The following is a 57,671-nucleotide window of genomic DNA, read 5'->3' on the forward strand; positions in this document are numbered from 1 at the left end:
CTACAAGTCCTTGATCGCTATACTGTTCGTATAGTTTCTGAAGGTCTCCATACTGTGGTGTAAGTCCGCACTTACTAGCCGTATTAGCAATCAGCAGCACCTTACCTTCATACTCCGCAAACGGCACTTCTTTACCCGAAGGTGTAACGCCGGCAAAATTGTAGATCGACATCTTTATTCCCCTTCCTTCCTTGTACTTGGACTACACTACGTATCTTACCCGAACTGTAAGGGAATGCAACTTCTGAACTCTTTGTATTGCCATAGAAAAAGCAGCCCTACCCATTTCATAGGACTGCTCTCTGCGTCTGTGTTATTTCGATACCGGAATTGCGTCATAATATTCTTCCAACGTAATATCCTTCTCATTGATATAAGTTGCAATGTCCTTGCCTACATAACGGATATGCCAAGGCTCGTACTTATATCCGGTAATGTCTTGCTTACCTTCAGGATATCTGATGATAAAACCATATTCCCCTACATGCTTGGCCAACCACTCGGCTTCCTTCGTCCCACCAAAACAGCTCTCGGCGGCACACTTGCCATCACTTCCCGAGACATCTATAGCCAGCCCGGTCTGATGCTCGCTATAGCCGGGGACTGCACTGTAAGTACGGGCTTTTTCTTCCCCATCTCTCTCCACATAACGGTTATACAAAGTCGTCTGGGTTGCCTGTGAGCGGTATGCAGAAACGCCTGCTAAATAAATTCCGTCTTCCTCTGCACCTGCGAACATCTTCTCCAAGGCTTTGGCAGCTTCGCTGCGCATCATACGCTTTTCGATTTTCTCTTTGAATGTAAAACGGACATCAGGATAGACAAGATCCGTTGGTTTATAATTATCAGGCAAGCCGTACTGCTTATTTACCATCACTGTAATACTATCAGGCTCCGCAGAAATAGGATCTGGAACACTACCCGCATTATCACCGCCTGATTCAGGCGGATTAGAGGGTTCAGATGGATTAGATGAATCTGGAGTATCAGATGGATCAGCTACTGCCGGGTCTGTAATCCCCCCTCCATCACTTTCCCCCATATTCCCAGGCTCACCTTGAAGATTATCCCCCACATTTATATTAGAACCGTTACTCTCCGAAGCAGAAGGAGACGTGTACTTTCCTATTCCCCAACCGACAGCAATAACGACAATTAACAAGATTATAATTTTAAATTTTTTTGACATCTGTAAGTTCTTCCTCCTCGAAGCCGAACATTCTATTTATCTATTAGACAGGCTTTCCTTCATAAATGTTTCACTAAGAACCTAATTTAAAAATAAAAATCAATATGTTCACGCTATAAAATAAAGGTTACCATAGGTCATTAGCTTCAGCGCTAACTACCCTATGGTAACAAGTTTCATCTATAAAACTCTACTAACTTTATCTGGAAGTGCCGCGACCGCCGCTTTTAAAGCCACCGGATCCATTGCTACGGCCACCGCGTGAAGATCCACCACCGCTGTTGCGGCCGCCTTTGCCAGCAGCGCCACCCTTGGCACCGCCGTATCCACCTTTGCTGCCTTTACCACCTTTGCCGCCTCTAGACGGGCCAGAACCATAGCCGCTGCCTAAGCCGCCACGTGGAGTACCTCCAGTGTAGGCACCGCCGTCCGCTCCTCTAGCTACGTTCTCACTGTAGCCAGTGCTTGGGCCGCCCTTCCGGTTCGCACCGCGCGAACCGGTGCTAGGCGTTGCCGCGTTGCCGCTGGCAGACGCTTCGCCTCTGGAGGCGAAGGCGCCATAGCCGCCGCCTACTCGCACTACACCGGCAGCCTTGCCGCCGCCCTTAGGAGCAGCAGCGTCATAACCGCTGCCGCCACGCTTGCCAGCCGCCGCATCGGAACGACCGCGGCGTCCTTCTGCAGGCGCGCCCCAGCCGCCTGCTTCTTTACCGCGGCCACGGCCACCTTGCCGCGCTCCGCCTTCGCCGCGCGGAGCTCCGCCGCGGCCAGAGCCGCCGGTCTTCGGCCCGCGGCCCGTGCGCGCTGCCTCAGCGCCGCCGCTTTGGCGACCGCCGTGGCGTCCGCCGCCTTGCACAGGGATGAATTCGCCAACGCCGAATTCATCCTTCTCGTAACGGCGGCGATCCAGCCGCTGCGAGATGCCATGCTCGATCAAATCCAGACCCTCTTGATCACGTGGAGATACGAAAGTAATTGCAAGCCCTTTGCCTCCAGCACGGCCAGTCCGTCCGATCCGGTGAATATAGCTATCCACATCAAGTGGCATATCATAGTTAAAGATGTGAGTAATACCTTCAACATCCAGACCCCGAGCTGCTACGTCTGTCGCTACTAGCAGCTGCAGCTTCGCATCACGGAATCTTTTCATCACACCTTCACGTTTACCTTGGGACAAATCACCGTGCAGCTCGTCACACTCATAACCGGCTGCTTGCAGCGCTTCGTTCAGATTGGACACCCGCCGTTTCGTCCGGCAGAAAATAATAGCCAAGTAAGGACGATCCCGTTCAATGAGGGATTTGAGCGCTTCTTCTTTATTACGGTCCGAGCATTCCACTACTTGCTGTTTGATATTATCCAGCGGAATTGGAGAACCACTCTTAATGATGATATCCAGTGGCTCTTTCATGTAATTAGCAGCGAGACGTTTAATCGGATCAGGCATTGTCGCGGAGAACAACATAGTCTGACGACGATAAGGCACAGCCGTAATGATTGTCTCAACATCCTCCAAGAAGCCCATGTGCAGCATTTGATCGGCTTCGTCCAGAACGAGCATTTTTACGCCGCTAAGATCCAGCGTCTCCCGGCGCATATGATCCAAAAGTCTGCCCGGTGTACCGATGATAAGATGTCTGCCGCCTTCCAGCTTGCGCAGTTGCTTCTCTACATCCTGACCACCGTAAACCGCCAATATTTTGATATCCGTATGACGCGCCAGCTTGCGTGCCTCTTCTGTAATCTGCAAAGCCAGCTCACGTGTAGGAGCCATAATCAGCGCCTGAGGATAAGCCCGCTCCGTATGGATCTTGTCCATAATTGGCAGCAAAAAGGCCAAAGTCTTCCCTGTACCTGTCTTCGCTCTAGCTATTACATCCAAACCCTGCACCAATGGCGGAATGGCTTCCTGCTGCACTGGCGTAGGCTTAACAATGCCTTGACCTTGAAGCAATGTACACAGTAATTCTGAAACTCCTAAATCTTTAAATCCCGGCAAATTCTCCACCTCACTATTTTCTCGGTTTAATTTGATTACATCTCTTTCTTAACTTCCGTCTTCAAAAGCCCTGTATGAGGCAGCCTGCATAGGCTGTCCTGTTCTGGGGCATATGCTTCAGATTCAGCTATATTCAAACAAAAGCGGAAGAACACCGTCACCGGCATCCTTCCGTCCCATGTATCCCTTGACCCGTTAAAAGAGTGCGGTCAAAGTTCGGTTTCTGGGCAGCAGCGATCCACCGGACGTTAAGACGGCACTCCATTTGCGTTCCATTCCACTTTATACAATAGAAGTAAAGTTAAGCTTAGAAAGTTATCTTTTATATTGTACTTGATAGAAAGGCATTTGTGTGAAACTGCTGAAGAATAATTATTCAAATCCCTTAAGCTAGAACCTTCCCGATTTAAAAATCGCATAGATCAGCCATAAGAACATCAGAAGTGCCACCACGCTGCCAATCTCCACTGTAGGGAAATTCCATAACACTGAAGGCTGTCCACGCATCGCAGTACCAATAATGAGTCCTGTCATGATGATGCTAAACGCAAGCATCACAATACTGAATGCTAAACGGTTACCTACCCGGTCCAGCTTACGCTCCAGATTCTGCATCTCGGGTGCCACAATCTCCACCTTAATCTTTCCCTTACTGATCAGCGCGGATAACTGCTTAGCCTGCCCAGGAAGCTCCAGCAGACTCTCTGTTAAATCCGCTACGCCTCCCAGAAACTTGCGCTGCAAACGACTGCCGCTAAAGCGCTGCTTTACTAGTTCCCGCCCAAAGGGTTCCGCCATTTCCAAAATACTGATGGTTGGATCTAAGTTGCTGATAACTCCCTCCAGCGTGAGCATTGTCTTCCCTAACATCGTCAAATCTGGCGGCAGCACTAGACGATGTTTTCGCGCTATGCCAAACAGATCATTCAGGGCTTTGCCTATACTCATTTTGCTAAATGGAACATCATAATATTCATCCCGCAGCCGATCCATATCATCATGCAGCGCGCTTCGATCAGCATCCTCAGGAATGACTCCAAGACGCAAAATTGCCCGGACCATTGCATCCGTATTTTTGCGCATTAGAGCGATAATAAGTGCAGATAGCTGCTCCTTCATCTCCTCATTCAGCCGACCCATCATGCCAAAATCAATCAAAGCCAGCTTTCCATCACCCATCCGTATAACATTGCCCGGATGAGGATCAGCATGGAAAAAACCATGAATGAAGATTTGTCTAAGCATCATCTCCACAAGTTGCTGTGCGATGGCTTTAAGCTTAACGCCGTTACTCAGCAGCTCATCGCGACGACTCAGCGTTGTCCCTACCACATATTCCATCGTCAGCACTCGTGCTGACGTATAGTCCCAATAGATATCCGGGATGTACACTCCCTCATAATCCATCTGCTGATCGATTTTCTCTGCATTACGTCCCTCTTGGCTATAATCCAGCTCGCCAAGCAGCGATTTAGAGAACTCCTCTACCATACGGCACAGCTGATATTGCCTCGCCCAGCTGAGCCGCTTTTCAGCAAGTGTGCTTAAATCTTTGAGAATTTCCAAATCCCTGCTCATCGTTCGCAGAATACCAGGACGTTGAACTTTAACAGCTACGACTTGTCCACTGTGAAGTACAGCCCTATGCACCTGACCAATGGATGCCGCAGCAAGTGGCGTATCCTCAAAAGAGTTAAAAATTTCATCCATATGCTGATCCAGTTCCTGCTCAATGATCGCGCGCACGCGGTCGACAGGAAAAGGAGGCACATTATCCTGTAGTTTTACCAATTCCTGAATAATAGAATCAGGCAGCAGATCTGAACGGGTACTGGCGAGTTGTCCCAGCTTAATAAAGGTTGGACCCAAATCCTCCAGCACCAGCCGAATCCGCTCCCCGAGCGTAAGGCTTGTGTGTGCTTCCTGCGTTACAAGACGACGTGGAAGGGATAGTAAGTGATAGAGCCCCAGCTCTTCCACCATATAGCCAAAACCATGGCGCATAAGCGCCATGGCGATTGCCCGGTAACGTCCGGCATGTCTAATGCGTACTGCCATTTAGTCCGAACGCGTTTCCGCCGATGTTCCCTCTAGATGGGAAATTCCCTCTAGCTCGGCCAACCGGCGCTCCAATACTGCAATTCGCCCTTCCAGCTCGGCAATATCGTTTTGTACAGGCACATTCATTTCCTTCAGCACGCGTTGTACTTGCTCTTGTACAGCAGACTTGAACATGCCTCGTTCTTCCTCACCACGTTCAATCAACCGATCGACGAGAGCCCTAGATTCCGAAGGAGCAAGCTCCCCGCGTTTCACTAGTTCTTCAACAACCTTCTCTACTTTTTCCTTACTGACAATGGTGAGGCCCACTCCTAAAGAGATCGCTTTTTTAAACAAATCACTCATGGCACTTTCCTCCCAAAGATTCCGTTTCATTACATAACGGAGTTTATGATTAAAGTATACCCCACTGTGTACGTATTTCAAAAAAAACACAACATTCCTTAGTTAGTGACCGGAATACGGGCAGCCCAAGTAGCCGCCTGTAGAATTAGTTTACGTAGTGCCGGATGACGGAAGGAGGGTTCATGATGACCAGGCATTAGGAATACTACTCGTCCTAAACCGTAGCTATGGCACCATGCAGCTGGAATCCATTGACCCTCCGATTCATATTGAAGCAGAATAGTCCGCTCTGTGAACGGGTCAAATTCAAAATGATATGGCTCCTCATCCAATTGGAAATCTTCCACACCTTCGGTGATGTCATGCTCCAGCACCTTGAAGTTCATCGGTTCGTAAGCCGTGTGTCCGTTAAAACGACCCCCTATTAGCTGAGCAAGCTCGTTACGTTTCGTCAACGAAGCTCCCGTATGAAGAACAATGAGTCCTCCTCCTCCACTTACATAGCTGAGCAAACCAGCCGTTTGTTGAGGGGAGACTGTTTCGTTCCACAATTCATTGTAAGCGATACATAGGTCATAACTTGCTAAATGCTCAATGCGCATTAATTTTTTATTTTCTGAACATTGCACGGTTAATAAATCATTTAAGATCTCGCTAATTTGTTGGTCCACTCCTTGAAGTGGATGAAACCGGGGATGGGTGTAATCACCAAGTAATAGACATTTTCTCTTGTCCATGGGATCCTCCTCCTTATTCGTTGTTATTATTCGTCACATGTTGCCTATATTCTAAGGAAAACTGCCGCGAATGTCCATGCAGATGGCAGGTATATTGCTCTTTGGGCTTATTTTTCCGGGTAAAAAAGCATCCCCGGCCATGATAACAGGCGGGAATGCTTCTGTGCGATAACGTCATTCGTGTAAAGCTGACGCAACTTGTGACTTAGCGATTCGCCGCCACATATTTGCCTAGCTCTACAATCATGCTTCCCATCCGTTCATGCTCAGGCATAATGATACGCTGTACGCCCTCTTCTTTAAGCGCCTCAGAGGTAATCCGTCCTACAGAAACAGCAAGCACTTTATCCTCGAAAGACTTCAGCATTTCTTCCAGCTTTCCCTGTTCCCGGGCAAATTGACAGAGAAAACGAAACTGTGGTGCACTCGTAAAAGCCACGGCATCAATTTTGCCTGATATGATTTCTAGAAGCAATCTTTCCAGTTCGCCCGGCTCAGGTGGGGTATGGCGATACGGCAGCACTTGGCGGGTAGTAGCCCCAGCCTCCTGCAGCCATGCAAGCATATGAGGAGCTGGATCGCCGTGCAGCTGAAGAACGACTTCTTTCCCCTGCAAATTCAGGGATTGAAGCCCACGAATCAATCCGATTGTACTTCCGTCGTCGTCACGAACCTCCGGCGTAAGTCCTCTTTTTTTCAAAGCATTCACTGTCTTATAACCCCGTGCGGCAATAATAGAACCAGAAAGTACTTCTAAGAAACGTTCTTCGATCCCCATTCGCTCAGCCATATCGAAGAGAGCATCAAGTCCCATCCCTGTAGTCAGGATCGCCAAGTAGGGAGGCTGATTGATCCATGCATTCAAACCTACCTGCAAGGCCTCGTCATCAAGAAATACAGTCCCTTGAGCAGGCCGGCTTACTGCCGTCCCCCCCATATTCTGAACCAGCTTGGCCATTTCTTCCGATTTGCGTGGACCCGCCAAGGCGACAGTGATCCCTTTTAATTGCTCTGCCATTTCCTATTATCTCTCCTCTCTCCATTGCCTAACCCAACATTATTGTTTATCAGTATACTTGCAAAGGAGTTCAAAAGGGAAGATAAAAAGCACGGTTCTCCTATCAGAAATCATTCTTATTACCAGAAGCGTTTATCTTAAAGCGGCTCGCCAGCTTCTGCAGTTCTTCTGCAAGACGGCTAAGGTCGGTAGACGAGGATGCCATCTCCTCTACAGAAGCAAGCTGCTCTTGTGCGGCAGTTGCGATAGTTTCCGTATTCACAGCCGCCTCTTCCGATATGCCGCGAATTTCCCCAATAGCCTTCTCCATATCATTAGATTCCACCAATAAAGTCTGCACAACCCCACCCATGGCTTCAATCTTCTCCGCGGCACTCTTTACTGCTCTTCGTATACGGGAGAAAGAACGTCCGGAAGTATCCACAGCCTCAATGCCTTCGGATACGCGCTGTTTGGTGTCTTCCATCGTATGAGTTACCAGCAGCATTTCACTATTAATAGCGGTAATCTGTTCGGCAATCAAATGTGCGGATCTCTCTGATTCCTCTGCCAGTTTACGCACCTCGGCAGCAACCACCGCAAATCCACGCCCTTGTTCCCCGGCTCTGGCTGCCTCAATGGAAGCATTGAGAGCCAGCAGGTTGGTCTGGCGGGCAATCCCGGTGATGACACCAACAATGCCCTCAATTTGACTGGTTCTTTCATTCAGCTTGTCAATTACACTGCCCAGCTCTCCGACCGTTTCATGGATACCATTGATTTTGTCCACCACGCTGATAACCGAATCATTGCCTTCTGATGCTGAGAGTGAAGTCTTGTCCATCATTGTGGATACTTGCTCCATATATGTGGAAATCTGCTCGACCTCGCTAGCTGTAGCGGCAGTGCTCTCCATTCCTTTTCGTACACTAACCACCTGCCGCTCCGTCCCTGCCGCTACGTCCTGAATCGCTATGGTCACCTGCTCAATCGTTTGGGCAGTCTGATCCGCACTAGCCGTCAGTTCTTCCGCTGAGGAGAATACATTGCTTGTCATCTCCTGCACGCCAATGATCATCTCGCGCAAGCTGATCACCATTAATTGAAAATTCTCTGCCAGCAGCCCTATTTCATCTTTACGGAAAACACCCATGTCTTCCGACAGATCACCTTTGGCTATCACCGCAGTTGCTTTCCGCAGCCGGAAAAGCGGTCTCAAAATCGATTGAATATTAAAATAAATCACAACCAGCGCAAGCAGAACGGAAACTACAATAACAAGCAGAGCTGTATCGCGAATTCCACTAGTTGCTGAGTTAACCTCATCAATGCTGATCGTACCTCCGATTCTCCAACCCGTCAGTTCATTGACCATAAAGGTCATCTTTTTGGACGTATCCTTGAAGACATAATCGAAGACCCCTTGTTCTTTCTCGAACATTTTCTTAACAAAATCATCAGACGATTCCTGCCCGATAGCTTCTGTAGGATGAACTAGAAACTTCTTGCTGTTATCAACGATGAGGATATAACCTTCCTTGCCTACCTTAATTGAGGTCAGCTCCCCTAAAGTAGACAGGTTAAGATTCATTGTGATCACCCCATCACCGCCCTTAAGAACCGTTGATATCGCAACCGCGGTTTCCTTATTTACGGTTTGAAAAGCAGGAGAAATCACAGCCCCTTTCCCTTGCTTCAGAGAATTAATATAGGCGCTTTCCTGCCTTGGATCATAACCCTCCGGCAGCTTAGCATCTAAAGCATGAATAGCCTTGCCATTGCTTGTACCCACATAAATGTCCAGTACATCCGGATGCAGCGCCACATATTCCTTCAGTCTGGCTTTTACAGCAGAGGAAGTCCCCCCAGATCCCTCACTGTTGATCCCCTCAGATGAAAATTCCGCGGCAAAATAAGAAATCGCATCTATTTTGGATTGAATATTAGAGTTAATGATTTCATTTACGGCCAGCACACTTTCGGTAGCATTGTTCACCAGTTGATCTTCCACTTCCTGGATGGCAGCTTGATAGGTTCGCCAGCCTATTATAATACTGGGCAGCAGCAGTATTATTAGATATGTAAGAATTAACTTGGTACGGATAGTCATACCCGCATTTTTTTTCATAGATGTCATCATCTCTCTCTCATCTGAGTCTTAGGCAAGGATACATTTACCAGACTTAATATATAATTTTATATCTGTTTTAGGAACCGATTTTCCTCCTATCTTTCTTCGTTTTTCTCATTTTTTTTGAGAATTGTCATATAAATGCAACAAAAAAGGCCGCCTCAATGAAAGCGGTCTCTTCCGATATACTTATTATTGCCGCGGCACAGGGCTCCGGCAACTCTATCCTAATTATTCTTTTTGTTCTTACAGTTCGGGCAGACGCCCCCAAATACTACATGGGCATGACCAATGGTATAACCGGTATCCTTGGCCACTGTATCCATCCATTCACGCGGAACTTGATTCATAACCTCATCTACTGCTCCACAAACCTCACAAATGATATGCTGGTGATCATCCATACGTGCGTCATATCTGCTGGCAGCTTCACCAAGCTTAAGCTCACGAATCATTTGTTTATCTGAAAGATAACGCAGAGAGTTATATACAGTACCGTATGCTAAGCTATGTCCCTGCTCTACTAGCCGATTCATCACTTCCGCAGCAGTAGGATGGTCATGTGAATTAAGGACGATATCGTAAACGGCTTGACGTTGGGAGGTCAAATTTAGACTTTTCATTCCTATCATCCTCTAACTTATTTTTAGATCAAGTATAAATCTTGTGAATGGGGACGTCAATCCCATTTTTATCCACACATTCTTTCCCAGCTACTTGATCATCCCTGAATATTTAATATTCACGTCAGCTTTGATCTCAAATTTAAGATCTGAATAGAGCCCCTTCCACACTTTCATTTCCGTATCGTTATTAAAGTGTCTTGCTCCATAATGCAGCCCCCAACCAAAGGGATCTAGGCCACTTGCTTGAATTTTGGTCAGCAATGCTAAGATATCCTCTTCCAGTTCTTTTTCCCCGGCTTCCTGGATCTTCTTCAACATGTGATGTGTCACCAAATCCGGGCTACTGCTCTCTTCGAGAATACCTTTTATCTTAATACGATAACGAATAGTGGCTTTCCCATGCTCTGGTGTCAGGATTTTGTAGTCTGAAGATGATCTCTCTGTGTAGTATTGATACATAATACCTTCGGAATGAGCGGGTAAGTTGGTTCGCAGATTCGGGCGTGATAACAGATTATATAGCCGGGTTTCGTTGGGCGTAAGAACCATTTTGATTTTCTCGTTATTCAGCAGAGCAATTTTATCAATTAAAAACTCCTTATCCCCTTTGGCCTCGATAATCGGCAGGATCGGATCAATCCCCTCCTCAAAGATATTTCTCATCAGCTGAAAGGAATACACACTAGAAATAAATGGAGACTCCGTGCCTTGTCCACTCATAGCCAGAATAAGAGAATTCGATGGAATCCGCTCCGATTCAGGTCTTACCTTCAGCACTTGAAGTGCTTCCGGACGCCCTATTGCAAAGTTGACAATAAGTTGGATATCTCTACGTCGCACAGCCCAATCCATAACATGGAGAATATCTTTACGGGCAACCCCCTCCCCCAAAATAATTGATTTACAATGGGAATAATCAAGCTCCTTTTCCACTCTGGATTTCATTCTACGGAGGGCTTCCGAAATGCTTGGAGACTCCTCCGTCAAGATCTGCATCTTCTCATCAATCTTGGTAACATCCCCCTGAGGGATGGCAAGCTTTAAGCTAATCTTAAAATTCCCTTCTTCTGCACCTTGGTCAACGCCGATCGCTAACACGAAAATCCGCAAATCAATCTCCTTGAAGTCACAACCAGGAAGAAGAAGGAGTAATATAATCCCAATTCCAGCAAGTACTCTTCTCACAGCTTCCCCCTCCTAACTTTGCGATAACAATAAAACAGCAGAGCGATGATGAACATCTCACCAAACCAGCGAATTTGCAGAAACCAGGCACCAAACATATTAAGTTGATATTGATCCAGCCCCATTAAGGACAGAACCATCGCACTAAACAAGCCTAGAATGCCCCACTCTTTCCAGTGCTCTGCTTTTGGGGACTGTTTTTTTACAGATGAAAGGGCACCTTTAAAAAGCTCTAAACCTCCATGCCAATGAACAATTACACTCACCAGAGATAAACTTAAATAGGTAAAATAAAAAATAAACAGCATCCGTTCAATAATAAAGGATTCCATCCGAATACTGTCGGCCGTCGAGAACCATGTATACACATGCCTATCAATAGCAACGGTTCCGAAATATCCGATGGGAACTAAGAAAGTCAAGAGCAGTACGAAAAGACCCTCCACCCCTAAAATCCAGGCATGCTTCAGCTTCAGCCCATGAAATACCCGATTAAATATGGCCAGGTTTAAGTAACCGCTAAACGAAAAGGTAGCCGCCGCAAGGCTCATTAGGTCCGGCCTATGCCAGAAGTATGTAGTGACCTGCAAAACAGAATCCCAATTGAAGTCCGGATTGGTCAACGCTTTTACGAGGCCATAAATAATTAACGGTAAGGATACGCTGAGAATGATTTCAAGCCCATACAAGAGTGATAAAGAATCGAAGCGACAGCAGATGCAGACCAAGACTAAAAAACTGATCACAACCGTATAAGGACTCGAATCGGGACTGATAAACCGCAGCGTGATATCTACAAAAGAAAGCAATGTAACTCCCCCGGCCACACACCATAAGCCAGCAAAAAGGACCAATAAGATTCTGGCTAACTTCTTAGGAAGCAAGGAGTCAAATATTTCCGGAAACCCCTTGCCGGGGAATTTAGCAATCAGTACAGTAAATATATAGACAAACAAAGTGCCCAAGATCGTTCCGATTAGGATGGACATCAAAGCACCACCAAAACGTCTGTCTATTAGTTCCCTTGGAACAAAATTAATGATGTTGATCAAGCTGTTCATCAGAAAAAGACAGTAGAAATAACGGCTTTTGGCCATCAATGCTCTCCACCCTTCTTCTTGCCGAGATTATCGAGAAAAAACAATCTGAAATAAGGTCGTCCGAAGCTGCGCTGTTTGCATAAATACATGGCGAATCCCACGACACAGACCACTACCCCAACCAATCCTAAAAAAGCTGCGGCAATAAGAAAAATATACTTCAGCACTCGTATGGACAAGCTCATCATATTCAGCGGAATTAGAAAATTGGATATCGCAACAGCAGAAACCAATATGATCATGATATTCCCTACAAGTCCTGCTGCCGTCGCTGCCTGCCCCAAGATAAGCCCTCCTACCGTCGTTGCCGTTGGACCAATTGCCTTGGGGAGCCGTAAGCTCGCTTCAGTCAGAAACTCCATCATCATGAGCATTAAAAGCACTTCCACAAAAGATGGATAAGGCACAGTCGCACGACTGCCCGCAATAAGCAAGGCAATCTGCACACGAATAATCTCTGGGTTATACGAGGTGAGTGTTACGTAGAGCGCAGGCAGCCACAACGTCATGCACACACCGATAATCCGAAGCAGCTTTAGAAAACGCCCCACGATAGGAAACTGTATTTTATCATCCATGGATGTAAAGAAGTCATTAAAAATAGAAGGCAGCACTATCGCATAGCCGGTTGTATCCAGCACTATCGCTACTTTACCTTCAGACAAATTAAACACCACTCTATCCGGTCTTTCGGTGATGATGGACTTAGGGAGTATTCTTAATTTGTCACTGCTTATAAACTTCTCAAGTTCTCCTGCAGCCTGCAAAATATCAACCTTTAGCGTCCCCATCTTCTCCCTTAATTCTTTTAAAACGTTATAGTCAACACGACTGTCATCGTATAAAATAGCTATCTTTGTTTTAGAGACATCGCCGATGACCATGGTCTCCATTTTGAGATTAGTGGATTGATAACGCCGCCGAATCATGTTCAAATTAATCGCTATATCCTCTGTCAGTGCATCTGACGGCCCCTGTGAAATACTTTCGGCAGACGTTTCACTAACACCGCTGCTCTCCGTACTCATAGCATCGAAGAAATAAATCACATCTTTTATACCCAGAAGCACATAACCACTGAGCAAAAGGTCGATCGCCTTCTCTCTCGTAGTCGCCTCTTCAGTGCCCGGATAAGTCATAATGTAATCCTGATAAGCGCTAATACTCTCCATTTCATAAAACGGCGCAATCACGTGGCGGCTGAGTGTCTGCGCATCTGTAACGCTTTTGATATAGAGCAGGTTGATTTGCCCAAAAGGGGCAACGCTCGTTTTATCGATTAAATCCGCGAACCCGTTCAGCTGGTCTTTGATCCATTCCAGAGAAATATTGTCCTTATCCTGTTGAACTGACATGGAACATCATCCCTCCTATTTGTCCTTTACGTCCCGGTTCCCCCCTTATTTTGGCACTGTTTCTTTGAATTCATGCACTGCACAATTGAACGGGGAGTTTCTTTTCACAGGACTGTGGTAATAAATGAGATGAGGATTGTACAGATGGAGGGATAATAGATGGACCGAAACCGTAAGATAACGCAAAGTCTTCCACAATTTCCGGAATCATTATGGAGAGATACCACGGATTTACCGACTTTTCCAAAGCTGGCTGAAGATATTTCTACAGGTGTGGCAGTGGTAGGCGGTGGAATTACAGGCATTACAACAGCCTATCTCCTCAGCAAAGCAGGCTACAAAGTCACGCTCTTGGAAGCAGGGGAAATTCTAAGTGGCACTACGGGTTTTACCAGTGCAAAAATCTCAGCACAGCACGGGCTAATCTATCATCATTTGATAAAACATTTTGGGCAGGAACAAGCCCGGCTCTATTATCGTTCGAACAGCGAGGCTATGAATTGGATCCAGAATACGGCTGAGGAACTTGAAGTATCCTGCGGCATGAAACATGAGGCAGCTTTTCTGTACTCGGATGCTGAAGATCATAAGACGCTTAAACAACTGGAGGAAGAGTATAAAGCCTATGAACAATTGGGTCTGCCCGGAGAGTGGCTAGATAACGTCTCTATCCCTCTGATGGCCAGTGGTGCCATTAAATTACCAGGACAAGCCCGCTTTCACCCGCTGCAATATCTGAAGGGCCTGCTGAAGGTCATTCAGGATAAAGGTGGCGTAATCTATGAGCATACGATGATGGCAGATAAGGTGGAGAAGAACGATAAGCTTACGCTTTTTACTGAAAAGGACGAGTATCGGATCACCTGCCGCTACGCCGTTTCAGCTTCTCATTTCCCCTTCTACGATGGAGGAGCATTATATTTCTCGCGGCTGCATGCTGAACGTTCCTACTGTCTGGCGATCCAGCCTGAAACGGATTTTGAGGGTGGAATGTATCTAAGCGCAAGCGAACCCACCCGTTCTCTGCGTGCAGTAGAGTGGGAAGGCAGGAATCTGGTCATTGTCGGGGGAGACAATCATAAGACAGGCCAAGGCATCTGTACGATAGGACATTATGAGAATTTGGAGCTATTCGCAGGAAATCTGCTCGGCATCAAAACAATCCCTTACCGCTGGGCAGCACAGGATTTAATCACCCTAGACAGAGTGCCCTACATCGGCAAGATTTCGGACAACGAAGAGATTTATATCGCTACAGGTTTTGGAAAATGGGGCATGACAAGCGGTACGCTGGCTGCACAGATCATCTCGGATCAGATTCAGCGCAAAGATAATCCGTATACCGAATTGTACGATCCGTCCCGCTTCAAAGCTGGCACCAGCCTAAAAAACTTCATCGTGCAAAATGCCAATGTGGCAAAAGAGCTCGTGGCGGGCAAAGTGGAAATCGTCCATAAAAAGACAACTGATTTAGAAGCTGACGAAGGAGCCGTTGTGTTCCATGATGGCAAACGTGTAGGAGCTTATAAGGATCCAGAAGGTAAACTTCATCTGGTGGATAGAACCTGCACCCATATGGGCTGTGAATGCGAATGGAACAACGGGGATCGCTCTTGGGATTGCCCTTGCCACGGTTCCCGCTTCTCCTACGATGGCGAAGTTTTAGAGGGCCCTGCTTCGGTACCGCTGACGAAACTCCATGAATAATACTTTTCATGAAAAAGGCGTTCGGTTTCATGAAATTCGCAACCCGTTTTCTTAGGGGCGATTGTAATTGCCCTATAGCATTCAGGTATAATAAGACTTGAATGAAGCAGCTGCTTCAAAAAAGTTTGAAGGAGAGTGACGATAGAGATGGATTTGAGAGGAAAGAGTGTTGTAATTACTGGTGCAGGCAAAGGGATCGGAAAAGCCTTGGCTATGGCACTGGCTAAGGAAGGTGCTAATTTAGGCCTGATCTCCAGAACTTCAGGTGATCTCGAAGCGTTAAAATCAGCCTTAACGGAAGTATATGATGTTAAAGTCAGCATTGCCGTGGCCGATATCGCCGTACGTGAAGAAGCTGAACGTGCTGTTGCTTCCCTGCAAAATGAGCTTGGAGCATTTGATGCATTAATCAACAATGCCGGGATTGCAAAATTCGGCACTTTAGTAGAAATGGACCCTGCAGACTGGGAACGCCACATCCAAGTTAATCTCTACGGTACTTATTACGTAACTCGTGCTGCGCTGCCTGCGATGATTGAGAAAAATGGCGGAAATATCATCAATATTTCATCCACAGCCGGAGAACGCGGCTTCGCGACAGGTTCTGCTTATTGCGCATCCAAGTTCGCTCTCATGGGCATGACCGAAGCCCTCGCACAAGAAGTGCGCAAACACAATATCCGCGTCGTAGCTTTGACTCCTAGCACCGTCAACACTGGTCTAGCTTCCAATGCTGGACTTAAAATCGGTGACGAAGACCGCATGATGCAACCTGAAGATGTTGCTGAATTGGCACTGACAGCTTTGAAGCTGCCGGATCGCGTCTTCCTAAAAACAGCAGGACTGTGGACCACCAATCCGCAATAAAATCGCGCTGGACGCGTAGGGAGCCGGATGATCTGGGGTGATTGCACTTTGTGCAATAGAATCGCTCTAGACGAGGGCGAAGCCTTGGGTGATTGCACTAGTGCAATAGAATCCCACTAGTCGAGGGTGAAACCTTGGGTGATTGCACTTTGTGCGGGATAACGCCTCAGGCTTGCTCTGCTCCGTTATCTAATTGCACTTTGTACAATAGAATCGCTCTAGACGAGGATGAGGCCTTGGGTGATTGCACTTTGTGCAATCAGTTTAGTGGCTCCCCTCCTTTTTAGGCGATTTGGGCTTGATTCTATTGTACAGAATGCAACAGACTGCCTTATTCAGATAACATTCAGGCTATTCTGTTGCACATTCTGCAATGCAACTTCATTTGGGGGCTTTATTAGGGAACTGGGACTGGAATTAGGTGCTAGCTGTAATGGTGGTTTTGAGTAAAAACTTTGGAGTTGGGTTGGCACTTTGGCTTAGAGTAACATTACGGTTAAGGTGGCACTTTACTTGCGGTAGTTGCTTTAACGTGCAGTAGTTACTTTAACTTGCTATAGCCACTTTACTTGCAGTAGACACTTTGATTTTTCGCAGGTACCTGAGTTTGCACAATACTTAACGTTTAAATAGATAATAGTTGCACTTTGTACATCTATTCAGCGCAATTAGAGGAGAAATCATACTTTAGTTGCACTCTATACAGTTAAAAGAAGGCTATTCTCGTCGATTCACCAGATTCGCACAAATTAGTTGCAGAGAATACACTTATTCGATCGTTTCTGGTGTGACGGATAATTTAAGTGTACAAAGTGCAATTAAGCGCCCGCGTTCTTGTGTCTTTTGGGGTAGTCTTTTATTTTGTTAGTTGGTTTGTGGTTTGTGTATTGTGTTCTGTGCCTTGTGCCTTGTACCTTGTACCTTGCGCCTTGTCCTTGTGTCTTGTGCCTTGCGCCTTGTGTCTTGTACCTTGCGCCTTGTCCTTGTGTCTTGTGCCTTGTGTCATATACCATTGCTCCGTACTTTCGGGTGTAATGTGCTTTTGAGAATCACGATGTTACCTTGAGATCTTGATACTAATTTCCGAGGTTCTCATGTTATATTATTTCGATTCACAATGTCCTGAGAATATACTAACTTTCTGATCGGAGGTTTATCTATCATGCTGGTAGTAACTAATACTATTAAAGTAAAAGAAGGTCATGGCGAAGCTATTGCTCAACGTTTCGGAGGAAATAATGGTGTACAGGATATGCCTGGGTTTGTACGTATGGAGGTATGGCGCGGAAATGCCAAAGAAGGTATCGAGGAATTAAAAATCTGCACCGTATGGGAGAATGAGGATGCGTTCAAAGGCTGGACCTCCAGCGAGTCCTTCCGTCAGTCGCACCGTGGTGCTGGTGGTAATGACGCAATCCTGGGTGCTTCCATCGATAAATATGAGCTAATGATCAGCCGCACGCCCAGTAACTAAGGATTTGGACCACCCAAACAGAGCAGTAGCTAGATTGAACCAGCAGTGTGTACGGAATGGTAGCCCGATAAGTACAGTTAACTAATTGACTATTACTGCTAGGTAACCGGTGATACGAGCTAATTGGCTTTACCTCCTGGCTAACCAATGCAGCGCGCTAGTTAACTCTTACCGCCGGGCTAGCCAATACAGCGGGCTAATTATCTTTACCTCTTGGCTAACCAATGCAGCGGGCTAATTAACACAGTTATCGCTTCTAAATGCTAATTGCTACAGTAAAAACTTAGAGTAATTATCGTCCAGCAGACTTATTGATTAGCCTATTAGATACAGTTCAATTAGTTGGTACAAGCAGCACTATTATCCAGCGATGTCCTGGACCTAAGCCTAAAACAAACAGGGATGTCCGGAGCCAATATGGCTCTGGGACATCCCTGTTTGTTGTTTATAAACTCATTATTTACTTACATCTGGCTGAGGAGTCTCCACCTCTTGATGTTTACCCGGCCAGAACGACCAACGACCAAAGAGCGTCGTAATAGCTGGTACAAGGAACGGACGCACCACGAAGGTATCCAACAGAACACCAAGAGCGGTGATGATACCGAACTGCACAAGCACCTGAATCGGCAAGCTTGCCAATACAGCAAATGTACCTGCCAGAATGAGGCCCGCAGAGGTAATTACCGAGCTGGTCTCATTCACACCTTCCGCGATAGCCTGCTTAAGCGGCATGGTTTTACGCTTTTTCCAGATATTCGAGATCATGAAGATGTTGTAGTCTTCTCCAAGTGCCACCAAGAAAACAAAGGAATACAGTGGGATCGCTCCCTGAATGGCATCTGCTCCCATCACATAGTGAATGATAATCCAGCCTAAGCCAAGCGCTGAGAAGAAGGAGAGAATAACGGTGCCGACCAGATAGATGGTGGCCACTATTGAACGCAGATATATCAACAACAGTAAGGTGATCATTCCGATGACCACGGGGATAATCAGATCGGTATCCCGATCTCCAATCTCTTTAGTGTCGTGCTGTGTTGCCGTCTGTCCGCTTACCCACACATGATCCGCAGGGTTCGCAACGTCTACATCGATTAATGCCTGCTCTGCGGTAGCAAGAAGGGTAGGAATATGCCCCATCGCTTCTAGTGAATAAGGATTGCTTTTAAATTCAATATCAAAACCCACAATATCTTTGTTTACTGCCCCCTGCTGCGGATCGGAAACCGTGTCCACATAGGTAAGTCCGCCAAGAATGACCTTTAGATCCTCTCCACTCGCTTTTCCTTGGGTATCAATAATCAGCTTCGCTGGAGCCAATTCTCCGGGAGAGAACTGTTTGCCAATAAGGTCGAACCCTTCGCGGGACTCCATATTTTTAGGAAAAGAGGATAGGATATCATACGTAAATTTGATGCCACTGGAGAATGAAGCCAGAATCCCCAGGCCGATAACGGTCACACCTACGATAGCCCAAGGCCGGGTTACTACCAAGCCGCCAATGCCCTTTTTACGGGAAACCTTGGGTTCAGGAACAGGTTTGCCTTTAGCCTTAGCCCGTTCTACCTCCATTTGCGGTGTGCGCGGAATGAATGGGAAGAACGAGGTCCGTCCGAAGATCGCCAGCAGTGCTGGTACGAGGGTTAGACTGGCAATTCCCATGATGAAGATCGACACGCTAAATGGAATGGCAAAACGATGATAAGCTCCATACTTAGCCAGCAATAATGCGAACAGCGCGAGCACGACGGTGAAGCCGCTCATAGCAATTGCACCTGAAGATTCGGTAATGGAGCGAAGAAGGGCACGACTCTTGCTCTCCTCTACCTTCAACAACTGCCGGAACCGTGAAATCAGGAACAGACAATAGTCCGTACCAGCTCCGAATAACAAAACGGTCATAATCGAGATCGCCTGTGAATCCACTGTGATCCAGCCTTCTTGCGCCATTTTTCCAAGAATCGGGCTAGTTACGCCATAAGCGAACCCAACCGCAATAAGCGGAATAAACGCCAATATCGGCGAACGATAGATCACCAATAAGAACACCAGAACAAGCATAACCGTAGCAATTAACAAGGAAACGTCTGCGTTTTTGAACAGCCCTGTAGCATCTATGGAGATGCCCACTGGACCTGTAACACGTAAACTCAGGTCTTTTCCATCTACCTTAGCAGCAGAGGGGTCTCCGCCCGTCTCCGTGTTTATGATCTTCTTCATTTCTGTCACAGCTTCGCCGAGCTGATCACTATCTGCCGTTTTATCAAAAAGCACTGGGGTTACCAGCGTACTAAGATCCTCAGATAACGAGGCTTGTAATGCTTGTGGCGGCAGTTGTCCTAATGGTGGAACAAAATTCTGATGGGGCAATGGTTGCTGCTCCAACTTCTTGTACACAGCAGTGATATGTACTAAATCATCTTGTGAAAGCCCACCTTCTCTATGCCATACGAGCAGCGCCGGCACTCCACTTCCACTAGGGAATTCTTGTTCTGCAATAGCTGCTGCCTGTACCGATTGTGAATCATCTGGGAGGTTAGGCGCATTATTAGCAACCTGAGAATTCACTGCAGGCCATAACAGGGTAAGTGCACCTACAAGCACTATCCATACGAGAAGAGTAATCCACTTCGTCTTTTTTCCTGCCACCCATTTTCCGTAGCCTGACATTCCCTTCATCCTCTCCTTTACCTTGCAGCCTTAAAAATGAGCCGCGGGTCATTTTTTATTCTATCATATATATGCTTTAATTTTTAATCAAACTTTTTTTATTTTTCAGAAAAATTAAAGCACCTCATCACATATAAAATACCCCTCTCTTCACATAAAAAATCAGCATCATGTGAAAAGAGGGGTTTATGATTAACTATACTTTTTTCTTCACTTCAATTTAGCCTACGTCCAAATCCCCTTCAGAGAACTGACTGTTATAGAGATCCGCATAGAATCCGCCTTGTGCCAGCAGTTCTTCGTGGTTGCCTTTCTCGATTACACTACCTTGGTTCATGACAAGAATGAGATCCGCATCACGAATCGTCGAGAGACGGTGGGCAATAACGAAGCTTGTTCTGTTTTGCATCAGCGCATTCATCGCTTTTTGAATCAGCAATTCAGTCCGTGTGTCGACACTGCTCGTTGCTTCATCAAGAATGAGGATCGATGGATCAGCAAGAATAGCGCGAGCAATAGTAATCAACTGCTTCTGTCCTTGTGAAATATTAGAAGCTTCTTCATTTAACACCGTATTGTAGCCAAGCGGAAGTGTGCGGATAAAGTGATCAGCATGCGCAGCCTTGGCCGCCCGCACCACATCAGCTTCTGATGCACCTTCACGACCGTAAGCAATGTTATCACGAATCGTACCGTTGAAGAGCCAGGTATCCTGAAGCACCATACCAAATTTACTGCGTAGGTCACTCCGTTTCATATCGGTAATGTTGACGCCATCAATGATAATTTCCCCATCGTTAAGCTCGTAGAAGCGCATCAACAGGTTAATCAAAGTGGTTTTACCAGCACCAGTAGGACCGACAATAGCTATAGTCTGACCTGGACTAACCTCAATATTCATGTCCTCAATCAGAATAGCATCCTCTTTATAGCCGAATTTCACATGACGGAACTCAACGGAACCTTCCGGAGCACCTTCATCAAGCTTCACAAGTGTAGTATTAACTTCTTTGACTTCCTCTTCTTCATCCAGAAGTTCAAATACACGTTCTGCGGAAGCAATGGTGGATTGAATAATGTTAGCAATATTAGCCGTTTGTGCAATCGGCTGGGTGAACTGACGTGAATATTGAATGAAGGCTTGGATATCCCCGACATCAATCATTTTTTTAGTAACAAAAATACCACCCACAACACAGATAAGCACATAACCCAAGTTACCGATAAACATCATAAGCGGCATAATCATACCCGACATAAATTGGGAGCGCCAGCCAGAATCATATAGCTTATCGTTTATTTCATCAAAATCTTTAAGCGACTGCGGTTCGCGGCCGAAAGCTTTAATAATCCGGTGCCCTGTATACATTTCCTCTACATGACCATTCAACTGACCAAGCGATTTCTGCTGTCTCACAAAATAAGTCTGCGAACGTTTGGAGATCGCCATAATCACAATAAAGCTGAGTGGCAACGTAGTAATCGTGATTAAAGTCAGCCATGGGCTGATGGTAAGCATCATCACAATAACACCAATAATAGTGACGATTGAGGTAATCAGCTGCGTTAAACTTTGCTGCAACGTGGTACTGATGTTATCCACGTCATTCGTAGCACGGCTGAGAATTTCCCCGTGTGTACGGGAGTCAAAATATTTTAAAGGTAAACGCTCTAGCTTGCTGTTGATCTGCTCACGCATGTCATAAACTACCTTCTGCGCTACTCCAGCCATTACATATTGCTGAATGTAACTAAACAAAGCACTAAGCAGATACAATCCCGCGAGCAGGATCAGAATATCATTAATATATCCAAAATCAATGGAGGCACCCTCTACACCCATCAATTTGCCGTAAGCACCTTCGAACAGTTTGGTTGTAGCTTTACCCATAACCTTCGGACTGAAGATACTGAACACCGTACTGGCAATCGCCATAATTAGTACAATAATCAATTGAACCATACGTGGGCGTAAATATTTGATCAAGCGACGAAGTGTACCTTTAAAATCTTTAGCCTTTTCTGCCGGCATCCTCATTCCAGGACCGCCACCCGGTCCACCCGGACCTTTATGGCCGCGGGGAGCTGCAGGCTTATGTTCTCTGTTTTGTTCGCTCATGCTATTTCCTCCTCTGACAGCTGCGAGGATACGATCTCGCGGTACACATCACTGCTCTCGAGCAGTTCACGGTGAGTGCCCATTCCAGCAATTTCACCCTCATCAATTACAATAATCCGGTCCGCATCCATAACGGTGCTAACCCGCTGAGCTACGATCAATACGGTGGATTCCGTAGTTTCAGCTTTGAGAGCCGCGCGAAGTTTGGCATCTGTCTTGAAATCAAGAGCTGAGAAGCTATCGTCGAACAGATACACCTCAGGTTTTCTCACAAGCGCCCGAGCAATGGACAACCGCTGTTTCTGACCACCAGAGACGTTATTCCCGCCTTGGGCAATTTCCGAGTCAAACCCATCCTTCATCGCGGATACGAAATCGTAGGCTTGAGCCACCTTGGATGCATGAATGATTTCTTCATCCGTAGCATCCTCTTTACCGTAGCGGATGTTCTCATTAATCGTACCCGAGAACAATACTGCTTTTTGAGGGATGTAACCGATTTTGCTCCGCAGCTCTTCCTGTGTCATCTCACGCACATCCACTCCGTCTACGCGTACAGCACCTTCATTAACATCATAGAACCTTGGAATCAGGCTAAGCAGCGTAGATTTACCCGATCCGGTACCCCCGATAATTGCGGTAACTTCACCCGGACGAGCACTAAAGCTAATTTTCGAAAGTGCAGGCTGTTCTGCCCCTGGATAGGAAAAAGATACATTCTCAAACTCAACAAAACCACGTAAAGAATCGCGTCCGTCTTTTTTAGTAGCTTGAGCTGTTGTATGCAGTTCACTCTCAGTAGGATCTGTAAATTCAGGCTGCATATCCAGTACCTCATTGATACGCACGGCTGAAGCTGAAGCACGCGGAATTAACACGAACATCATCGATACCATAATCAGAGAGAACATAATTTGCATCGCATATTGGATAAATGCCATCAGGGACCCAACTTGCAGATCGCCGTCACCAATTCGAATTCCACCAAAATAAAGAATAGCAATCATAGAAAAGTTCATTACAATCATCATCAGCGGCATCAGGCCGGCCATGATTTTGTTGACCTTGATAGCTGTATCCGTAAGATCACGGTTAGCTTCGGTGAAACGTCTATTCTCATGATCAATCCGGTTAAAAGAACGAATAACACGAATACCTGTCAGATGCTCACGCAGCACCAGGTTTAATTTATCAAGCTTAATCTGAATGGCTTTAAACAGTGGCAGACCCTTCATCCCAATAAAGAAGATCGCCCCAACAAGTACAGGAATAACGACTACAAAAATCAATGATAATTTAGCATCTTCAGATACTGCCATGATGATACCACCAATCATCATCATCGGTGCCCCGATCATCATGCGCAACATCATAGTAAGTACGGTTTGAACTTGTGTAATATCATTTGTTGTACGTGTAATCAAAGATGCTGTACCTAACTTATCGAATTCATGCAGAGTGAAATTCTCTACATGATTAAAGACTCGAGCACGCGTGATTTTACCAAACCCAGCCGCCACTTTTGCCGATAAGTAACTGGCAATTACCGAACATAAAGCACCGCCACCTGCAACCATGAGCATGAAACTACCTATTTTCCAAATATAAGCGCGATCTCCTTGAACGATCCCTTTGTCGACGATGTCAGACATCAGAGTAGGAAGGTATAAATCACCCATGGACTGCAAAAATACAAGGATTAATACAGCACCAATAGCTACCCTAAAAGGCTTCAGTTGTTTAAATAATTTAATCAAGCTTCTCATCTCCGTTCATTTGTAGCCTATCCCAATCAGGTGGTGGATTATCCTCAACGTATTCATGTACCTTAAGCAATAGCTCAGTGAGCTGTTTAGTGTCTTTTTCGCCTAAGTGTTGTACAAGCTTATCAAGCATCACATCACGATAATGTTCCGCTTTTCGTGTGAGTTCTTTTCCACGTTCCGTCAATTTTACGCGTACAACTCTTCGGTCCGAAGGATCCGCGTGTCTTTCCACCATCTGTTTCGCTTCAAGACTGTTAATCAGCTGCGTGATGGTAGGAGGAGTGAATCCAAGTAGTCGGCTGATTTCAGACACCTTAAGACCCTCTTCATCAGAATGATTCCATTTTTCAATGCATATCATTAAAGTCATCTCACTTGGCTTGTGGCCCTCAACGCCCTTTTGCCATTGAGCTTTATGCAGGCGTTTCATCGCCGCAAAAAGCCCGTGTGCGACTGAATTTTCAGTATTTTCTGTATTTCCTCCGTTTATCCCAATTTCCTTCACCTCTATTTTAGTTAGGTCAACTAATTATTAAACACTATATTATTTAGGCTACCTAATTATATTTTCGCCGGATTGCTTTGTCAAATTATGAATACGCTATCAATTATTACGAAAAAGAAAACTCCCCAGCACGAGTGCAAGGGAGTAGTTATCGGTTTATGTATTGCTCTGTATTTTAAGGATTGAATAGATGTTTTCATCCCTTAGAACCAAGCTCCGTGCTCATAGGTTGTAATGCCTCCATTACTTCCAGAGCCCACAGGTCCAATGATAATGAAGCTAAACAATGCTAACACGCTTACCATCATCAACAGTGATTTTTTCATTTTTTCTCACCCCCTTTACTAGTTCTCTATATTTATCCTGTTGAGAAGCAGTAGCGTAATCCCTGCTCGTCTCAAATAAAGTTATACAATTAATGAAATCTTTTCCGTTGTTTTGCTTTATAGATAACTCCAAAGATTTCAGAAGATAATCTACACCAGTGCTATAACATTGCTTATTTATTTCATAGATTGCTACTTGATAGTACAAACGAAATACACGATCTACATTATTAGGCTCCTGGAACCCTTCAAACCTCAACATTTCTCGTGAGAATCGTGTAAGTACACTGTCAGCAGAGAACCCGTAACGATTAGCAGCATCCATAATAGTTATAAGTCCAGCTAAGATTTCACCTGGGTGATCTGCTAAAAAGGCCGCGTAGGAAGATAGAACATCCACATTACCCATCAACAACTCAATTGTGAAACCATTGCCCATTGCGAATAACCGAAATTGTTCTACCGCCTGACGACCTTCTTCATTCATCATTTCAAACCAGCCAAGATCTGCGTAGCCTGCAGTATACTTTTTAGCTTCTTCATATTTACCTTGCTTGGTCAGCGAAATTGCTTTAAGCAAATACCCATGACCGTAATAAACCACTAGTGGACGTTCCGTATGAAGAACTTCCTTACGTTTATCCACATTACTTCGCAGTTGCTCGCGGTAAACAGCATTAGCCAGCGTTCTTAGCTCATCAGCGAACGACTCCATTTTATTCCAACGACGAAGATCGAAACATAACTGTGTCAAAGTTAAGAGACCATCCAATTGCATATTTTCTGGTAGACGATTCCTGAAAGGTTCAAAAGTAATAACTGCATGTAACTTCTCGTCTGAATCGACGATGGATAAAATTGCTCTAAAAATACGATAATGACTTATTGCGAGCCGCTCCGAGTAACTGTCGGACTCATTCTCAGCTACAATTTTATAAAAAAATATCGATTCATCTATTTTACCTTTTTTAAACAATTTATCAGCTACCGAATAAACGATATCCAGAGACTTCGGATATTCCAGTAATCTGCTTAAAGTGTCCTCAATACAAGGCTGTTTGCCCAATTCAGCACAACGAATCAAAAAAGGCTCCACTCTACGGCGTGAGACCTTCTCATCATTGAAGCATTCATCAACATATAGAGGATATAACCAACCTTCTGGAAAACCAAAGGCTTTTATAATTGCATCTACTTGTCCCAAGGACATAGGCTTCGGCGGATTTCCATGCAGAATTGCACTGAGGCTGCCTCGATTCAGGCCACAAATTTTTGAAAATGAGGCGAGATTATGGCCGGAGCGGGACAAATTTTTCTCAATTTCTGAGCGTATAGTTGTTAACTTTCCCTCCACTCGGCACCCCCAAAGTTTGACTTGAAAAGATTCTATTAATTGACATTATAGGTGAAAGTTATGGATTGTACAACAAATAGATTGTACGACAAATAGAGGAGCCTAATACGCTCCTCTAGATCAGTAACATCTTCATAGTATTATAATTCTATGTTGTTGGTAGTTTAGCTAACAGTGATGGCGCTTTTGGAACTTCTACTATAGGATGTAATGCCGGCTTTCCGGTTGCGCAAATTTTCCATCATCTTATTTTGTGCCAGCAAAATATAGCTGTCTAATCGCTCACTAAGCTCTAAAACAGCACGGTCACTAAGACTCCGTTGCTCTGCAACCTCCAGCAATTCACATCTAAGACTCTCTATAGTTACAAGTAGCTCATCTTCTTTATAATCTTTTCTATGATTATTCTTGGAGGAATTTGGATTTTGTGTCACATCTCTCTCCTTCTCTCTATCAACATCTTCTCCTATCATAAGTCATGATACCAAAAAACATATTTTCAAAAAAGAGAAAAATTGTAGAGCTTCTAACAAAAACGGAATTACTATTTATTCAGAGTCCTCCGCATGCTGGTCAGGGAGCTCATTGGGATACTGTTCTCGCAAAAGTCCCTTTGCAAAAGAAATCCATTCGCGTGCCGCAAAAGATAAATAACGGTCTCTACGCCACGCCATAGCAAGCTGCCACGGAATTACCGGATCCGTCAAAGGCACAACAACTAACCGTGATCGATCCATATCCCGGCATATGGTCTCTGGCAGCAATGCGATTCCCATACCGGCAGCCACCATGCGGCTAATTAAGTCCCATTGGGAGCTCTCATAGATTACCTTAGGCTGAAATCCCGCCTTCACACATTCCGTAATAATCCGATCATGCAGCGTAAAATCCTCCCGGAACAGCACAAACTCCTCTTCGGCCAGTTCACTTAACGGAACAAAGTCTGCACCGGCCAGCCGATGTCCTACAGGTAAAATAAGATTCAGCTTCTCTTCAACAAAAGTGAAACAATGAAGTTTGGCTGTATTTACAGGCAGCACAACCATTCCGATGTCCAGCAAGCCCGTTTCTACATCTTCTTCCACTTTTTTCGCGCCATCCTCATGCAGACGAATAGTAACCTGCGGATAACGTTTATGAAATTGACCAATCACCGAAGGAAAAAAGCTCGCCCCTACCATTGGAGGCAGACCGATGCGGATGTGGCCCTGCTCCAAATTTCGTAAGCTATCCAGCTCAGAAGACAAGCTGGCGAACGACTCCACGATATTTTGCGCTTTGGTGAACAGAATTTCCCCCGCATCTGTAAGCCGGACACTTTTCCCTTCACGATAAAACAAATCCGCCTCCAGCTCGATCTCCATATTCCGGATCATTTTACTGATCGTTGGCTGAGAAATATATAAGGATTCGGCAGCCCGAGTAAAGCTTTTCATTCGTGCTGCTTGGACGAAATATTCTAATTGTCGGATATCCATCTTCCAACCTCCGATACATAGACAAAAGGAATGTCATTTATTCAATCTATTCATTTTACCTATGAAAACAATTGATGTAAACTTTCATTATCATGAAAGGAGCGAAGCCTTATGAAAAAGATTGTTATAGGCTTGCTGCAGGTAGCGGGACTTACCCTATTCTCATTACTAATCAATGCTGTAACCCCATTATTGCATATCCCTATTCCCGGAAGCATACTCGGAATGATTATATTGTTTCTTTTGCTTGAGTTTGGTGTCATTCATCTGAATTGGGTTGAAGTTGGTGCTTCTTGGCTACTGGCTGAGCTCTTGCTGTTCTTTATTCCCTCTGCTATTGGCGTAATGAAATACGCGAATATTCTGGAAACTGATGGTTTACGAATCCTCGCGGTGGTCATTTTGGGTACGATTGTTGTAATGGCCAGTTCCGGATTACTTACCAGTAGAATTTACAAAGCAAAGGAGCGGAAAGGATCATGTTAAACGCTCTGTTATTCTTCGGTCTTACGGTTGCTGTGTATCTACTGGCGAAACGCATTTATGCTTCTAGTGGCAAAGTGTACACCTCTCCATTGATCATTACACCAGTGCTTATGATTATCTTCTTACTCATCACAGGCATTACTTATGATTCTTACAATGCGGGAGGCAAATGGCTGACGGATTTGCTGCAACCGGCAACTATGGCCTTTGCAATCCCTTTGCATAAAAACTTCAAGGTGCTCAAAAAGCACGCCGCCGAAATTGCGGCAGGCGTGCTGTCAGGGACGATAACAGCGGTGATCTCTTCTATTCTGCTCGCCAAATGGCTGCATGTCAGCGGCGATCTGGCAGCCAGTCTGGTTCCACGTTCGGTGACTACGCCGATCGCTATGAGCATCTCGCAAAGTATCGGCGGTGTACCGAGTATTACTGCAGTCTTCGTCATCATTACCGGGATACTCGGTACAATGATGGGCCCTACAGTGCTCCGCATCTTCCGCATTGACAATGAAATCGCGCGTGGTGTATCGCTGGGAACCGCTGCGCATGGTACAGGAACATCCAAGGCCTTCGAGCTTAGTTCACTGACCGGAACCATCTCCAGTATTGCGATGATTCTGTCCGCGCTGTTATCCATAGGTGTGGCGCCAGCTTTACTCGCGGTATTCCTCCACTAGGCTAACCCAGCTTGAGCCAAGGACATGTCTCTTTAGCACATCTAAGGCGGCATGTTCTTTTTTTAAGAGATCTAAACCTAGAATTTAACCGGAAGTCCACTTTGTGCTGAATCGTAAGCCGCGCAGGTTACTTTAAGCGTCTTGAATCCATCCTCATAGTCACTGAGAATACGTGAACGATCACCTGTCCGTACAGCATGCAGAAAAGCTTCACTTTCCACTAAATATGGATTTCCTGTGTTTTCAAATTCGGTGCTATTGCCACTTCGCACTTCCAAGAGACGATCCGGGTTCCAATCCAGCAATCCCCGATCATTATAGAAACTAAGTCCTACACTTCCCACCGGATCAGGCAGTACACATGTATTTGAAATATTAGCTATGATTCCATTCTCAAGCTTCAGAGATACGGTACCTACATCGGCTACGCTCACACCTTCATGCTGCTCATGCATAATTCGGTTTCCGAACATGCCGTATACTTCTTTTACCTCTCCTGCCAGATAACGCACTAAATCGACGATATGAGTAGTCTGCTCGGTGAACTGTCCTCCGGATTGCTCCTGATCACGCCACCAAGCTACGCCCGGCATGCCGCCCATCCACTGGCCCATAACCATACCGATCTTATCACCACGTAGTGTTTCCTTGAGCCGTCTGACATTCTCTTGATAACGGAAATGGTAACCTACCGAGGTCAATAAATTATGTTCTTTAATATCTTGCAGCAAGCTCGCAGGAATTTCAGTAGTCATACTAAGCGGCTTCTCTATAAAAAAAGGAATATCCCTCTTGATTAATGAACGTTCAATCGCACCATGAGATTGTGGAGGCACACAGATATAAACAGCATCAAGCGTCTCTGCATCCAACATCTCTGTAATATCACCATATCCAGCAGCTCCGTATGGACGTGCCATATCTTCGCCTTTGGCTTTACTGCTTCCACAGACTGCCTGCAACTGGACATCATCCATCCCTGCCAGCAAATCAGCATGTACCTTAGAGAACCAACCCGTACCCACAATACCCACTTTTAATGTCATATTATTTCCCCCTGCCGATTGATTATGAATACCCTTTCGTAGATTATAACCTCTTACGAGCGGATAAGATAATCTCTCCATTCTTCGGGGAGCAAATGCATATATGGACTCTGCAAAAAACGGTCATCAGCCAACACGATAATGCCCGTATCCGTCTCGCTGCGAATCAACCGGCCTCCGGCTTGCAGTACCTTGCACATTCCCGGATAGACATAGGCATAATCAAAGCCATTTTTTCCTCTGGCATTAAAATATTGACGCAGCAGATTGCGTTCAAGACCAAGCTGTGGCAGGCCAACGCCAACAACCATAACCCCATTGAGGCGATCCCCTGGCAGATCCACACCTTCTGAAAAAATTCCTCCAAGTACAGCAAATCCCAATAACGTCTCGTCATTGTCTGGACTAAATGCAGCTAAAAAACTTTCTCTAGCTTGCTCACTCATGCCCGTATCCTGCATCAATGTCCGGATTTCAGGGTAATTCTCCGTAAAGGCCTGATATACGTTTTGTAAATAGAGGTACGAAGGAAAAAACACCAGATAATTGCCCTTCTTGGAGACCATTTGGCTTAGTGCTTTAGTCAACGGAACTAGGGAAGCTTCCCGGTCATGATAACGTGTGGAGACAGGTAAGACGGTTACTTCCCACTGCTCCTTCTGAAAAGGAGAAGAAACAGTTAAACTGTAATCTTCCTCCACCGCACCAATCATATCCCGGTAGTAAGATAATGGAGAAAGTGTAGCTGAGAACAGGATCTGACTGCGAAAGCTCTTGGACATCTGCCGAAGCAGATGCGAGGGATCCAAATTGAATAACTTGAGATAGACATCCCCTCTACGAACCTCAGCATAGGTAATGTAGCGTTCATCATAGGTCTTAAAGGTGCGGAGCATTCCCTGAACTGCAAAATATGTATCCAAGAGGACATTTTCCCCTTCATCTTCTCCATTCAGAGAGACAATGCTGGAGCTGGGGTGAATAAGTTCCTGTTCCGCCTCCAAAGAAAATATCTCAAGCAAAGCTGGCAGCTCCTCCGGGAACGAGTCCCACTGCCCTTGCCCCTCTTCATTGCAAATTTTGCGAAGGGAGATGAAAAAAGCATTCACCGATTTAGCGGCTTTACTCAAACTCCGGTTCATTTCTTTATATTGGCGCTGGATCTCCAGGAAAGGGGCTTTCAGCAAAGAGGCGGAGAACATTTCCCGTCCCCGGTCTACCAGATTGTGTGCTTCATCTACTAGAAGTACCGTTTCTCTCTTTCTTTCCTCTGTTAGCCGTTTCAGACTGATGCGAGGATCATATATATAATTGTAATCGCAGATCACAGCATCACAGGCATAGGCCGCATCCAATGAGAACTCAAATGGGCACACTTTGTGTTTGTGAGCATACAGTGCAATGGTGTCTCTGCTCATGAGCGTCTCGTGCTCTAACAGATCCATCAACGCCTCGTTGATCCGGTCATAATAACCATCCGTATAAGGACAGGAATCCTTACCGCAAACCCCCTCTTCGCGAAAACAGGCCTTCTCTTTAGCGGTAATAGTGATGACATGCAGCTGAAGTCCCTGCGTTAGCAACAGCGAGATGGCTTCCTGCGCGGCAAAACGGGTAACCGTCTTTGCCGTTAAATAGAACAATCCCTTAGCTTGTCCTTCGCCCATCGCTTTAAGGACAGGAAACAACGTCGACATTGTTTTCCCAATACCTGTGGGTGCTTGAGCGAACAGACTGACCTTTTCCACGACGGACTTATATACGGCTCCTGCAAAATGACGTTGTCCCTTTCGATAAGAGGAGAACGGAAAGCTCAACTCCCGAAGACTCTGCTCCTTCTTAGCCTCATGATGAACCATCATCTCGGCGTACGGAGCATATCTAGCTACTGTGTCATTCACAAATGAAATCAGCTCTTCAAAAGACAACGTTCGGTACAAGCTTTTTTGCTCATCAGTGGCCCGGTGGACATAGGTAAGCTTAACCTGAATAGAAGAAAGCTCTTGCTCCAGAGCTATCATATATGCGTACATCAGCGCCTGTGCCCAGTGAACCTCATGTCCCTCATCCAGTAAATCCAGCAGTCCGGAGGTTGACTTGATTTCTTCGACCGTAAAGCTCCCATCCTCCGAGACAAGCAATCCATCACATCGCCCATCTACAACATAAAGCAGGTTTCCATAAGAAATTTCCGTTTTCAAATAAACCTCTTTGCGGTCACCTTCCTTATATTGCTTTTGGATTTTCTGATGAATTATTGTGCCTTCGACCATAGCGCCCGTTCCATGAAAGCCAGGCTCAATGCTTCCGCTGCGAAAAACATATTCAACGAGAGTTCTAACTGATAAAGCTACTGTAGAGCCCATCCGGCATCACATCCTTTAATTTTCCATATATTCTTTTTGCTCCCAATCGCCATTTTAGTCCTGAATTCGTTGTATAACCCTGCATGAGAGCAGGAGCGTCAGCTTCAACCCTATGTGTTTAACTTTACGCACTCCGCTAAGCTTATACTTAGGTTCTCGATTTTTGACATTCTATAGCCAGCCCTGCATAATAAATTTTATTACTATGGAATTATTTTGTCTGGGCGCTGTTTCTTCCTAGCCGGGAAATGGCGTTTTATCATGTAGAAAGAAGGCGAAGCTGTGTCATCCTTTAACTTTAAACAATGGATCGTTAAACCTTTTGTGTTTTTCACAATAATTTTTATTCTAAAAGCTTTCTTGGCATGGGGCGTAATCTTTAACGATATATTGCCCTGGAAATCATTATTAACTGAAATCCCCTTTGCTTGGGCACTCTTCTGTATCATTGAACGTTTTGGTTCCAAGCGCAAGCTCGGATATTACATGACCGTAAATTTATTAGTGACAGCCATTTTCTTCGCAGCCATTATGTATTTTAAATATTACGGTGTTATTGTGACTTACCATGCAGCGGAGCAGGTGAATCAAGTCACCGCCGTCAGCAACAGCGTATTCTCACTAATGGATCCATACTACCTGCTGATTTTTACAGACATCATTATTCTCGGAGTTTATTTCTTCTTTAATAAAAAAGGCCGGGTCTATAAGAAAGAGAATATCAACCGCCGCCGTGGCGGAAAACTTAAGTACAGCGTTCTGTTTGCAGTCTCACTTGCTTTATGCCTGTTCAACATCTTGCCTAATAAGGCCAGCATGAACGAAATTAAGAAAGCCCAGGAAATGGGAATTCTTAATTATGAAGCCTATACGATCTTCGCTAAAGAAGAGCCTGAGCTAGTCAATTCAAGTGACATTACACAAGATGCCATCAATAAATTGAAGGGGATTAATACTACGGCTAGTTCTCCACTTCAAGGCATCGCGAAAGATAAGAACCTTATTATTATTCAAATGGAATCTTTCCAGAATTTTTTGCTAGGACTTAAATTAGACGGTCAAGAAATTACACCGAACCTGAACAAGGTGATGAAGGACAGTCTTTACTTCCCTAATTTTTATCAAATGGTTGGTCAAGGGAATACGTCGGATGCAGAGTTCGTAGTTAATACTTCCTTCTACATCCCTCCACGTGGAGCGGCAACGATGTCCTATGTAGATAAGGTACTGCCGAGTCTGCCACGTGTGCTTAAAGAAAATGGTTATCAGACTGCAACCTTCCACACCAATGTCGTAGAATTCTGGAACCGCGGCGAGCTGTATGACTCCCTGGGCTTCGATCATTATTATGATCGCAAATTTTTTGGTGAAGATGATGTCTTTTTCTTTGGCGCTTCTGATGATACGCTCTACAGTAAGACAGCCGACAAACTAAAAGAAATGGACCAACAGGAGCAGCCTTTTTACGCTCAAGTCATTTCAATGTCAGCGCATCACCCTTTTACTATTCCGGAAGAAAAATACCGTATGGAGCTGCCAGAGCGTTATGAAGGTACTTTTGTTGGTGACTATATCCGTTCCCAGAACTATGCGGATGATGCTTTTGGACATTTTGTAGAAGAGCTTAAAGCGAAAGGTGTCTGGGACAATAGTGTAATCATGATTTATGGAGATCATATGGGATTGCCGATTTATTCCCTCGATCATGATGATAAAGAATTGATGACTGAAATCTATGGTCATGAATACAGTTATGCGGATATGATGAACATCCCTCTGCTTATTCATGCAGGTGATGGCGTAGCGCCGCAGACCATTGATGAAGTAGGCGGAGAAGTGGATATCATGCCAACCGCTGCAAGTCTGCTTGGGATTTCATTAGAGAATAACGTATATTTTGGTCAAGATCTACTCAGTCAGACTTATAATTTGCTGCCAGAACGATATTATTTACCTTCTGGTTCATTCATTGCCAGCTCAGGATTGCTTATTCCTGGTAACAGCTTTGAAGACAACACTCAGTACTCTATTTATAACGATGGAACAACACCAAGTGCCACTGAGGACGAATATAACCGTGCCTTGAGGCTTTTACAGCTTTCCCACAGCTATATCACTCAGTTGCCCGACAAACAACCTAAACAATAAATTACAGGGCGTAGGCAACCAACGAACAAAAACAGCAGAGCAGCGATTCCCCAATAATGGAGAACCGCTGCTCTGCTGTTTTTTATAAAGATATCCATTCCGAAGCTTAGCTGACTAACGCTCCTGATCCTCGATCATACGGTAATACTCTGCAAAGTTGCGTAGTTCTTCGGGCTTCAGTATGGACAAATGCTCCGCCAGCAGTTCTTTGGACCGGAAATGTCCTTCTTCCAGCACCTGCTGACCCTTCTCGGTGATCGTTACTACAACCGCTCTCCGATCCTTCCCATCCGGCTCACGCTTGATATAACCCAGCACCTCCAAACGGTCCAGCATCACCGTCACTGCACTGGATTTGACCTCCATACTTTCTGCCAGCTGTACCACCCGCGACTTCTTTTCTTTCGCAATCATATTTAACAGACCCATCTGAGGCACCGTAAGTCCGAGTTCTTTGTGCAAAGACATTTGAGACATAATCTTACGCTGTACTCTCCACATGGATAGTCCAAGACGATCAATTAACGGATCTATTTGATGTGGCATATTTGTTCAACCCCAATCCGTTTTTAATAACTCAAGCGTACCACTAGAACTGGTAATGATTCAATGGTTTTGTCTACTAAACCATTGAAAGCATGCTGGAAAGCGCAAACTTCCACGAATCTCCAATTTCCGACACAGAAATACTATATTCCATGTAAGGTTATGAGCATATCAATGCGATATAATCGTAGAGGTGAGAGCTATTATCACTGAGAACATAATTTGTCAAGGTTGGTGCGAAGAATGAAATTAGCAACTAAATTAACTTGGATGATGTTCATCGTCTTACTTCTTGTAGGATCATCCATCGGGTTCTTCGGATACCGTACAGCTTATAAGCAAGTAGACGAAGCCGCAGGTATCGAATTGGTAGGATGCGCTAATATTACAACTGGCCTGATTAACCCCGCAGACATTTCCGCATTGTTGGCAGGCGATCAAAGTAAACTGGAGGCTGTAGAGGATCGAATCGGTTGGATTGTGGCACATAAGGCTATTTTTAAAGAGGCATTCATCTTATCCTTAGACGGAAAAGTACTTGCCGCAGATTCAAGCTTCCAGGCTAGAGGTTATAAAGCAGGCGATACTTTTTATTTCCCAGATGAAGTTAAGCAACATATCACTCAGTCCAAGCATTCCTCCTACTCCAAGGTTTATACATACGAAGGTACCTCACTTAAGACAGGTTACGGCCCCATCTATCAGGATCATGATCCATCCAAACCTATAGTTGCGCTGATGGCCATTAATTTCGATGGCTCCATAATTCAAGAACGAACCCAAGATATCATAGTTCAGCCCTTTATTATCGGAGCTTCCATTCTGGTTATAGCTATCGTGGCAGCTTATCTGTTAATCCGCCGAATGATAAGTCCGTTAACGAAGCTGTCTAAAGGGGTCAATCTTGTTGCACAAGGCGACCTTACTCATAATCCTATTTTATTCAACAGCAAGGATGAGATTGGTACATTAGCCCGTAATTTTAATGACATGACCCAAAGCCTGCGCTTGCTTATTACCGAGGTCAATGAGACTTCCATGCAGGTAGCTTCCTCGTCCGAAGAGCTCTCTGCCAGTGCACAGGAAACCAACCGGGCCGGTGAGTACAGCGTCAATGTTACAATTGAGCTTGCCGATAGCGCGAATTCACAGCTGCAGAATATGGAGGGCGAATATAAGTCTGTACAAGACCTGTCTCGCTTCATCACAGAGATTGCAGGCAATGCAGATAACGCGATGAATAATGCGGTCAGCAACGCTAATAAAGCCCGTACAGGCCGTGAAGCAATGGATTCCACCACACAGCAGATGAGAGTCGTAAGTGACAGCATTACCGACCTGGCAATCATTATTGAAACCTTGGGTGGTTATTCCAAAGAAATCGAAAATATCGTGGGTACTATTGCCAGCATCGCAGAGGAAACCAATCTCCTGTCCCTAAATGCAGCGATTGAAGCCGCAAGAGCTGGAGAAGAAGGAAGAGGGTTTGCGGTCGTTGCCCATTCCGTGCGTAAGCTTGCTGAGCGTTCAGCCCATTCCGCTGCGCAAATTGGCCAGCTGGTAAACATCATCGTGAACCAGATGGATCAAGCAGGAGAAACAATGAAACGCTCTACAGAAGAGATGGAGCACGGCAGAGAAATGATTGCCACGGCAGGCCAGTCCTTCTCGGAGATAGAAATGTCTGTCTCGGGAATGGCCTCACAAAGTCAGCAGATCTCCGGAACAGTTCGACAGCTTTCGCTAATTTCCGACCGTCTCGTTACAACCCTTCAGAATATCGTAAATGTCGCTAATCAGACAGCCAGCAGTGCAGAGACATTATCCGCTTCCTCAGAAGAACAGCTTGCCGCAATGGAAGAAGTTGAGTCTGCAGCAGCTTTCCTGTCCTCACTAGCTGAGAAGCTGCAAATTCTGATTGAACGATTTAAGGTTTCTTAATAGCAAAGGGGCTAGCGTCCAAGCAGAGGAATTCTGCTTAGACGCTAGCCCCTTGTTCTATGTATTGAGATCATCTGTTACGATACTGCTGTATTCGCTATAAACCACTGGCCCAGCTCATGCACCGGCATTGGCCGCCCATAATAATAACCCTGCATTACTCTGCAGCCTAAGGATTGCAGCAGCTCAATCTGCTCTGGTGTCTCCACACCTTCCGCCACGACCTCCATATTAAGATTGGTGGCAATCGCAATGATATTACTGATAATGGCTTTCTTGGAATGCATCTTGCTCTTACGAATAAATACCTGATCAATTTTGAGTGTGTTGACTGGAATCTCATCTAAATTACCAAGGGACGAAAAGCCTGTCCCAAAGTCATCCAGTGATACCCTTACCCCAAGTGCCCGAAGTCTGGATAGCTGCGCAACCGTCTCTTCCATGTTATTCATCGCAATGGACTCTGTAATCTCCAGTTCAAGGAAATGTGGTTCTAGGCCTGAACGTGTGAGTGCTTCTTCTACAACATCGTATAAGCCCCCGCCCTCAAACATCCGTGCTGACATATTAATAGAGACTGCGACATTTGCTATCTCTTCCTTATGCCAAAGCATGTTCTGGCTGCATACATCATGCAGCATCCAATAGGTAATGGGGACAATTAGTCCCGTTTCCTCTGCGATGGGAATGAATTCCGCGGGAGAAATTATCCCATGTTCAGGGTGCCGCCAACGCAGCAGTGCTTCAAGACCCACGGTAACGTTCATATACGAATCCCATTTTGGCTGGTACACAACCATAAACTCGGAGCGTGCCAGCGCTTTACGAAGATCCTTCTCCAGCGACATCCGTCGCAGCTGATGGCGGTTCATCTCCTGATCGAACACACTGAATTTATTCTTACCCGAATCCTTAGAGGTATAAAGAGCTGTATCGGCTGCCTTCATTAACGCTGAGCGGTCAGTTCCATGAATAGGGGTCATACTGATCCCCACACTTGCAGTAACATATAGCTCATTACCTTGAATACTGTAGTATTTCTTAAGCTCATATAAAATGTGCTCTGCTTCCTCTTGCGCATCCTCCACAGTACAATCTGGAAGAGCGATCAGGAATTCATCTCCGCCCAAACGAAAGACCTTGCCTTTACTTCCTACAGATCGTCTTAATCTTATAGCGACCTCTCGCAGTAACAAGTCCCCTATATCATGTCCAAGCGTATCATTAATCGACTTAAACCGATCCAGATCCACAAAAAATACAGCACCGGATCTACTCCCGAAAAATTCATCTTTAAAATAACGTACCAGGCCATGCCTGTTCGGAAGATCAGTTAGTGGATCATAATAAGCCATCCGTTCCAGCACATGCCGGTCCAGAAATACAGCACCACCAGAAATCGCAAGCATAAATAGCGTTACCAAGGATACTCCCATTAAGAGAATAACATCAGTCTCCATAAAAAAAGTTGTATTGCCTAACAGACCGTTATATTCAAAATGAGTCGCCCTTACACTCGTATAATGCAATCCAGTTACCGAAAATCCGATAAAGAGAGCAGAGTATAACTTCCAGCGGTTAAAACCCACATAGTCTTTAAACTTGTGAAATAGAAATAATCCGATAAAAGACGAGAGCATAACGAGGATTACAGCACATGTCTGAGTCCATATCTCATAATGGATCTCCGCTGCGATCTTCATGGAGGACATCCCGATATAATGCATAGCAGAGATCCCGCTGCCCAGTAGAACACCACTAACTATTAAACAACTTTTTCTTAAACGTGGCACAAACGTAATCCGGAATGCCGAATAGCAGCACAATACACCAACCAATAACGATAATACAGCCCTGCCTGGATAATAATTCACGCTAAAAGGAAAACGGCTCGCCATAATCCCTACATAATGTATCGACCATATGCCACTGCCGAGTACACATGCCCCCGATATTAACCATAAGCGACGAACTTTCCCAAACGAGCGAGGGACTTGCGAGATCAGATTCAGCGCGGAATAAGCTGCAGTCGCCGCTAGCGCAAATGATAGTAAAACAATCCAAACGTTATAGTGGATTCCCATTTTATCCATTAGTTAACCTCTTCACCGGTTTTGAATACCGTAATCGCTGCAGCGTATTTCTCAAGTAAAAAATCAGTACACGAATATCAGATAAATGGAAGAGTGCGTAAAGATTATAGGTTATCCCTGAAAAGCAACTTTAGATGTATTCTACCTTGTATTCAGCCGATTGTCTAAGAAAATACTGGAATTTATACCCTTTTTTTATGTCGGCAAAAAATGTCCATATTTGACGCATTCACTCACCCCGGAAAGTTGGATATGTGACCTGTGGTTGATGGGGTTTTGGGGAAGGTCTTTCGCCATAACCATTGATTCAAAACTACCAGAACTAACAGATAGATGTAAATTCCTCCGGTAAATAAAGTGAAGACATAGTGAATACCCGCCATCCCCATCAGCAAAAACATAAGCATGAAGGCGACTCCAGTGTAATCCTTTTGTTTGGCTGCCTCATAACGCTCTGAAAAAGGTAAGCTCCGCGGATAAACACGAAAGCAGATGACTGAGAAAATCAGCATGGCGAATAATACCACTACTAAATCAGGTACAATGTACACACCGAACAACAGAATGAACAATACCGCATCTACTGCAAATAAAGGCAAGACTAGCCGCAGCAGCGCCGCCTTAAGCATCCCACGGTAAATAGGCGTGCTATCGGGTAAAGGAATCAGCCTATAAATCCAAGCTCCTTTATAACTTGTAGAGTAGCGTAGCATCTGTATTACAGTCTGCATTAACATCGTGCAGAAATAGATTAACAAGTACACTTTTGAACCTTTAAGGGAACCATCATAACTATTCTGTAATATACCAAATATAAAAATAAACGGGAATGCGATAGAAAAGCCAAGTGCAGGATAGACCTTCAGCTTAAAATCGCGCTCATTCTTCATCATGGACCAAGTAAACCGAAAGAAAATCCCCTCTGCCGGTTCCTTACATACTCTGCGAGAGAGCCACTCTGCGATCTGGCCCTTGTCTTTTCCACCGGAGCCTTGCTCTGCCAGCTTTTGCAAATTCCGCTCAAACTGTGGCATCAGCTTAATATAAGCTACGATCAGTACAAGTGGGGTTATCAAAGCCAGCAATGAGAGAATGAAGTAATAGGGTTCTCTCGCTCCACCAAGCAACAGTTCAAACGGAGCCGCGAACCAAACCGGAAAAATAAAGTACTGCCACCAAGCAGGATGATAAGCAGCACCAAGCTCAGTGAGGTTGAACAACCTGGAGATGAATTGATAGCCCACCATTATTCCGATCGTTAGAAGGATTTGCGTATAATTTATAATATCCTTGAGCTTCTCCCCATCAAAAAACCGCATGATCATCAGGTAGAGCAGTGCAGTTATTACGAGGATAAAACAGTCTAACAAGACAATTGTCACCGCATACATCAGAAAAAAAGCGATCCCCTGCTTAAATAGGCTAAATACCAAAGATGGACCAGTGATCGACAATGTAACTGTCCCTAAGTAGAGAAGAACGTGTATACTTTTGGCCATATTTAAGGTGGTTCGGTTGACGGGTTTGGAAAAAAGAATATTTTTATCACGTAAATCAAGCATTACTGAAGAAAAATCAGAGATCAGGGTTGTGGAGACAAAAAACATAATAATCCCAAAGGTTAAGCTCATTTGCAGCATATAGTGATCATTGGATAGCGTTAGCGGAATTAATATTAAACCAAACAGTAAGTAAATCCACTGCAATCGCAAAGGCGAACCTTCTTTAACGTTCTCCTTTTTCTGCATACCTGCAAGCGCTGTAGGCGTTCTTCTTCCGTCCATGGTCAGTTTGATCTGCAGAATACTCCGCATGGTGTCATAATCGACTCCAAATCTTATAAATGCACCCCGCAGCTTATCCAACAGCCTCAGCACGAAGAAATCAGTCATAAGAGGATACCTCTTGCTCTTGCATGACCGCAACAAATTCACCAGCGATATCACGGTATTTATCAAATCCGGTTAATTGATTGAAAATATCTTCAAGCGTCCCTTCGCGGCCTTTCTCCTTCAGCTCCGCAAAACTTCCGTCCGCCACAATATCCCCGCCATCAATCAAAATGATCCGGCTACTGATTTTCTCAACCACATCCATGATATGTGAGGAGTAAAAAATGGTCTTCCCCCGTGCCGCCAGCGATGCAAAAATCTCCTTCACTATCATCACGCTATTAGCATCCAAACCACTCAGCGGTTCATCCAGGAATAAAATATCGGGGTCATGCAGCATGCTGGAGATAAGCAGCACCTTTTGCTTCATCCCTTTTGAGAACGAAGAAATCCGCATATCGTAAGACTTCTCCAAACCTAGCAGTGTGGTTAATTTTTTGGCCTTGTAGTCCGCCTCCGCACGACCTAGCCCATACAGCTCGCCAACAAAGGTTAGATACTCTCTTGCAGTGAGGCTATCATATAATTCGGCTACCTCCGGCACATAACCTATACGTTTCTTGTAAGAAACATCTCCATCAGCAATATCCTTACCGAAAATCTCCACTTTACCGTTATATCCTTCTACCAAACCGAGCATAATCTTCACCGTTGTACTCTTACCTGCCCCGTTAGGGCCGATATAACCAATAATTTGTCCTCTATATACCTTAAGATCAATTCCCTTTAGCACCATTCGGTCTGTATAGTTCATCCATAAACCTGAAATCGCTATGACCGGATCGTCAGCTAAACCCATATCTCAGTCCCCTTTCTAGTAACTAATCAATAATGTGAAATATTACTACTTTATGTAATTACAATAATTGTATCATTTAGTAGAATCCTCTTCCATGATTTAGTCTGCTAATCTTATGTCTAGTTAAAAAAAGAGTGGCCATTAGGCCACCCCCTAGAGATTTATAGCGAAAGGCAGCGCCACCGATGCCACGAAATGGCTGTAGGCACTCCCTTTATTTTAGTAAACCGGGCTAAGATCAGAGTCCGTTTGGTGGGGTAGCATTTTTGCGTAAGAGAGCGAGCACGCTATCGGACACAGCTGACCTTATACGCGGATTTTTACCACATTTGGAGTGCTAAAGGACCCCATAGTCGCTATCAGCATGAAAAACACCATAAACGCACCTTTTTCTAAGCGATAGCGTCGCTGGAGTCCGAAACTATGCCCCAAAGGCTGGAATGTGGAAAATAACGTCATCTGGGTCCGAAAGCCGCGCCGATAATGAATGAGCTGCTGAATCAAGCGGGCAAGCGGATAGTGCAAGGACAACCAGCCAGCCAGCTAACAAACAAAAAAACAGAGCAGCGATACTCCAATAAAAGAGGAATCGCTGCTCTGCTGTCTTAGCCAAACCGAGTCGCCGCACTCATAGTTGAACGCTACTTGCGTGACGTCCGCTATGTCTTAGTCGCTGATTATTTGGATAGCAAATTGTAAATAACCTGTGCTGCTTCTGCTCTTGTAGTGACTTCCTTCGGATTGAGTTTACCGTTCGCTCCGGTCACTACACCTCTCTCTACCAGCGCTTGAAGGGCTTCTTGTGCATAACCAGCGATCTGTCCAGCATCACTAAAGCCGGAAAGCGTGGCCGTTGTTTTTTCAGATGGCAGTTCACCTAGCGCTACAAGCGAGCGGTACAAGAGTGTAAATAGCTCCTGCCTAGTGATCTGAACCTCTGGCTGGAATTGATTATCTCCCGAACCCGTTGCTACCCCAAGGCGCTTAGCTGCAGCAAGATAATTCGTATAATACGTATTGCCCGCATCTGCAAAATTATCTGCGGCAACCTCATCTGGTGCGATGTCATATGCCTTAAGCAACAGGACAATGAACTGTCCTCTGGTTATTGCGGCATTAGGACTGTAATGCTCAGCATCCGTACCAGATGTGATACTGCGTGCTGCCAAGAAACCTACTGCATGGCTATACCATGAGGCATCTGGAACATCTGCAAAGCTCACTTGATTATATCCAATAATATATTGGGAGAAATGTGTGGTTACGAAATCTACAGTTCCCTTAGCGGCATTGTAATTTCCACGTACACTGTCCAAACTTCCAGTGCTGTTAATGTGATACACAATAACTGCATCTGACCGTTCTCCCGCTTGCAGCACGTACGGTACGCTGACACGAACACTGCCCCCACCGAAGGTGGAAATCGTGCTTTCACCCGCTATAACCGACAAGTCATAAACTGGTCTGTCTCCGAGAACAGCCTTGCCTTCTGCCGTTAATGACACCTTCGCGATTCTAATAATGATGTCTCCGGCATCTGAAGCTGCACTAATGCTTGCCAATGATTGGGCATCAAACGTAATCGTACCCACATTCTCATAATCAATGGTAATCTCCGCCTTCGTTCCGGCGGCTAACTCATTAATTATGCTTCTTGGAAGAGTAAGTTCAGCGGTTTGAGTATCTGAAGTAGCTGCAACACTAATTTCAAGAACAGCTTTCTTCCCATCAGCTTCTGCCTTCTTAGCGAGACTCACGAATTCAGCAGCCGTTTCTTTTGTGATCGTTGCAGTAGTCACTCCTGTGGTTTTATCCGTTTTAGTTGCTGCTGTTGCTGATAGGTTCACGGTACTCCCTGCTGTTGCCGTAGCAACCAGTTGAGGGCTTGCCGATGGTGTTGGTGTAGTCGTGCTGCTCGGTGTAGAATTGCCACCCGATCCACCCGATCCACCCGATCCACCTGTTCCACCTGTTCCAGGATCTGAAATAGGCACATAGGCCGGAACAACAATGTCAGTCGCTGGACTTGCCTTATAACCTTCTTTGGCTGCGTATCTCACTTGATACGTGCCCGGTATTAATCCTGTGATTTCTTTATCTGGTGCATACACATAATTAGTTACACTCGACAGCTTATATTCTAAGGCTGTCGTGGTTCCCGTAATTCTTCCATCATTGTTCGCTGCTGAGGTAGGAGCAACTCCCTGTAACCCAGTTGGAGCTGCTTGTTCCGCAGTGAATGCTGGAACGATTACATCTGCTGCTCTACCCGCGTTAAATCCTTCTTTAGCTGCGTATCTTACCTGATAGATACCCGGCACCAGTCCAACGATCTCTACATCTGATGCGTAGACATAATCGGTAACCGTAGACAGCTTATATTCCAGCGCTTTCGTAGTTCCTATAATTTTACCGTCGTCATTGGCTGCACTGGTTGGTGCTATACCTACTAATCCTGTAGGTGCCGCTTGCTCACCATATGCCGGGACTTCAACTGTAGCGTCTTTACCTACGCTGTATCCCTCTTTTGCCGCATATCGCACATTATAGAAGCCCGGAGTAAGACCAGTGATAGCTGTACCTGTTACAGGCTTATAATCAGCTTCTCCAACGCCTTTATACTCCTGTCCTTCAGCAGAACCCGTAATTTGCCCATCATCATTAGCTTCAGAAGTAGGTGCTACGCCTACCAGTCCTGTCGGGGCTGCTTGTTGATGGGTGTAAGCAGGAACTTCCACACTTACGTCTTCGCCAGCATTATAAGGAATGATTGTGGGTCCAGCTGCGGAAGTAGGCCCTTGATAGCCCGATGTAGCGGCATATCTTACCTTATAAACACCAGGTGCAAGCCCTGTAATGGCTGATCCCGAAGCTGGGGTGTAAGCCTCGTCTCCAGCAAGCTTAAATTCCAATGCTGCACTGGTGCCTACAATTTGCCCATCCTTATTGTCGGCCGCTGTTGGTGCTACACCGGTAAGTCCTGCCGGCACAGCTTCGAGTCTGGAGAATATTTTATCCAGCGCTGTTGTAGTGTTATTGTATCTGGCTCCGATTGGGTAATTAGCCTGCACGTAATCCGGTTGGATATTCGTCCAGCTGTACATAAGTTCAACATGCCCTAGAATCGGTGAGTTTTTGCCTCCTGCATCCTTGTTGTCCTTGTTATAAGTGAACAGATATGGAACTTGAAGTCTGTCTCCGCTCACGGTGTTTCCAAGTCCATCTACATAACTAATTACAGTTGGTTTGGCAGCTGAATTGTTTTCGGTCTTGATATTGGTCAGATAAGTACGAACCAGATCAACATAAAGCTGCGCATACGGATGATTAGTGGTTCTAATCTGAAGCTCATTATTATTATGCGGATTTGCACTGCCCTTAGTGCCGCTGTTGTTATTAGGCTCAGCAACGGTCACACCAGCATCCAACTTAGTGTCGAAGAAGTAGATCTTATTGATATTATGTTTTTTGGCATATTCGTTGATATATTTAATCACCGCTTGCGTGTTAGGGCACCACGACCCACCTAACAAAATCGCATAGTTTCCCTCACTCGCTAAAATTTGCTTCAGCTGATGATAGGTCACATGTTCATAAACAAGCGTGCCATCCGCTTCGTTGAAGATCGTAGGTTTTCCCTCATTTTCCCCTTCATAGTTCTTATTAAATGCAGCCTTGATATAAGCCGACTCGTCGATAGTGTCATATCGGGAAGCGGCACCCAGCACCTCACTTACAGATGTTTTATACGCATTAACCTTCGCCGCATCAAGTGTTCCGTTCGTCAGGAACTCATTCCACGAATAGCTCTTATCCAGGTAGGATACGACAGGAGCACTATTTCCCTGTGCATCCTTGTGATCCTTGTTGTATACCAATAAGAATGGAGACTCGAGCTTGTTAGCAGTCACAACTTCCCCGTTTTTATTGGTATAGCTGACATTGCGTTCTGGATCATCTTTGGAAGACAGATTTAAATTCTTCAAATACTTGTTGACCAGATCAACATATTTATAGGCAAATTTATTATTGCTGTCTGCAATCTGAAGGGTGTCCCCGTCCAGCTTAGTATCAAAGTTATAAATCGTAGAGATGCCATATTCCTTGGCTACCTCGTTGATAAAGCCGATATCGGCCTGTGTATTCTCGCTCCAAGCGCCGCCAACCAGAACAGCGTATGTGCCTTCACTCTCAAAAAGATGAACGATATCTTCATACGTTGCTGTTTTAAATACATGGTTAGCATCATTTAGACGGTCATAGACATGACTGAAATAGTCAAACTGGTTAACGCCGCCTTGGGAAGAGGTTATCGCTTCTGCGGTATCCGGATTAGCATAAGCTCTTCCTGCCTGAGTAGGCAGGATTAGCAGGGAGGCTGCCAGCAGCAGCGTTACAATTTTTTTGAAGGTTAATGGTCGTATCATTATGTGCACCTCGCCTTAAATAGGTTTATGGGATGAATGGGCTGAAAGGAATCCTGAATGAGCCTGCTGCTCATCAAGGACAAACCTCTTCCTCAGCGGCTGGTGCCGGTGCGGGTGCCTGAACCGTTTCCGCTGGAGCAGCGGCTGGTGCGCTGACCGTGGATGCAGGTGCAGAAGACGATGTTTTCGGTTGAGAAGACTCAACTACCGGAGCCGGGGTCGCTTTAACTACCTCTGTTGTAGAGAAGGTTATAGCTTTTTTGGAAGGTGTCTCCGTTGCTTTTGCTACAGGAGCGGCGGTTTCCTTAGGCTGTTCAGATACAACAGGAGCTGCGGTCGGCTGAACGGCTTTAGCGGTTACGTTTGCTTTTGGAGCAGTCGTAGGCGCAGCAGTTGGCGCAGGCGTTGCCGCGCTGGTTTGCGGTTTAACAGATGCAGATACCGTTGTTGCAGCTGTTGCCGTCTTAGCGGTGTCCGCAGCCGGGGATGCGGTTGCTTTAGGCTGAGCTGCGCCCGCTTCTGGAGCTGCTGAAGCAACAACCTTCGCCGCAGAATCAACAGCTGCTGGGGCCGCAGTAGCTTCTGCCGTGACTGTCTCTGCTGCTGGAGCCGAAGCTTCCGGCTGGACAGCTTCTGTTACAGGAGCTGCAGTAGCTTCTGCCTGAACAACAACTGCTGCCGCAGAAGTAGCTACTGGTAAAGCTGCTGCGGTTACTGCTGTATTACTACTCTCTTGAATGGGTGCTGCCTCTGCTGTTTTTTTGTTAGCGGATACCGCGGCATACGTCAATGCGGAGAAGACGATAGCGGCGGCAACCAAAGAGATCGAAAGCTTTTTCATATGTGTACCATCCTTTTCAAATAAAATAAGAGACCCCTTCATTAACATTCTTGTACCTTAAATCCGTAACTCTCCCTTCTCTAAAGTTAAAAAAAAGAGACTCAACGGGACGCAATTTACGCGTCTTTCGTTGAATCTCCGGCTGTCCAGTCGATTCCAATTGGCTTGTGATTAAGTTCCATATTATTCATGCCATAGTGCCTTGTCAATCAATTTTTATTTTTCACATGGTTTTTATCGGAATTAATTATTTTTAACATATAATTACATTGACTTTACTATAAATTCTATATAGATTGATCTCAATAGGATTAATCACATTAAAAAACTAGGTTTAAGGGGGTATTGGTAGTGGACATAGATAACAACTTATTATCCGCCATCGAAACGAACTGGTATGGATTTGTCGCTTCCATATTTGTGTTTGCAATTTTGTTTCTACTGGCACGTAAACGAATTGGATTTGGCACCCGGGTACTCATCGGACTTGGCATCGGACTTATTGCCGGTATATTCTTTCAATACTTCGATTTAGAGACCAAAGCTATTAGCACATTCGGCAGCATTTATGTCAGCTTGATCCGCATGCTCGTCATTCCTTTAGTATTCGTACTCGTATTAAACAGTATTTCTTCCTTAACCAATCTGGAGTATCTACGCAAAATCGGGATCAAAACCTTCGCCTGGTTCCTCGGAACAACTGGCATCGCTTCTATTATCGGCCTATCGGTTGCGCTGCTGTTCAATCCCGGCCAAGGTATACAACAAGATGTACCCGCAGATTTTGCAGCCCGGGAAATCCCGACCTTCTCCCAGGTTATCCTCGATCTTGTTCCATCTAACCCTGTTAATGAAGCAGCTACGGGTAAGGTTGTGCCTCTACTCATTTTCGCCATCTTCTTAGCAGTAGCTATAATCAAGATTGGCTCCAAGAAACCCGAAGCCGTCAAACCTGTACGTGATCTTATTGAATCCCTAACACTGATACTGCATCAGGTTGTGAAATTCATTATTCGCCTGACCCCTTATGGCGTATTCGCACTGATTGCCGGAATCACCGCACGTTATGGCTGGGAGACATTGCAGGAGCTAGGCAGTGTAATTATAACCTCGTACGTAGCAATGATTATACATTTTGTACTTATCTTTGGCGGATTGGTTCTATTAGTAGCGAAGGTGAATCCAATTCGTTTCTTCCGCAAAGTGTATCCAACCATTACTGTTGCCTTCACAACCAGAAGCAGCTACGCAACACTTCCGGTCAATCTCGAAGTTATTACGAAGCGGCTTCATGTCTCCCCACGGATCGCGAGCTTTATCGCACCGTTAGGGGCATCTGTGAACTTTAATGCGTGCGGTGGGATTTGGCCAGCTATTGCGGCTGTATTTACCGCTCAAGTATTCGGTATTGATCTGAACTGGACCGACTATATTACACTGGTATTAGTAAGTATTATTTCTTCCATTGGTGTAGCTGGCGTACCTGGACCTGCCGTAATCTCCACCACGGTAGTCTTAACTGCTCTCGGCCTGCCGCTTGAAGGAATCGCTATCGTTGCAGGTGTTGAAGCGCTCATCGATATGGGCCGTACCGCTGTAAACGCAACTGGAACAGCTGTAACAGCTCTGTTAGTAGCTAATTCCGAAGGTGAATTTGACCGCGAAGCGTTTAATAGCAATGATGACGATGATATTCTCTTGAGCACCGTTTAAAAGCTGAAACTGTAAAAACCTCCGGAAGCTGCGTAAAGCAGAGCGCCCGGAGGTTTTTTTTGCATAGATTCATATTGGATTCATCTTCTTATAGCATACTAATTCTTTCCCGCTTTTTAGCAGAAGCTAGACAAGTCTCGATCAATTGTATGCCCAGCACTGCATCCTCAGGTGCAAATAATTTTTTTCCTGTAAATACTGCGGCGGCAAAATCATCGACCTCCCGTGTATAGGGATTCGCCCCGGTGGCATCAACCCGTCTTACCCCTTCTCCCGTATGCACAAAAAATTCGGCATCCTCATCTCTAGCATTAAAAGGCATAGGCACTTCAATCATTCCATCGGTCCCCAGAATCTCTAACAGCTGGCGGTTATATGCCCACATCCCGCAATCAAAAATCAGGCTTAGCCCCTTCGGAAACTCTACCAGCCCTGAAGCCATCATATCTACATTGTCATGCTCCGGAGAGAACATAGCCTGTACTGTCACGGCTTCCGGCTCAGCTCCGAACAGCAGTCGTGCTGCACTTAGCGGATAACAGCCGATATCATAAAGAGAGCCGCCGCCCCAAGCGGATTTAAAGCGAATATTAGAGGTATCTGTAGCGTCATTATAAGTAAAAGTGCCTCGAATGGAGCGTAATTCGCCAATTTCACCGCTAGAGATAATCTCTTGCAATTCCGCAATCCGAGGATGATGCCGATACATATAAGCTTCTGCCAAATGGACTCCAGCATCATTACAAGCTTTTACCATCTCAGCCGCTTCTTCACTGTTCAGCGCGATCGGTTTCTCACATAAGATATGTTTGCCAGCTTCCGCCGCACGGATTACCCATTCCCGATGGAGGTGATTTGGCAGTGGAATATACACTGCATCAATATCCTTATCCGCCAGTAATTCCTCATAGCTGCCGTAAGCTTTATCTATTCCGAACTCTGCGGCTACAGCGCTGCTTTTTTCTAAACCGCGACTGGCTACCGCTGTGATCATTCCCGTCTCCGAATCCATTATAGCCGGCATCACTGAACCTGTCGCAATCTGCGCGCAGCCCATGATTCCCCAGCGAAGTTTTTGCACCATCGTTGCTAACCTTCTTCCTTATAGATTACTTACTATACTTAAAGCCACCTTATCATAGAATGAAACGTTTCTCTAACAGAAAGAAACCTGCAAATTGCAAAAAAACAGTGCAAAAAGGAGCTCCAACCCCGATAGACACTGCTTTTTTATAAAATATGAATGTTTATATTAGTGCATTTAACAGCACAGCCGCACCCAGCACAACTATACGCGCAAGGTTCATCAATACGAAGTTTTTGACGGCAAGAATAAAGGTACTCGCCTTCTCCTGTTTCTCTGTGAACAAGGCAATATTTCGGCGCAGCGGGATCAGCGTAAGTAGAATCAACAGAACCAGAATAGGGTTAATCCCTAAGATCAGCAGCACTACAAGATCCAGATAAGAGACATAGTAGAGATATTTAAAAAGCACAAGCGCATTGCGGCGGCCAATGTACACCGGAAGCGTATACCTTCGATTCTCCACATCCTCATCAATATCACAAATATTATTAGCGAGCATAATCCCTGCGATCCCCAAAATAGCGGGCACGGAAAACCAGAAAAGGTACAGCACTTCCACGATGTTGATATTCAAGCTGACCCAGCCGTTCTGGAGCAGCAGTGAAACCACATGCTCATCCGTATGGATATAGGCAGAGATAAAAATAATAACAAAGCCCATAAACAAACCGGAGAACAGCTCACCTAACGGCATCCGCGAGATGGGAATCGGCCCGAACGAATAAAGTATACCGATCAAGAACGACAGTCCACCCAGCAAAAAGACCAGCAAACCCGTCTGAGTGACAAGCGCAATCCCGCCCCCTGCTGCCAGCGCCAGCAAAATCACAATCGTCGCCACGACGGTGCGCTCTTTTAGCTTAAAATGAACAATCGCATTATGTGTCTCGTAGCCGTAGCCGTGGGTTTTAGAAGCTTTTTTGAAATCGTAATAGTTGTTAATCGCCGTCGTCGCCATATCGAAGCTAAGCAAAGACACGAACATCAATCCAAAACGCAGTACGTAAAAATCCTCAAACCGGTACAGGGCGTACAACGTTCCCATTAGAAACGGAATAATACTGGCTACCTTCGTCGGCAGCTCCACAAATCTTAGAAAGCTTTTAATATTCACACCATACACCCTTATCTGTCAAATGAGCCTGCAAGGCATTACTGTTCAGTTGTTGTAACCGTCACTGGGGACCATTCTGCAATAACTGTTTGTCCATGTACAGACACACTGCCTTCAGGACTCAGATCCTTCTCTGTCATAATTCCGAGCGCTACAGTGAAGTTATTGAATTTAAGCGGAATATTTTTCTCGCGGCGTACTTCCTTGCCGTTCAAATAGAATACAGCCTCATCATTGCCACGGTGATAGGTAATACGGTACGTATTGAATTCCCGTGGTTTGAAATCCGTATCTTCTTTAAAGATGCAGAAGTATTTCGTTCCAGTGCTTTCTGGTACTTGTACACCCGGGAACGGCAAAATACCATATACACTAGCGTATTTATCATTTCCCGCGAAGAAATCAAGCGCAGCGCCTGTCGTGAAATCCAGCAGGTTCAGCGATACATATCCATCATACAGATCTCCAGGTGCAGTTCCTTGTGTACGGCAACGAATTTGCAGCTCAATGCTAATCTCTCCTGCTTCCGGAATCTCCACTGGCTTGGCTGAATAATACATGTGCTTGGCATTGTCCAGAATTTGCACTTGATGATTCTCGCGAGATAACTTCGCACGTACATACAGGGTGTCATTACGAACGATAACTACAGCCTCCGGCTCACGGTAAGCCCAAAATGATCCGTCAGGCAGTGTAAATCCACCCGTCTTCCAGACCTTTCCTTCTTCTAAAATGGAGTGGAAATCCCCAAGAACCATGCGATTGCCTTTAACTTGTTGTTCTTCTGCCATCAATACCTTGTCCTTCTTTTCCATGAAAGCTCACTCCTTCTGTAGTCCATCTATTAGTATCAGATCAAGCCTTGAATTAATAAAGTTATTGCCATTACTACTCCGCAGCGTACAGAGGCTTTTTGTGAAGCACCCATCAGCGGGATATAAGCCGGCGAAGCATTATGTTGCTTGAGACTACTGTAAATGCGCAGCGGCCAGAAAGCTGTAACCAGCGCCAGCAGTGCGTAAACAGGAAGTACACCCAACAGCACACAGACTATCACCGAAGCGTAGCCAGTGAAAAGAAGTACACGTGAGAATACAAGTGCCTTTTGTTCTCCCCATACTACAACAAGCGTAAGCTTACCCGCCTGCTCATCCGCTTTCCAATGTAGAAAATGGTGATTAAACAACAATAATGTAGTTAAAAATCCGACAGGCAGCGAGAGAATTACAGGCTTCATGCTAAACTGACCGGTTTGTACGAAATAGGAGCCTAATACAGGCATAATCCCAAAAGCAATAAAAATGGCCATCTCACTATAACCTTTGCCGCGATAGCCATAACGCAGTGGCGGAGCCACATAGAAATAAGCGATTAAAGCACCAACAAGTACAAACCAGAGGATATTCCAACCGCTATATATACTAAGAATCCCACCACAGATAAGGGCAATCGCCAGCATACTCCAGGTCATCCTTGCATAAAAAGACTCCGAGAGGATCCCACCTGTCAGTAGCCCGGAGTTTGTGCTGATTTCACCAGCGGAATTCTTTGCTTCTGTATCGGTTCCGTTGCGGAAGTCCCACAGATCATTCACCATATTGGAGAACAAATGCGCCGAGATCGCCCCTATTAATGTAAGAATAAATAAAACCGGATGGAATGTCCCTTCCCATACATATGCCCCAACGGTCCCCAAAACAATCGGGATGAGCATAACAGAAAAACTCCAAAACCGGGTCGCCTTGGTAAATAATGTCCATTTGTTCACTTCAAGCTTACCGCCTTTTTCATATGATTTGATAATAATTATCACTGACTATTATACATCAATTTTCGATAGATTGTGAAGATTATCACTGCATATAATGTCTATTCTTGACATAATACTTCCGTTTGTTTGGTCAAGTAACTTGATAATGGAAGATAAAAATGTAAACAATTCCTTATTTCACGCAGGACCCCTATTTTACGACAAAAAATGAGTGTTGTTTTATAGGCAAGCACATACCGATATGATATGATAGGCAAGCCTATGAACAGCGCCCCTTACGGGCTGTTTTTAAGAGCGTAAAACTATATATAATAATGGAGGCTTTTACTGTCATGTCAGCGCAATCCCCTAACACCCAATCTGTCAAAATCGTCACTGCCGACCCTAGCGCCATCGGGCTATTCGGACTGGCTATTGTCACATTGGTCGCTTCTTCACAGAAGCTTGAATTTACAACAGGACTTAGCTATGTTATTCCTTGGGCTATCTTCCTGGGAGCATTCGCGCAGCTATTCGCCGCCATTCAGGATGCTAAGCACAACAATACCTTTGGTATGACCGCCTTTGGCGCCTACGCTTTCTTTTGGTTCGGCATGGCTAGCAGCTGGCTGATCAAGCTTGGCGTATTTGGTCCAACGCTTGCGGAGGCTGTAGATCCTAAGCAGCTCGGATTTGTATTTTTGGGTTACTTGATCTTCACACTCTTTATGACGATTGGTGCCGTTGAGGCAAATAGAGTTCTGCTTATCATTTTTGTATTGATAGATTTTCTTTTTATCGGACTAACCTTTGATTCCTTTGGGATCGCTCCAGAATTCTTCCATAAGCTTGCTGCTTGTGCTGAGCTTGGTATTGGTATTGTGTCCCTTTACGGATGTGGAGCATCCGTGCTAAACGCTCATTTCGGCCGTAGCTTCTTACCAATTGGAGCTCCGCTGGGCATCTTCAAAAAATAGAAATTGTTCTGATCTGAAACTAATACTTTTGCAAGCCGAAAGGAGCTGAGACTATGCATGTCCTGTCCTCTTCTGAATTAGCGGTAACTGCTATTTTCGCCCTTATTCTCGCAGTTATTGCCTATCTGATCATTCGGAATATCCCGAAGATGGTTGGCGATATTGCGGCTTTTCGCAAAAGAACACTGGTTTGGACCCAAGTTTCACTGGTACTAACGGTGCTTCAATTAAATTTCAAGGCAGGCGATTGGCGCTTTTCTATCGTCCTTGGACTCATCGTGTTATTTACCGGAGCTATTTGGCTGTCCGCCCGTTATTACGACATCAGTCGCAATGCAGATCCAGAATCTAAAGATCCTGAAGTACATTAGTAAATCTCAAGCTCCCGAAAGGGGGCTTTTTTTTATAATTTCAGAAAGCTTCTTCGCATAGTTCTCCCCACCACAACCATACTAATGACATTCTAATAAAAGTAACGGGAGGATTATCAGGGTGAGCAAAAAAATCAATCTGCTAATGTTCAGTGGGGAATACGACAAAGCGATGGCTGGACTGATCCTAGCGAATGCCGCAAGAGATATCGATGTCGAGGTTACTATGTTTTTTTCATTCTGGGGTCTATTTTTGGTGCGTGATCCGGAAAAAATGACCCTTGAGGACAAGAGTATCTACGAGAAGCTGATGGATGTTATTACACCGAAGGGTCCTGGGCAGTTGCCACTCTCTCATCTGAACTTCAGCGGGCTGGGACGAATGATGCTGGAGGAAATGATGGAGGAACAAGGCGCACCGAAGCTGATTCATTTTCTAAAAGGGGCTCGTAAAAAAAACATCAAATTCTATGCCTGCAAGCTTTCTGTGGAGATCATGGGCTTTAAGCCCGAGGAACTGCTGCCAGAGGTCGAAATTATCGATGCTGCGGCATATTTAAAAGATGCTTTAGAAAGTGATGTACAGTTATTTATTTAAAGTCTGACTAGGCTTTAACCCAATCCCCCATGCAGGCATATACTGTTGCCATAGAAACTACTGGCACGCCGAAAATACACCCCATTAACTTAGCACTGACGGCGTACAGGCTGGAGGGAATATCCGTGCTAAACATCATCCACGCCTCTTCTGCAGAGACGCCCGCTTCATTACAAGACCATTTTGATACTTTTCGTGGTCACACCATCGGCATTCGGCATCAGATCACCACCCCATATGGCAGACAACCGCTTCTGTATGCCGATTGGACCGCAAGCGGGCGCCTATATGAACCGATCGAACGCAAGTTGCAGGAAGCCTTCGGTCCCTACGTCAGCAATCCACATACAGATTCCAACACCACCGGACTAATCATGACGCAGGCTTATAATGAAGCTCGCCAAATCATTAAGAACCATGTAAATGCCGGCCCTCAGGATGTACTGCTCTTCTGCGGCAATGGAACAACAGGAGCCGTGAACAAGCTGCAGCGTATCATGGGATTAAGGCTCCCGGAATGGCTACAGGAACATAATAACCGCGCGCTGGAAGATCGCCCCGTTATCTTCACCAGCCATATGGAGCATCATTCCAATATTCTTCCTTGGCAGGAGGGGCTTGGTGACGTCGTTACCATTCCCGCCGGAAAGGACGGAAATATTGACCCCCAGCAGCTTGAAGACCAGCTGCGACTATACCCCAATCGCCGTTTCAAGATTGGTTCATTTACAGCTTGTTCTAATGTGACTGGAATTCAGACGCCTTACGCAAAGCTAGCGGCTGCTATGCATCGTCATGGGGGCGTGTGTTTTGTGGATTTTGCCGCCAGTGCTCCCTACGTGCCTATCAATATGCACCCACCTTCCCCATTGGAGAAGCTTGATGCGATCTTTTTTTCTCCGCATAAATTTCTGGGTGGGCCGGGCACAAACGGCGTTCTAATCTTTGATGAAGCGCTGAACAATGGACGTATTCCTGACGAACCGGGTGGAGGTACAGTAGCCTGGGTCAACCCTTGGGGAGGACGCCGCTACACTAATGCGATTGAGATGCGGGAAGACGGGGGAACACCGGGGTTTTTACAGGCTTTTCGCACGGCACTTTGCGTGAAGCTGAAGGAGCAGATGAATGGAAACGGTCAATATATGGTGATGAGAGAGCACGAGCTGTGTCAGCAATTATTGGCAGGACTCAGCGACATACCGGAGTGCTCACTGCTGGCCGGAGATCATACAGAACGTCATGGAATCGTCTCTTTTACACTGCGCGATATTCATTACAACCTTGCTGTCCAGCTGTTGAATGACCGTTTCGGCATACAAGCTCGAGGCGGCTGCTCTTGTGCAGGTCCATACGGACATTACCTGCTCGGATTAGGTTGGACGCAATCCGCTCAGATTGCCGGAGCAATCATGAGCGGCGACCAATCCTTCAGACCAGGGTGGATTCGCATCTCTCTACATCCCATTATGACTAATCAGGAAGTAGAGAGAATTGTATCCGCTGTAAGGAGTATTGCGACCCATGTCCAGCAATGGAAGCAGGACTATCTTTACGATACTTCCACGAACAGCTGGAATCATATCTACGTGAAGCATTCACCCGAGATGAAGCTCCAAGAACTCTTCACCGTGTAACATTCTAACTTATCACACGTTGCCCTTCACCATGTCCAAATCGGCAGCCCTGGCATTGGAGATGACTTGTTCTACATTTTTGCAGCCCGGAATTACACTGGTTACTGCGGAATGCTGGAGGCACCAAGCCAAAGCCCACTGCGCCATATCCAGACCTGATGGCACTTCATTGGCAGCAATTTCTGCTACTGCGCGCAGCTGCTTTTGTCTTACATCCTCTTTATGGTTCGCTCGCACATCACCCTGAGCAAAAATCGCATCTGGCTTATACTTGCCGCTCAAATAACCACTGGCTAACGGAACGCGAGCTAACACACCTAATTGATGCTCGATGCACAGCGGAAGAATCTCTTCTTCAGGTTGACGATCCAGCCGATTATATACTACTTGTATGGCCTCTGCCTGCACATCCGCTGCCGCAGAGGTCTGATGCACCCCCGAGCCCGATGCACTGATCGACACGCCTAAATGACGGATTTTACCGGCTTGCTTCTGTCTGTCGAGCATACTCCACAGCTTATCATTATCGAACTGCTCATCCGTTCCGGAATGGAATTGATAGAGGTCGACATACTCTGTTTGGAGTGCGCGCAGGGAGTCGTCCAGCTGCTTAAGCACATCCTCAGCACGCCATAGCTGTTCCCGCTGCAAATGCCCTTGAAAATGATGGCCAAATTTCGTAGCTACAACCCAGTCCTCGCGTTTGCGGCGCGCCAGATAATCCCCGATGAACTTCTCCGACAAGTGATCTCCGTAACATTCTGCCGTATCAATCAGGTTAATCCCCAGCTCCCCAGCCTTATCCAGCATGGCATCGACTTCAGCCTGAGTGAAATCCTTGCCCCACTCTCCGCCAAACTGCCAAGTCCCTAGGCCAATCACCGAGACATTCATTCCTGTACTGCCAAGCTTACGATATTTCATCATCATTTCCTCCTTTATTCTATTTAGATTTAGGAATTCAAGTTAATTCTGACACTATACTAAGCTATCTTGTTCCCATCCTGTGCTGTTCTAGCAAAACGCGCTTCGATGGCTTTGACTCCCCATAACGACAGCCCGATAAACAACAGAACATAGATAATCTCCCACGGCTGGCGAATGAAGCGTTCCAGATCATTGCCAATGTATGAAACTGCGAATACCATAATCGCTTTACCCACCGTAA

The 57,671-nt window shown here is 45.5% G+C and carries 46 protein-coding genes (2 of these 46 running past the window's edge); 13 read left to right on the forward strand and 33 right to left on the reverse strand.

The features are described from left to right. The 12 genes from MHH86_RS29525 to MHH86_RS29580 all read right to left on the reverse strand — a co-directional run. A protein-coding gene (locus MHH86_RS29525; RefSeq protein ID WP_036681956.1) for a glutathione peroxidase crosses the window boundary here: on the reverse strand, positions 1 to 172 show its 5' end (the start). The gene continues 305 nt to the left of window position 1, outside the view; the window shows 172 of its 477 coding nt (coding positions 1–172); its start codon is at positions 170 to 172; its stop codon lies beyond the left edge, outside the window. Between the two features lie 141 nt (positions 173 to 313). Then, complete coding sequence (locus MHH86_RS29530) at positions 314 to 1,189, reverse strand: M15 family metallopeptidase (RefSeq protein ID WP_076316151.1); 876 nt, start codon at positions 1,187 to 1,189, stop codon at positions 314 to 316. Positions 1,190 to 1,388: 199 nt separating this feature from the next. After that, positions 1,389 to 3,197: a DEAD/DEAH box helicase gene (locus MHH86_RS29535; protein WP_256717290.1), complete on the reverse strand. Its 1,809-nt coding sequence runs from the start codon at positions 3,195 to 3,197 to the stop codon at positions 1,389 to 1,391. Positions 3,198 to 3,578: 381 nt separating this feature from the next. After that, positions 3,579 to 5,246: an AarF/UbiB family protein gene (locus MHH86_RS29540; RefSeq protein WP_076099692.1), complete on the reverse strand. Its 1,668-nt coding sequence runs from the start codon at positions 5,244 to 5,246 to the stop codon at positions 3,579 to 3,581. Beyond that, a complete protein-coding gene (locus MHH86_RS29545) occupies positions 5,247 to 5,594 on the reverse strand; it encodes a phasin family protein (RefSeq protein WP_036681962.1) in 348 nt (115 codons plus the stop codon). A 98-nt stretch (positions 5,595 to 5,692) separates the two neighbouring features. Continuing rightward, complete coding sequence (locus tag MHH86_RS29550) at positions 5,693 to 6,331, reverse strand: ThuA domain-containing protein (RefSeq protein WP_036681964.1); 639 nt, start codon at positions 6,329 to 6,331, stop codon at positions 5,693 to 5,695. A 205-nt stretch (positions 6,332 to 6,536) separates the two neighbouring features. Beyond that, positions 6,537 to 7,349, reverse strand: a complete 813-nt coding sequence (locus MHH86_RS29555) for a uroporphyrinogen-III synthase (protein WP_076316150.1) — start codon at positions 7,347 to 7,349, stop codon at positions 6,537 to 6,539. 103 nt (positions 7,350 to 7,452) lie between these two features. Continuing rightward, positions 7,453 to 9,456, reverse strand: a complete 2,004-nt coding sequence (locus MHH86_RS29560; protein ID WP_342479570.1) for a methyl-accepting chemotaxis protein — start codon at positions 9,454 to 9,456, stop codon at positions 7,453 to 7,455. Between the two features lie 230 nt (positions 9,457 to 9,686). Next, entirely contained in the window at positions 9,687 to 10,082 is a 396-nt protein-coding gene (locus tag MHH86_RS29565) for a transcriptional repressor (RefSeq protein WP_036681969.1), read from the reverse strand. A gap of 90 nt (positions 10,083 to 10,172) precedes the next feature. Then, the gene (locus MHH86_RS29570; RefSeq protein WP_036681972.1) at positions 10,173 to 11,270 is read right to left on the reverse strand and encodes a Ger(x)C family spore germination protein; all 1,098 of its coding nucleotides are present in this window, start codon (positions 11,268 to 11,270) and stop codon (positions 10,173 to 10,175) included. Next, entirely contained in the window at positions 11,267 to 12,367 is a 1,101-nt protein-coding gene (locus MHH86_RS29575; RefSeq protein ID WP_076316148.1) for a GerAB/ArcD/ProY family transporter, read from the reverse strand. The genes MHH86_RS29570 and MHH86_RS29575 overlap by 4 nt, the downstream gene beginning before the upstream one ends. Then, positions 12,367 to 13,725, reverse strand: a complete 1,359-nt coding sequence (locus MHH86_RS29580; RefSeq protein WP_036681977.1) for a spore germination protein — start codon at positions 13,723 to 13,725, stop codon at positions 12,367 to 12,369. Before MHH86_RS29580 ends, MHH86_RS29575 begins: the two co-directional genes overlap by 1 nt. A gap of 159 nt (positions 13,726 to 13,884) precedes the next feature. On the opposite strand from MHH86_RS29580, the gene MHH86_RS29585 reads away from it, so the two are divergent. The 3 genes from MHH86_RS29585 to MHH86_RS29595 all read left to right on the forward strand — a co-directional run bounded on the left by MHH86_RS29585 (position 13,885) and on the right by MHH86_RS29595 (position 17,773). Then, positions 13,885 to 15,432 carry an FAD-dependent oxidoreductase gene (locus MHH86_RS29585; protein WP_342479571.1) on the forward strand — a complete coding sequence of 516 codons (1,548 nt, stop codon included), beginning with the start codon at positions 13,885 to 13,887 and terminating at the stop codon, positions 15,430 to 15,432. A gap of 147 nt (positions 15,433 to 15,579) precedes the next feature. Next, positions 15,580 to 16,299: a 3-ketoacyl-ACP reductase gene (locus tag MHH86_RS29590; protein ID WP_036681981.1), complete on the forward strand. Its 720-nt coding sequence runs from the start codon at positions 15,580 to 15,582 to the stop codon at positions 16,297 to 16,299. A 1,162-nt stretch (positions 16,300 to 17,461) separates the two neighbouring features. Beyond that, entirely contained in the window at positions 17,462 to 17,773 is a 312-nt protein-coding gene (locus MHH86_RS29595) for an antibiotic biosynthesis monooxygenase (RefSeq protein ID WP_076212583.1), read from the forward strand. Between the two features lie 456 nt (positions 17,774 to 18,229). On the opposite strand, the gene MHH86_RS29600 is transcribed toward MHH86_RS29595, so the two are convergent. From MHH86_RS29600 to MHH86_RS29630, 7 genes are all read right to left on the reverse strand, one after another. Beyond that, positions 18,230 to 20,455, reverse strand: coding sequence for an MMPL family transporter (locus MHH86_RS29600; protein ID WP_036681987.1), 2,226 nt, complete (start codon positions 20,453 to 20,455; stop codon positions 18,230 to 18,232). A gap of 211 nt (positions 20,456 to 20,666) precedes the next feature. Beyond that, positions 20,667 to 22,565 (reverse strand): ABC transporter ATP-binding protein, encoded by a 1,899-nt coding sequence (locus MHH86_RS29605; protein WP_076099696.1) that lies wholly within the window; start codon positions 22,563 to 22,565, stop codon positions 20,667 to 20,669. Next, positions 22,562 to 24,322, reverse strand: coding sequence for an ABC transporter ATP-binding protein (locus tag MHH86_RS29610; protein WP_036681991.1), 1,761 nt, complete (start codon positions 24,320 to 24,322; stop codon positions 22,562 to 22,564). Before MHH86_RS29610 ends, MHH86_RS29605 begins: the two co-directional genes overlap by 4 nt. Next, positions 24,315 to 24,836, reverse strand: a complete 522-nt coding sequence (locus MHH86_RS29615; protein ID WP_051491214.1) for a MarR family winged helix-turn-helix transcriptional regulator — start codon at positions 24,834 to 24,836, stop codon at positions 24,315 to 24,317. The genes MHH86_RS29610 and MHH86_RS29615 overlap by 8 nt, the downstream gene beginning before the upstream one ends. A gap of 279 nt (positions 24,837 to 25,115) precedes the next feature. Continuing rightward, positions 25,116 to 26,516, reverse strand: coding sequence for a DNA-binding protein (locus MHH86_RS29620; RefSeq protein ID WP_076099697.1), 1,401 nt, complete (start codon positions 26,514 to 26,516; stop codon positions 25,116 to 25,118). 164 nt (positions 26,517 to 26,680) lie between these two features. Beyond that, the gene (locus tag MHH86_RS29625; protein ID WP_080742653.1) at positions 26,681 to 26,989 is read right to left on the reverse strand and encodes an aspartyl-phosphate phosphatase Spo0E family protein; all 309 of its coding nucleotides are present in this window, start codon (positions 26,987 to 26,989) and stop codon (positions 26,681 to 26,683) included. Positions 26,990 to 27,064: 75 nt separating this feature from the next. Continuing rightward, positions 27,065 to 27,994, reverse strand: coding sequence for a LysR family transcriptional regulator (locus MHH86_RS29630; protein WP_036682015.1), 930 nt, complete (start codon positions 27,992 to 27,994; stop codon positions 27,065 to 27,067). A 111-nt stretch (positions 27,995 to 28,105) separates the two neighbouring features. On the opposite strand from MHH86_RS29630, the gene MHH86_RS29635 reads away from it, so the two are divergent. Together MHH86_RS29635 and MHH86_RS29640 are read left to right on the forward strand one after the other, a co-directional pair. After that, positions 28,106 to 28,480 (forward strand): CidA/LrgA family holin-like protein, encoded by a 375-nt coding sequence (locus MHH86_RS29635; protein WP_036682017.1) that lies wholly within the window; start codon positions 28,106 to 28,108, stop codon positions 28,478 to 28,480. Continuing rightward, positions 28,474 to 29,157 (forward strand): CidB/LrgB family autolysis modulator, encoded by a 684-nt coding sequence (locus MHH86_RS29640; RefSeq protein WP_036682019.1) that lies wholly within the window; start codon positions 28,474 to 28,476, stop codon positions 29,155 to 29,157. The genes MHH86_RS29635 and MHH86_RS29640 overlap by 7 nt, the downstream gene beginning before the upstream one ends. Positions 29,158 to 29,234: 77 nt before the next feature. On the opposite strand, the gene MHH86_RS29645 is transcribed toward MHH86_RS29640, so the two are convergent. Both MHH86_RS29645 and MHH86_RS29650 read right to left on the reverse strand, forming a co-directional pair. Beyond that, positions 29,235 to 30,203: a Gfo/Idh/MocA family oxidoreductase gene (locus MHH86_RS29645; RefSeq protein WP_038573694.1), complete on the reverse strand. Its 969-nt coding sequence runs from the start codon at positions 30,201 to 30,203 to the stop codon at positions 29,235 to 29,237. Between the two features lie 53 nt (positions 30,204 to 30,256). Continuing rightward, entirely contained in the window at positions 30,257 to 32,569 is a 2,313-nt protein-coding gene (locus MHH86_RS29650) for a helicase C-terminal domain-containing protein (protein WP_076316147.1), read from the reverse strand. Positions 32,570 to 32,851: 282 nt separating this feature from the next. Here MHH86_RS29650 and MHH86_RS29655 point away from each other — a divergent pair, with 282 nt between their 5' ends. Beyond that, positions 32,852 to 34,717, forward strand: coding sequence for an LTA synthase family protein (locus MHH86_RS29655; RefSeq protein WP_076316146.1), 1,866 nt, complete (start codon positions 32,852 to 32,854; stop codon positions 34,715 to 34,717). Between the two features lie 114 nt (positions 34,718 to 34,831). Here the strand turns inward: MHH86_RS29655 and MHH86_RS29660 are convergent, their stop codons facing one another. Then, positions 34,832 to 35,263, reverse strand: coding sequence for a MarR family transcriptional regulator (locus tag MHH86_RS29660; protein ID WP_051491215.1), 432 nt, complete (start codon positions 35,261 to 35,263; stop codon positions 34,832 to 34,834). A 243-nt stretch (positions 35,264 to 35,506) separates the two neighbouring features. Here MHH86_RS29660 and MHH86_RS29665 point away from each other — a divergent pair, with 243 nt between their 5' ends. Beyond that, positions 35,507 to 37,204: a methyl-accepting chemotaxis protein gene (locus tag MHH86_RS29665; protein ID WP_036682027.1), complete on the forward strand. Its 1,698-nt coding sequence runs from the start codon at positions 35,507 to 35,509 to the stop codon at positions 37,202 to 37,204. Positions 37,205 to 37,281: 77 nt separating this feature from the next. Here the strand turns inward: MHH86_RS29665 and MHH86_RS29670 are convergent, their stop codons facing one another. From MHH86_RS29670 to MHH86_RS29680, 3 genes are all read right to left on the reverse strand, one after another. Beyond that, entirely contained in the window at positions 37,282 to 39,297 is a 2,016-nt protein-coding gene (locus MHH86_RS29670; RefSeq protein WP_036682029.1) for an EAL domain-containing protein, read from the reverse strand. 233 nt (positions 39,298 to 39,530) lie between these two features. Further along, positions 39,531 to 41,189 (reverse strand): hypothetical protein, encoded by a 1,659-nt coding sequence (locus MHH86_RS29675; RefSeq protein WP_051491216.1) that lies wholly within the window; start codon positions 41,187 to 41,189, stop codon positions 39,531 to 39,533. Next, entirely contained in the window at positions 41,182 to 41,988 is an 807-nt protein-coding gene (locus tag MHH86_RS29680; RefSeq protein ID WP_036682032.1) for an ABC transporter ATP-binding protein, read from the reverse strand. Before MHH86_RS29680 ends, MHH86_RS29675 begins: the two co-directional genes overlap by 8 nt. A 483-nt stretch (positions 41,989 to 42,471) precedes the next feature. On the opposite strand from MHH86_RS29680, the gene MHH86_RS29685 reads away from it, so the two are divergent. Further along, the gene (locus tag MHH86_RS29685; protein WP_342479572.1) at positions 42,472 to 42,597 is read left to right on the forward strand and encodes a hypothetical protein; all 126 of its coding nucleotides are present in this window, start codon (positions 42,472 to 42,474) and stop codon (positions 42,595 to 42,597) included. 68 nt (positions 42,598 to 42,665) lie between these two features. On the opposite strand, the gene MHH86_RS29690 is transcribed toward MHH86_RS29685, so the two are convergent. Together MHH86_RS29690 and MHH86_RS29695 are read right to left on the reverse strand one after the other, a co-directional pair. Then, positions 42,666 to 46,415: an S-layer homology domain-containing protein gene (locus MHH86_RS29690; RefSeq protein ID WP_076316145.1), complete on the reverse strand. Its 3,750-nt coding sequence runs from the start codon at positions 46,413 to 46,415 to the stop codon at positions 42,666 to 42,668. 73 nt (positions 46,416 to 46,488) lie between these two features. Beyond that, positions 46,489 to 47,256 carry a hypothetical protein gene (locus MHH86_RS29695; protein WP_076099702.1) on the reverse strand — a complete coding sequence of 256 codons (768 nt, stop codon included), beginning with the start codon at positions 47,254 to 47,256 and terminating at the stop codon, positions 46,489 to 46,491. 357 nt (positions 47,257 to 47,613) lie between these two features. Between MHH86_RS29695 and MHH86_RS29700 the strand changes: the two genes are divergently transcribed. Next, on the forward strand, positions 47,614 to 48,969 hold the full coding sequence (locus MHH86_RS29700) for a dicarboxylate/amino acid:cation symporter (RefSeq protein WP_342479793.1): 1,356 nt from the start codon (positions 47,614 to 47,616) through the stop codon (positions 48,967 to 48,969). 88 nt (positions 48,970 to 49,057) lie between these two features. Here the strand turns inward: MHH86_RS29700 and MHH86_RS29705 are convergent, their stop codons facing one another. From MHH86_RS29705 to MHH86_RS29720, 4 genes are all read right to left on the reverse strand, one after another. After that, positions 49,058 to 50,053, reverse strand: coding sequence for a Gfo/Idh/MocA family oxidoreductase (locus tag MHH86_RS29705; RefSeq protein ID WP_076105049.1), 996 nt, complete (start codon positions 50,051 to 50,053; stop codon positions 49,058 to 49,060). A 163-nt stretch (positions 50,054 to 50,216) separates the two neighbouring features. Beyond that, positions 50,217 to 51,170 (reverse strand): 1,4-dihydroxy-2-naphthoate polyprenyltransferase, encoded by a 954-nt coding sequence (menA, locus tag MHH86_RS29710; protein ID WP_036682041.1) that lies wholly within the window; start codon positions 51,168 to 51,170, stop codon positions 50,217 to 50,219. Positions 51,171 to 51,208: 38 nt separating this feature from the next. Then, positions 51,209 to 51,985 carry a DUF6081 family protein gene (locus MHH86_RS29715; RefSeq protein WP_249267652.1) on the reverse strand — a complete coding sequence of 259 codons (777 nt, stop codon included), beginning with the start codon at positions 51,983 to 51,985 and terminating at the stop codon, positions 51,209 to 51,211. A gap of 35 nt (positions 51,986 to 52,020) precedes the next feature. Beyond that, positions 52,021 to 52,938 carry a prenyltransferase gene (locus MHH86_RS29720; RefSeq protein ID WP_036682043.1) on the reverse strand — a complete coding sequence of 306 codons (918 nt, stop codon included), beginning with the start codon at positions 52,936 to 52,938 and terminating at the stop codon, positions 52,021 to 52,023. Positions 52,939 to 53,273: 335 nt separating this feature from the next. On the opposite strand from MHH86_RS29720, the gene MHH86_RS29725 reads away from it, so the two are divergent. The 4 genes from MHH86_RS29725 to MHH86_RS29740 all read left to right on the forward strand — a co-directional run bounded on the left by MHH86_RS29725 (position 53,274) and on the right by MHH86_RS29740 (position 56,503). Further along, positions 53,274 to 53,897: a GPR1/FUN34/YaaH family transporter gene (locus MHH86_RS29725; protein WP_036682044.1), complete on the forward strand. Its 624-nt coding sequence runs from the start codon at positions 53,274 to 53,276 to the stop codon at positions 53,895 to 53,897. Positions 53,898 to 53,950: 53 nt separating this feature from the next. Continuing rightward, positions 53,951 to 54,268, forward strand: a complete 318-nt coding sequence (locus MHH86_RS29730; RefSeq protein ID WP_051491217.1) for a hypothetical protein — start codon at positions 53,951 to 53,953, stop codon at positions 54,266 to 54,268. Between the two features lie 121 nt (positions 54,269 to 54,389). Next, the gene (locus MHH86_RS29735) at positions 54,390 to 54,866 is read left to right on the forward strand and encodes a DsrE/DsrF/DrsH-like family protein (RefSeq protein WP_036682046.1); all 477 of its coding nucleotides are present in this window, start codon (positions 54,390 to 54,392) and stop codon (positions 54,864 to 54,866) included. A gap of 125 nt (positions 54,867 to 54,991) precedes the next feature. Beyond that, positions 54,992 to 56,503, forward strand: coding sequence for an aminotransferase class V-fold PLP-dependent enzyme (locus MHH86_RS29740; RefSeq protein ID WP_036682047.1), 1,512 nt, complete (start codon positions 54,992 to 54,994; stop codon positions 56,501 to 56,503). A gap of 12 nt (positions 56,504 to 56,515) precedes the next feature. Here MHH86_RS29740 and MHH86_RS29745 read toward each other — a convergent pair whose 3' ends face one another. Further along, on the reverse strand, positions 56,516 to 57,427 hold the full coding sequence (locus MHH86_RS29745; RefSeq protein WP_076316144.1) for an aldo/keto reductase: 912 nt from the start codon (positions 57,425 to 57,427) through the stop codon (positions 56,516 to 56,518). Positions 57,428 to 57,486: 59 nt separating this feature from the next. Beyond that, positions 57,487 to 57,671: the 3' end of a TVP38/TMEM64 family protein gene (locus MHH86_RS29750; protein ID WP_036682051.1), read on the reverse strand. 433 nt of this gene lie beyond the right edge of the window; 185 of the gene's 618 nt are visible here — the last part of the coding sequence; its start codon lies off the right edge, out of view; the stop codon is at positions 57,487 to 57,489.

This window comes from Paenibacillus sp. FSL F4-0097, from assembly GCF_038593125.1.
GTDB classification, from domain to species: Bacteria; Bacillota; Bacilli; order Paenibacillales; family Paenibacillaceae; genus Paenibacillus_AQ; species Paenibacillus_AQ odorifer.

Bases quoted from the DNA above. Each gene is read 5' to 3' on its own strand.
- MHH86_RS29530 (WP_076316151.1), bottom strand. From the start codon at position 1,189: ATGTCAAAAAAATTTAAAATTATAATCTTGTTAATTGTCGTTATTGCT.
- MHH86_RS29540 (WP_076099692.1), bottom strand. From the start codon at position 5,246: ATGGCAGTACGCATTAGACATGCCGGACGTTACCGGGCAATCGCCATG.
- MHH86_RS29545 (WP_036681962.1), bottom strand. From the start codon at position 5,594: ATGAGTGATTTGTTTAAAAAAGCGATCTCTTTAGGAGTGGGCCTCACC.
- MHH86_RS29550 (WP_036681964.1), bottom strand. From the start codon at position 6,331: ATGGACAAGAGAAAATGTCTATTACTTGGTGATTACACCCATCCCCGG.
- MHH86_RS29555 (WP_076316150.1), bottom strand. From the start codon at position 7,349: ATGGCAGAGCAATTAAAAGGGATCACTGTCGCCTTGGCGGGTCCACGC.
- MHH86_RS29560 (WP_342479570.1), bottom strand. From the start codon at position 9,456: ATGAAAAAAAATGCGGGTATGACTATCCGTACCAAGTTAATTCTTACA.
- MHH86_RS29565 (WP_036681969.1), bottom strand. From the start codon at position 10,082: ATGAAAAGTCTAAATTTGACCTCCCAACGTCAAGCCGTTTACGATATC.
- MHH86_RS29575 (WP_076316148.1), bottom strand. From the start codon at position 12,367: ATGGCCAAAAGCCGTTATTTCTACTGTCTTTTTCTGATGAACAGCTTG.
- MHH86_RS29580 (WP_036681977.1), bottom strand. From the start codon at position 13,725: ATGTCAGTTCAACAGGATAAGGACAATATTTCTCTGGAATGGATCAAA.
- MHH86_RS29585 (WP_342479571.1), top strand. From the start codon at position 13,885: ATGGACCGAAACCGTAAGATAACGCAAAGTCTTCCACAATTTCCGGAA.
- MHH86_RS29590 (WP_036681981.1), top strand. From the start codon at position 15,580: ATGGATTTGAGAGGAAAGAGTGTTGTAATTACTGGTGCAGGCAAAGGG.
- MHH86_RS29595 (WP_076212583.1), top strand. From the start codon at position 17,462: ATGCTGGTAGTAACTAATACTATTAAAGTAAAAGAAGGTCATGGCGAA.
- MHH86_RS29600 (WP_036681987.1), bottom strand. From the start codon at position 20,455: ATGAAGGGAATGTCAGGCTACGGAAAATGGGTGGCAGGAAAAAAGACG.
- MHH86_RS29605 (WP_076099696.1), bottom strand. From the start codon at position 22,565: ATGAGCGAACAAAACAGAGAACATAAGCCTGCAGCTCCCCGCGGCCAT.
- MHH86_RS29625 (WP_080742653.1), bottom strand. From the start codon at position 26,989: ATGATAGGAGAAGATGTTGATAGAGAGAAGGAGAGAGATGTGACACAA.
- MHH86_RS29630 (WP_036682015.1), bottom strand. From the start codon at position 27,994: ATGGATATCCGACAATTAGAATATTTCGTCCAAGCAGCACGAATGAAA.
- MHH86_RS29635 (WP_036682017.1), top strand. From the start codon at position 28,106: ATGAAAAAGATTGTTATAGGCTTGCTGCAGGTAGCGGGACTTACCCTA.
- MHH86_RS29640 (WP_036682019.1), top strand. From the start codon at position 28,474: ATGTTAAACGCTCTGTTATTCTTCGGTCTTACGGTTGCTGTGTATCTA.
- MHH86_RS29645 (WP_038573694.1), bottom strand. From the start codon at position 30,203: ATGACATTAAAAGTGGGTATTGTGGGTACGGGTTGGTTCTCTAAGGTA.
- MHH86_RS29650 (WP_076316147.1), bottom strand. From the start codon at position 32,569: ATGGGCTCTACAGTAGCTTTATCAGTTAGAACTCTCGTTGAATATGTT.
- MHH86_RS29660 (WP_051491215.1), bottom strand. From the start codon at position 35,263: ATGCCACATCAAATAGATCCGTTAATTGATCGTCTTGGACTATCCATG.
- MHH86_RS29665 (WP_036682027.1), top strand. From the start codon at position 35,507: ATGAAATTAGCAACTAAATTAACTTGGATGATGTTCATCGTCTTACTT.
- MHH86_RS29670 (WP_036682029.1), bottom strand. From the start codon at position 39,297: ATGGATAAAATGGGAATCCACTATAACGTTTGGATTGTTTTACTATCA.
- MHH86_RS29675 (WP_051491216.1), bottom strand. From the start codon at position 41,189: ATGACTGATTTCTTCGTGCTGAGGCTGTTGGATAAGCTGCGGGGTGCA.
- MHH86_RS29680 (WP_036682032.1), bottom strand. From the start codon at position 41,988: ATGGGTTTAGCTGACGATCCGGTCATAGCGATTTCAGGTTTATGGATG.
- MHH86_RS29685 (WP_342479572.1), top strand. From the start codon at position 42,472: ATGAATGAGCTGCTGAATCAAGCGGGCAAGCGGATAGTGCAAGGACAA.
- MHH86_RS29690 (WP_076316145.1), bottom strand. From the start codon at position 46,415: ATGATACGACCATTAACCTTCAAAAAAATTGTAACGCTGCTGCTGGCA.
- MHH86_RS29695 (WP_076099702.1), bottom strand. From the start codon at position 47,256: ATGAAAAAGCTTTCGATCTCTTTGGTTGCCGCCGCTATCGTCTTCTCC.
- MHH86_RS29705 (WP_076105049.1), bottom strand. From the start codon at position 50,053: ATGGTGCAAAAACTTCGCTGGGGAATCATGGGCTGCGCGCAGATTGCG.
- MHH86_RS29715 (WP_249267652.1), bottom strand. From the start codon at position 51,985: ATGGAAAAGAAGGACAAGGTATTGATGGCAGAAGAACAACAAGTTAAA.
- MHH86_RS29725 (WP_036682044.1), top strand. From the start codon at position 53,274: ATGTCAGCGCAATCCCCTAACACCCAATCTGTCAAAATCGTCACTGCC.
- MHH86_RS29730 (WP_051491217.1), top strand. From the start codon at position 53,951: ATGCATGTCCTGTCCTCTTCTGAATTAGCGGTAACTGCTATTTTCGCC.
- MHH86_RS29745 (WP_076316144.1), bottom strand. From the start codon at position 57,427: ATGAAATATCGTAAGCTTGGCAGTACAGGAATGAATGTCTCGGTGATT.